This is a genomic window from Streptomyces sp. NPDC051243 (assembly GCF_044455405.1).
GTDB lineage: Bacteria > Actinomycetota > Actinomycetes > Streptomycetales > Streptomycetaceae > Streptomyces.
Map to the genome: position 1 here is coordinate 388,054 of NZ_JBITES010000002.1, position 56,004 is coordinate 444,057.

The 56,004-nt window shown below is 71.3% G+C and carries 51 protein-coding genes and 2 pseudogenes (2 of these 53 cut by a window edge); 33 read left to right on the forward strand and 20 right to left on the reverse strand.

Annotated features, from left to right (window positions below):
* Together ACIBAG_RS05640 and ACIBAG_RS05645 are read left to right on the forward strand one after the other, a co-directional pair.
* Positions 1 to 1,049 carry the 3' end of a PQQ-binding-like beta-propeller repeat protein gene (locus ACIBAG_RS05640; RefSeq protein ID WP_399101292.1) on the forward strand. 1,333 nt of this gene lie to the left of the window's left edge, so only the last 1,049 of its 2,382 coding nucleotides appear in the window; its start codon lies beyond the left edge, outside the window; the stop codon is at positions 1,047 to 1,049.
* Positions 1,050 to 1,375: 326 nt separating this feature from the next.
* The gene (locus ACIBAG_RS05645; protein WP_399101294.1) at positions 1,376 to 1,927 is read left to right on the forward strand and encodes a hypothetical protein; all 552 of its coding nucleotides are present in this window, start codon (positions 1,376 to 1,378) and stop codon (positions 1,925 to 1,927) included.
* A 7-nt stretch (positions 1,928 to 1,934) separates the two neighbouring features.
* On the opposite strand, the gene ACIBAG_RS05650 is transcribed toward ACIBAG_RS05645, so the two are convergent.
* The 3 genes from ACIBAG_RS05650 to ACIBAG_RS05660 are packed head-to-tail and all read right to left on the reverse strand — an operon-like array spanning position 1,935 to position 4,277.
* Entirely contained in the window at positions 1,935 to 2,708 is a 774-nt protein-coding gene (locus ACIBAG_RS05650) for an enoyl-CoA hydratase/isomerase family protein (RefSeq protein WP_399101296.1), read from the reverse strand.
* The gene (locus ACIBAG_RS05655; RefSeq protein ID WP_399101298.1) at positions 2,705 to 3,121 is read right to left on the reverse strand and encodes a Zn-ribbon domain-containing OB-fold protein; all 417 of its coding nucleotides are present in this window, start codon (positions 3,119 to 3,121) and stop codon (positions 2,705 to 2,707) included. The genes ACIBAG_RS05650 and ACIBAG_RS05655 overlap by 4 nt, the downstream gene beginning before the upstream one ends.
* A gap of 7 nt (positions 3,122 to 3,128) precedes the next feature.
* Complete coding sequence (locus ACIBAG_RS05660; protein ID WP_399101300.1) at positions 3,129 to 4,277, reverse strand: lipid-transfer protein; 1,149 nt, start codon at positions 4,275 to 4,277, stop codon at positions 3,129 to 3,131.
* Between the two features lie 93 nt (positions 4,278 to 4,370).
* Between ACIBAG_RS05660 and ACIBAG_RS05665 the strand changes: the two genes are divergently transcribed.
* On the forward strand, positions 4,371 to 5,960 hold the full coding sequence (locus tag ACIBAG_RS05665; RefSeq protein ID WP_399101302.1) for a FadD3 family acyl-CoA ligase: 1,590 nt from the start codon (positions 4,371 to 4,373) through the stop codon (positions 5,958 to 5,960).
* A gap of 24 nt (positions 5,961 to 5,984) precedes the next feature.
* Here the strand turns inward: ACIBAG_RS05665 and ACIBAG_RS05670 are convergent, their stop codons facing one another.
* The 3 genes from ACIBAG_RS05670 to ACIBAG_RS05680 form a co-directional block, all read right to left on the reverse strand.
* The gene (locus ACIBAG_RS05670; RefSeq protein WP_399101304.1) at positions 5,985 to 7,352 is read right to left on the reverse strand and encodes an O-antigen ligase family protein; all 1,368 of its coding nucleotides are present in this window, start codon (positions 7,350 to 7,352) and stop codon (positions 5,985 to 5,987) included.
* A 621-nt stretch (positions 7,353 to 7,973) separates the two neighbouring features.
* Complete coding sequence (locus tag ACIBAG_RS05675) at positions 7,974 to 8,147, reverse strand: hypothetical protein (protein ID WP_399101306.1); 174 nt, start codon at positions 8,145 to 8,147, stop codon at positions 7,974 to 7,976.
* Between the two features lie 214 nt (positions 8,148 to 8,361).
* Entirely contained in the window at positions 8,362 to 11,331 is a 2,970-nt protein-coding gene (locus ACIBAG_RS05680) for an AfsR/SARP family transcriptional regulator (RefSeq protein ID WP_399101308.1), read from the reverse strand.
* Positions 11,332 to 11,539: 208 nt separating this feature from the next.
* Here ACIBAG_RS05680 and ACIBAG_RS05685 point away from each other — a divergent pair, with 208 nt between their 5' ends.
* The 3 genes from ACIBAG_RS05685 (at position 11,540) to galE (ending at position 15,593) form a co-directional block, all read left to right on the forward strand.
* Positions 11,540 to 12,772: an amidohydrolase family protein gene (locus ACIBAG_RS05685; RefSeq protein WP_399101310.1), complete on the forward strand. Its 1,233-nt coding sequence runs from the start codon at positions 11,540 to 11,542 to the stop codon at positions 12,770 to 12,772.
* A 188-nt stretch (positions 12,773 to 12,960) separates the two neighbouring features.
* Positions 12,961 to 14,553 (forward strand): glycosyltransferase family 2 protein, encoded by a 1,593-nt coding sequence (locus ACIBAG_RS05690; RefSeq protein WP_399101312.1) that lies wholly within the window; start codon positions 12,961 to 12,963, stop codon positions 14,551 to 14,553.
* A gap of 71 nt (positions 14,554 to 14,624) precedes the next feature.
* Positions 14,625 to 15,593: a UDP-glucose 4-epimerase GalE gene (gene galE / locus ACIBAG_RS05695; protein ID WP_399101314.1), complete on the forward strand. Its 969-nt coding sequence runs from the start codon at positions 14,625 to 14,627 to the stop codon at positions 15,591 to 15,593.
* Between the two features lie 87 nt (positions 15,594 to 15,680).
* On the opposite strand, the gene ACIBAG_RS05700 is transcribed toward galE, so the two are convergent.
* A complete protein-coding gene (locus ACIBAG_RS05700; RefSeq protein ID WP_399101316.1) occupies positions 15,681 to 16,772 on the reverse strand; it encodes a glycosyltransferase in 1,092 nt (363 codons plus the stop codon).
* Complete coding sequence (locus ACIBAG_RS05705; protein ID WP_399101318.1) at positions 16,769 to 19,606, reverse strand: CDP-glycerol glycerophosphotransferase family protein; 2,838 nt, start codon at positions 19,604 to 19,606, stop codon at positions 16,769 to 16,771. Before ACIBAG_RS05705 ends, ACIBAG_RS05700 begins: the two co-directional genes overlap by 4 nt.
* 289 nt (positions 19,607 to 19,895) lie before the next feature.
* On the opposite strand from ACIBAG_RS05705, the gene ACIBAG_RS05710 reads away from it, so the two are divergent.
* From ACIBAG_RS05710 to ACIBAG_RS05730, 5 genes are all read left to right on the forward strand, one after another.
* Positions 19,896 to 20,840, forward strand: a complete 945-nt coding sequence (locus ACIBAG_RS05710; RefSeq protein WP_399101320.1) for a TIGR03619 family F420-dependent LLM class oxidoreductase — start codon at positions 19,896 to 19,898, stop codon at positions 20,838 to 20,840.
* Positions 20,841 to 20,850: 10 nt separating this feature from the next.
* Entirely contained in the window at positions 20,851 to 21,621 is a 771-nt protein-coding gene (locus ACIBAG_RS05715) for an SDR family NAD(P)-dependent oxidoreductase (protein ID WP_399101322.1), read from the forward strand.
* A 127-nt stretch (positions 21,622 to 21,748) separates the two neighbouring features.
* On the forward strand, positions 21,749 to 22,867 hold the full coding sequence (locus tag ACIBAG_RS05720; protein WP_399101324.1) for an LLM class flavin-dependent oxidoreductase: 1,119 nt from the start codon (positions 21,749 to 21,751) through the stop codon (positions 22,865 to 22,867).
* A 141-nt stretch (positions 22,868 to 23,008) separates the two neighbouring features.
* A complete protein-coding gene (locus tag ACIBAG_RS05725; protein ID WP_399101326.1) occupies positions 23,009 to 24,739 on the forward strand; it encodes an amidohydrolase family protein in 1,731 nt (576 codons plus the stop codon).
* Positions 24,736 to 26,202, forward strand: a complete 1,467-nt coding sequence (locus tag ACIBAG_RS05730; RefSeq protein WP_399101328.1) for an aldehyde dehydrogenase family protein — start codon at positions 24,736 to 24,738, stop codon at positions 26,200 to 26,202. Before ACIBAG_RS05725 ends, ACIBAG_RS05730 begins: the two co-directional genes overlap by 4 nt.
* Before the next feature lie 137 nt (positions 26,203 to 26,339).
* Here the strand turns inward: ACIBAG_RS05730 and ACIBAG_RS05735 are convergent, their stop codons facing one another.
* Positions 26,340 to 26,756 (reverse strand): hypothetical protein, encoded by a 417-nt coding sequence (locus tag ACIBAG_RS05735; protein WP_399101330.1) that lies wholly within the window; start codon positions 26,754 to 26,756, stop codon positions 26,340 to 26,342.
* A 68-nt stretch (positions 26,757 to 26,824) separates the two neighbouring features.
* Positions 26,825 to 27,220 carry a nitroreductase/quinone reductase family protein gene (locus ACIBAG_RS05740; protein WP_399101332.1) on the reverse strand — a complete coding sequence of 132 codons (396 nt, stop codon included), beginning with the start codon at positions 27,218 to 27,220 and terminating at the stop codon, positions 26,825 to 26,827.
* 102 nt (positions 27,221 to 27,322) lie between these two features.
* On the opposite strand from ACIBAG_RS05740, the gene ACIBAG_RS05745 reads away from it, so the two are divergent.
* Positions 27,323 to 28,150, forward strand: a complete 828-nt coding sequence (locus tag ACIBAG_RS05745; RefSeq protein ID WP_399101334.1) for an endonuclease/exonuclease/phosphatase family protein — start codon at positions 27,323 to 27,325, stop codon at positions 28,148 to 28,150.
* A 68-nt stretch (positions 28,151 to 28,218) separates the two neighbouring features.
* Here the strand turns inward: ACIBAG_RS05745 and ACIBAG_RS05750 are convergent, their stop codons facing one another.
* From ACIBAG_RS05750 to ACIBAG_RS05760, 3 genes and pseudogenes are all read right to left on the reverse strand, one after another.
* Positions 28,219 to 28,689, reverse strand: coding sequence for a DUF3592 domain-containing protein (locus ACIBAG_RS05750; protein WP_399101336.1), 471 nt, complete (start codon positions 28,687 to 28,689; stop codon positions 28,219 to 28,221).
* A 102-nt stretch (positions 28,690 to 28,791) separates the two neighbouring features.
* Positions 28,792 to 28,977: a DUF397 domain-containing protein gene (locus tag ACIBAG_RS05755; RefSeq protein WP_399101338.1), complete on the reverse strand. Its 186-nt coding sequence runs from the start codon at positions 28,975 to 28,977 to the stop codon at positions 28,792 to 28,794.
* Positions 28,978 to 28,987: 10 nt separating this feature from the next.
* Positions 28,988 to 29,350: pseudogene (locus ACIBAG_RS05760) on the reverse strand (DUF5753 domain-containing protein); the annotation flags it as partial.
* Positions 29,351 to 29,620: 270 nt separating this feature from the next.
* Between ACIBAG_RS05760 and ACIBAG_RS05765 the strand changes: the two are divergent.
* Positions 29,621 to 29,899, forward strand: a complete 279-nt coding sequence (locus ACIBAG_RS05765) for a hypothetical protein (protein WP_399101340.1) — start codon at positions 29,621 to 29,623, stop codon at positions 29,897 to 29,899.
* Positions 29,896 to 30,177 (forward strand): hypothetical protein, encoded by a 282-nt coding sequence (locus tag ACIBAG_RS05770; protein WP_399101342.1) that lies wholly within the window; start codon positions 29,896 to 29,898, stop codon positions 30,175 to 30,177. Before ACIBAG_RS05765 ends, ACIBAG_RS05770 begins: the two co-directional genes overlap by 4 nt.
* Positions 30,178 to 30,218: 41 nt before the next feature.
* Here ACIBAG_RS05770 and ACIBAG_RS05775 read toward each other — a convergent pair whose 3' ends face one another.
* On the reverse strand, positions 30,219 to 30,575 hold the full coding sequence (locus tag ACIBAG_RS05775; protein WP_399101344.1) for a hypothetical protein: 357 nt from the start codon (positions 30,573 to 30,575) through the stop codon (positions 30,219 to 30,221).
* A gap of 198 nt (positions 30,576 to 30,773) precedes the next feature.
* On the reverse strand, positions 30,774 to 31,163 hold the full coding sequence (locus ACIBAG_RS05780) for a VOC family protein (RefSeq protein ID WP_399101346.1): 390 nt from the start codon (positions 31,161 to 31,163) through the stop codon (positions 30,774 to 30,776).
* Between the two features lie 133 nt (positions 31,164 to 31,296).
* Here ACIBAG_RS05780 and ACIBAG_RS05785 point away from each other — a divergent pair, with 133 nt between their 5' ends.
* Both ACIBAG_RS05785 and ACIBAG_RS05790 read left to right on the forward strand, forming a co-directional pair.
* A complete protein-coding gene (locus ACIBAG_RS05785) occupies positions 31,297 to 31,950 on the forward strand; it encodes a TetR/AcrR family transcriptional regulator (protein WP_399101348.1) in 654 nt (217 codons plus the stop codon).
* 34 nt (positions 31,951 to 31,984) lie between these two features.
* Positions 31,985 to 32,485 (forward strand): protease inhibitor I42 family protein, encoded by a 501-nt coding sequence (locus tag ACIBAG_RS05790; RefSeq protein ID WP_399101350.1) that lies wholly within the window; start codon positions 31,985 to 31,987, stop codon positions 32,483 to 32,485.
* Positions 32,486 to 32,574: 89 nt separating this feature from the next.
* Here the strand turns inward: ACIBAG_RS05790 and ACIBAG_RS05795 are convergent, their stop codons facing one another.
* Entirely contained in the window at positions 32,575 to 33,063 is a 489-nt protein-coding gene (locus tag ACIBAG_RS05795) for a hypothetical protein (RefSeq protein ID WP_399101352.1), read from the reverse strand.
* A gap of 524 nt (positions 33,064 to 33,587) precedes the next feature.
* On the reverse strand, positions 33,588 to 35,102 hold the full coding sequence (locus ACIBAG_RS05800; protein WP_399101354.1) for a CehA/McbA family metallohydrolase: 1,515 nt from the start codon (positions 35,100 to 35,102) through the stop codon (positions 33,588 to 33,590).
* Between the two features lie 305 nt (positions 35,103 to 35,407).
* On the opposite strand from ACIBAG_RS05800, the gene ACIBAG_RS05805 reads away from it, so the two are divergent.
* From ACIBAG_RS05805 to ACIBAG_RS05825, 5 genes are all read left to right on the forward strand, one after another.
* On the forward strand, positions 35,408 to 35,572 hold the full coding sequence (locus ACIBAG_RS05805; RefSeq protein WP_399101356.1) for a hypothetical protein: 165 nt from the start codon (positions 35,408 to 35,410) through the stop codon (positions 35,570 to 35,572).
* Positions 35,573 to 35,697: 125 nt separating this feature from the next.
* Positions 35,698 to 36,591 (forward strand): LLM class F420-dependent oxidoreductase, encoded by an 894-nt coding sequence (locus ACIBAG_RS05810; protein WP_399101358.1) that lies wholly within the window; start codon positions 35,698 to 35,700, stop codon positions 36,589 to 36,591.
* Positions 36,588 to 39,185: a bifunctional FO biosynthesis protein CofGH gene (locus ACIBAG_RS05815; protein ID WP_399101360.1), complete on the forward strand. Its 2,598-nt coding sequence runs from the start codon at positions 36,588 to 36,590 to the stop codon at positions 39,183 to 39,185. Before ACIBAG_RS05810 ends, ACIBAG_RS05815 begins: the two co-directional genes overlap by 4 nt.
* 68 nt (positions 39,186 to 39,253) lie before the next feature.
* Complete coding sequence (locus ACIBAG_RS05820; protein ID WP_399101362.1) at positions 39,254 to 39,814, forward strand: hypothetical protein; 561 nt, start codon at positions 39,254 to 39,256, stop codon at positions 39,812 to 39,814.
* 82 nt (positions 39,815 to 39,896) lie between these two features.
* A complete protein-coding gene (locus tag ACIBAG_RS05825; RefSeq protein ID WP_399101364.1) occupies positions 39,897 to 41,063 on the forward strand; it encodes a DUF418 domain-containing protein in 1,167 nt (388 codons plus the stop codon).
* A gap of 12 nt (positions 41,064 to 41,075) precedes the next feature.
* On the opposite strand, the gene ACIBAG_RS05830 is transcribed toward ACIBAG_RS05825, so the two are convergent.
* Positions 41,076 to 41,579, reverse strand: a complete 504-nt coding sequence (locus tag ACIBAG_RS05830) for a DUF2165 domain-containing protein (protein WP_399101366.1) — start codon at positions 41,577 to 41,579, stop codon at positions 41,076 to 41,078.
* A 92-nt stretch (positions 41,580 to 41,671) separates the two neighbouring features.
* On the opposite strand from ACIBAG_RS05830, the gene ACIBAG_RS05835 reads away from it, so the two are divergent.
* From ACIBAG_RS05835 to ACIBAG_RS05885, 11 genes and pseudogenes are all read left to right on the forward strand, one after another.
* Positions 41,672 to 44,320 carry a tetratricopeptide repeat protein gene (locus ACIBAG_RS05835; protein ID WP_399101368.1) on the forward strand — a complete coding sequence of 883 codons (2,649 nt, stop codon included), beginning with the start codon at positions 41,672 to 41,674 and terminating at the stop codon, positions 44,318 to 44,320.
* A 76-nt stretch (positions 44,321 to 44,396) separates the two neighbouring features.
* Positions 44,397 to 44,486, forward strand: a pseudogene (locus tag ACIBAG_RS05840) (helix-turn-helix domain-containing protein); the annotation flags it as partial.
* Between the two features lie 297 nt (positions 44,487 to 44,783).
* Positions 44,784 to 45,305, forward strand: a complete 522-nt coding sequence (locus ACIBAG_RS05845) for a toxin-antitoxin system HicB family antitoxin (protein WP_399101370.1) — start codon at positions 44,784 to 44,786, stop codon at positions 45,303 to 45,305.
* Between the two features lie 82 nt (positions 45,306 to 45,387).
* Positions 45,388 to 46,230: a DUF4097 family beta strand repeat-containing protein gene (locus ACIBAG_RS05850; RefSeq protein WP_399101372.1), complete on the forward strand. Its 843-nt coding sequence runs from the start codon at positions 45,388 to 45,390 to the stop codon at positions 46,228 to 46,230.
* 62 nt (positions 46,231 to 46,292) lie between these two features.
* Positions 46,293 to 47,294: an ATP-binding cassette domain-containing protein gene (locus ACIBAG_RS05855; RefSeq protein WP_399101375.1), complete on the forward strand. Its 1,002-nt coding sequence runs from the start codon at positions 46,293 to 46,295 to the stop codon at positions 47,292 to 47,294.
* Positions 47,291 to 48,109: an ABC transporter permease gene (locus ACIBAG_RS05860; protein ID WP_399101377.1), complete on the forward strand. Its 819-nt coding sequence runs from the start codon at positions 47,291 to 47,293 to the stop codon at positions 48,107 to 48,109. The genes ACIBAG_RS05855 and ACIBAG_RS05860 overlap by 4 nt, the downstream gene beginning before the upstream one ends.
* A 235-nt stretch (positions 48,110 to 48,344) precedes the next feature.
* Positions 48,345 to 49,871: an FG-GAP-like repeat-containing protein gene (locus ACIBAG_RS05865; RefSeq protein WP_399101379.1), complete on the forward strand. Its 1,527-nt coding sequence runs from the start codon at positions 48,345 to 48,347 to the stop codon at positions 49,869 to 49,871.
* 223 nt (positions 49,872 to 50,094) lie between these two features.
* Entirely contained in the window at positions 50,095 to 50,364 is a 270-nt protein-coding gene (locus tag ACIBAG_RS05870) for a hypothetical protein (protein WP_399101381.1), read from the forward strand.
* 71 nt (positions 50,365 to 50,435) lie between these two features.
* Positions 50,436 to 50,999, forward strand: a complete 564-nt coding sequence (locus ACIBAG_RS05875; RefSeq protein ID WP_399101383.1) for a dihydrofolate reductase family protein — start codon at positions 50,436 to 50,438, stop codon at positions 50,997 to 50,999.
* A 167-nt stretch (positions 51,000 to 51,166) separates the two neighbouring features.
* Positions 51,167 to 52,282, forward strand: coding sequence for an ADP-ribosylglycohydrolase family protein (locus ACIBAG_RS05880; RefSeq protein ID WP_399101385.1), 1,116 nt, complete (start codon positions 51,167 to 51,169; stop codon positions 52,280 to 52,282).
* Between the two features lie 66 nt (positions 52,283 to 52,348).
* Positions 52,349 to 52,975: a hypothetical protein gene (locus ACIBAG_RS05885; RefSeq protein WP_399101387.1), complete on the forward strand. Its 627-nt coding sequence runs from the start codon at positions 52,349 to 52,351 to the stop codon at positions 52,973 to 52,975.
* A 219-nt stretch (positions 52,976 to 53,194) separates the two neighbouring features.
* Here the strand turns inward: ACIBAG_RS05885 and ACIBAG_RS05890 are convergent, their stop codons facing one another.
* Positions 53,195 to 54,769, reverse strand: coding sequence for a sodium:solute symporter family protein (locus ACIBAG_RS05890; protein ID WP_399101389.1), 1,575 nt, complete (start codon positions 54,767 to 54,769; stop codon positions 53,195 to 53,197).
* Between the two features lie 162 nt (positions 54,770 to 54,931).
* Positions 54,932 to 55,717 carry an SDR family oxidoreductase gene (locus ACIBAG_RS05895; protein ID WP_399101391.1) on the reverse strand — a complete coding sequence of 262 codons (786 nt, stop codon included), beginning with the start codon at positions 55,715 to 55,717 and terminating at the stop codon, positions 54,932 to 54,934.
* A gap of 127 nt (positions 55,718 to 55,844) precedes the next feature.
* Here ACIBAG_RS05895 and ACIBAG_RS05900 point away from each other — a divergent pair, with 127 nt between their 5' ends.
* On the forward strand, positions 55,845 to 56,004 hold the start of the coding sequence (locus ACIBAG_RS05900) for a hypothetical protein (protein WP_399101393.1). It continues 704 nt past the right edge of the window; 160 of the gene's 864 nt are visible here — the first part of the coding sequence; it begins with the start codon at positions 55,845 to 55,847; the stop codon falls past the right edge of the window.

The following is a 56,004-nucleotide window of genomic DNA, read 5'->3' on the forward strand; positions in this document are numbered from 1 at the left end:
CCTCCTTCGAGGTGCACGCCCTGGACGTGGCCACCGGCCGGCGCCGCTTCAAGACGCGGGACGTGGCCTGGTCGATGGCGGTCGCGGACGGCCGTATCCACGCCTCCGACGGCCCGACCCTGTTCGCCCTGGACAGCAGGGAGGGAGCGGACCTCTGGCGCCTGCAGACGGACGCCTGGGTCTACTCGCTCAAGGCCGAGCGGGGCACCGTCGTCACCGGCACCCGGGGCGGCGGCGTCCAGGCCTGGGATGCCTCGAACGGCCAGAAGCTGTGGGAGATCACCGGGGCACAGTCCGACTTCGAGTCCCCGGAGGCGGGGCCCGCGCTGTACGACGGCACGGTGTACGTCTGGCAGGACGCCCGCCTGCGCGCCCTGGACGCCCGCACCGGGGACGAGCGCTGGTCGTACCCGATCGGTGACGCGGCCTCCTGCGGCGGCGTCCCGGTGCGGGTGGCGCAGGCGCCGGACGGCTGCGTGTACGTCTCGGCCGGGACGCGGGTGCTGTCGCTGGAGGTGGCCAGCGGCCGCGTCCGCTGGCACTTCGAGGCCCCGGCGGTCTTCCTGTGCCCGCCGGCCTTCGTGCCGGGCCCGGCGGTGACCGGCGGCGGCGTGTACCTCGCCGACTACCTCGGCACGGTCTACGCCCTGGACGCCGCCGACGGCCGCGACCGCTGGCGCATCGCCACGGAGTCCCGGTCCTCGATCGAGCCGGTGCTGGTGGCTGCCGGTCATGTGCACGTGGGCAGCGGCAAGGGGCTGTACACCCTGGACGCGGTCACCGGGACGCCGAAGTGGCGGTTCCAGGCGGGCGGGGACATCGTGGGCGCCCCGGCGGTGGCCGAGGGCCGTATCCACTTCGGCTCCACCGACCATCTGCTGTACACCCTGAAGGCCGACGACGGCCGTCTGCGCTGGAAGCTGGCGACCGGGGGCGAGATCACCGGGTCGCCGGTGGTGAAGGACGGGGTTGTGTACGCGTGCAGCAAGGACCGGTGCGTGTACGCGCTGGACGCGGAGAAGGGGACGGGGACGGCTCGGACCGCGTGAGTGCGTAGTGGGGTGCCCAGGGGGTGCCTAGTGGGGTGCCGCGGTATGTCGTCGGGCGGCTGCGGGTCCGTCGTGGTTGATCGCGCCCGCGCGGCGGAGCCGCATATCGCTACAGCCCCGCGCCCCTGTCGGGGCGCTGTGCGAACCGCCTGCTCGTAAGTGCCCCTGGGACGGCCGTCGTGCGGTGCACGGAAGGGGGGCCGGACGGCGGCCGTCGCTGTGGGGGAGCGGTTCTGTCACCGCTGCCACAGCAGACGCTACGCCCAGTACGCGGAGGTCGCCACGCGGTGACATGGCCGTGACAGTCGGTCGCTAGAGTCGTCGCCATGCAGCGACGGGGGCACCTTCTCAAACTCACGGCGGTATCGGTTCTGGTCGTCATGGCGCTGACGGGCTTCTCCTCCAAGGGGCGCGGCCATGGCGGATCCGACGGCGACAGCAGCGGCGGCGGGGGCGGCGGGTGCAGCAGCTCCAGCCAGGACCACGACAGCACGTCCTCCGGCGGCGGGTCGGGTGCGACGTACCACGACTACGACGACGATGACGACGACACCGGCACCAGCGGTGGCGGCAGCGGCGACTACTCGCCGACGCCGACGGCTTCCGCCCAGGACGCCACCGTGGAACTGGTCACCTGCACCAGCGTGCGCCGGCCCTACGCGACCGTCACGGTCACCAACCCGAACCCCGGCAGCGAGTTCTTCACCGTGACGGTGGACTTCCTCGACGCCGGGAACCGCCGGGTTGAGCAGGCCACCAAGGACGTGTTCGTCGGCGGCAACGAGATGGAGCGGGTCGAGGTGGACCTCCCCAGCCCGGACCTCGTGGCGAAGATCGACCACTGCCGGGCCGAACCCGAGGCCCCGGCCACCCACTGACGGGCGCTCACCGAACCCGGTACCCACCCGCTCGCCGAGCCGCGAACAGCTCCGCCTGGCGGTCGGCGGGCAGGTTGCCGAGCGCGATCAGGTGCGGGGCCTGCGCGAACGCCTGGGCGAGGGCGGCCTCCCTGACCGCCCACAGGGCCCGCACCGTCCCCTGCACCCCCTCCGTCGGATACCCGGCGATGACGGCGGCACAGCCGACAGCAGCGTCCAACGCCCCGCCGGGCTCGGTGACTTCCGAGACCAGCCCGATCTCGTGCGCCCGCCGCGCCGACAGCCGCTCCGCGTTCCCCATGAGCGCCATCCGCGCGGCCTCCCCGTACGGCATGCGCAGGGCCATGAGCATCGACTCGTAGGCGCTGACCATGCCGTAAGCGGTGTGCGGGTCGAAGAAGGTCGCCGTCGGGTCGGCGACGACGAAGTCCGCCTCGCCGAGGAGATAGAAGGCGCCCCCGCAGGCCATGCCCCGCACGGCGGCGACCACCGGCTTCCACAGGTCGTTGGACTTCGGACCGACCCGGAGCAGCGGGTCGTCCATCATGTACGGCGAGCTGGGCTGCGGCACGACGGCGTCCCGGTCCAGCCCCGTGCAGAAGGCCCGCTCCCCGGCGCCGGTGAGGACGACGGCCCGTACGGCGTCGTCGAACCGCAACTCCCGCCACACCGCGACGAGTTCGTCCCGCAGGGCGAGGTCGATGGCGTTGAGGCGGTCGGGCCGGTCGAGGGTGACGACGGCGACGCCGCTGTCCTTGTCGGCCGTGAGGCGAAGGCTCATGGGCGCTCCAGGACCCACTGCGGGAGACCGGTGCGACTGAAGACGGCCTGCACCTTGGCCCCGATGCGGATCCGGTCCGGGGGAAGGGAGTTGAGGGGCGCGTCCGGGCCGGTCAGGAGGTTGCCGACGAGCCGTATGCGGGGCGCGTCGGCGAGTTCGACGACCACGACGTTGTACGGCGCCTGGTCCGCGTAGTCGGGCAGGAGGGGCGGGTGGGGGACGACGTACGACCAGATACGGCCCTGCCCCGAGGTCTTGCGCCACTCGCTCGCGAAGGACTGGCAGTGCGGGCAGCAAGGGCGGGGCGGGAAGCGGGGTTCGCCGCAGTCGGCGCAGGTCTGGACGCGGAGTTCGCCCTGGGCGGCGTACTGCCAGAAGGGGGCGCCGTCGGGGTCGGTGACGGGGGAGAGCATCCGTGGATCAACTCCTCAGGAGCAGCGCGGAGGTGGGGACGCCTTCACCGGCGGTGACGAGACAGGTGGCGGCGCCCGGGACCTGGGCGGTGCTGGTGCCGCGGAGCTGTCGGACGCCCTCGTTGATGAGGTTGAAGCCGTGGACGTAGGCCTCGCTGAGCCCGCCGCCGCTGGTGTTGAGCGGCAGCCGCCCGCCGATCTCCAGGGCTCCCTGCTCGGTGAACGCGCCGCCCTCGCCCCTCCCGCAGAAGCCGTATCCCTCCAGCGAGAGCGGTATGAGTGCCGTGAACGCGTCGTAGATCTGGGCGACGTCCACATCCTGGGGAGTGAGGTCGGCGTGCTTCCACAGGTGCCGGGCGGCGGTCCAGGCGGGTCCGGTGAGCGGGTCGTCGTTCCAGTAGTTGACCATGCCGTGGTGCTGGGCGGGCAGGCCCTGGGCGGCGGAGTGGACGTAGACGGGGGTGTGGCGGCAGTCGCGGGCGCGTTCGCGGCTGACGATCACGCAGGCCAACGCCCCGTCGGTCTCCAGGCAGTTGTCGAAGAGGCAGAGGGGCTCGCTGATCCACCGGGACGACATGTACATCTCGCGGGTCAGGGGCCGTTCGTACATCACCGCGGCGGGGTTCTGGTTGGCCCGGTTCCGGCAGGCGAGGGCGACGTTGAAGAGGTGGTCCCGGGTGGCGCCGTACTCGTGCATGTAGCGGCGGGTGAGCATGGCGATCTCGTCGGCGGGCCGGAGCAGCCCGAAGGGGCGGGTCCACTGGGCCGGGGTGGGGAGTTGGACGGCGGTGTTGGTCCAGGGGCGGGGGCCGGACCCCCGCTTCCGGGACCGCCAGGCGACACCGACGGTGGCCTGGCCGCTCGCTATCGCCGCGGCGAGGTGGGCGACGGTGGCGCAGGAGCCGCCGCCGCCGTAGCCGACCTTGCTGAAGAAGGTGAGGTCGCCGAGGCCGACGGCCTTCGCCAGCTCCACCTCGTCGGTCTCCTCCATGGTGTAGGAGGCGAGGGCGTCGACCTCCGAGGGGGCGATCCCGGCGTCGTCGAGGGCGGCGAGGACGGCACGGCAGGCGAGGGTCTTCTCGTCCTCGGGGAGGTGTCTGGCGAAGGGGGTCTGACCGATGCCGACGATCGCGGTGGCGTCCTTGATTCCGGCCATGCGCACACCTCCACGCTGCTGAAGGGCTGCTGACAGGCCGTCAGCGTACAGCTAATCTGACGGGTAGTCAGCTCCGGTGTTGGGAGGCGTGCCGTGCGCGGTGACTTGGAGTGGGGCAGCATTCCGGAACTCGTCCGCACCGCGGCCGAGCGGTACGCGGACGCCGAGGCGGTGGTCGAGGGCCGCACCAGGATCTCGTACGCCGAACTGGGCGCCCGCGTCGAACGGTCGGCGGCGGCGTGCGTGGCCAACGGGATCGAGCCGGGCGACCGGGTCGCCATCTGGGCGCCGAACACGCTCGACTGGATCGTGGCGGCGCTCGGCGCGGTGTCGGCCGGGGCGGTACTGGTCCCCCTGAACACCCGCTTCAAAGGCGGGGAGGCGGTCGACGTACTGCGCCGCAGCGGGGCGCGGCTGCTGTTCGTGACCGGCACGTTCCTGGGGACGTCGTATGTGGCGTCGTTGCGGCGGGCGGTCGCGGAGGGGCCGGGGCTGCCGGAGCTGGAGCAGGTGGTGGTGCTGTCGGACGACGCCCCGGCGGACTTCCGCACCTGGAAGGACTTCCTGGCGAGCGGGGAGGGAGTGGGGGAGGCCGAGGTGCGGGCGCGTGCGGGGGCGGTCGTCGGTTCGTGGCCGTCGGACATCGTCTACACGTCCGGCACCACGGGCCGCCCGAAGGGCGCGGTGATCACGCATGCGCAGACCCTGCGGGCATACGAGGTGTGGAGTGACCTGGCGGGACTTCGGCAGGGCGACCGCTACCTGATCGTGAACCCCTTCTTCCACACCTTCGGTTACAAGGCCGGGGTGATCGCCTGTCTGATGCGGGGGGCGACGATGATCCCGCAGCCGGTGTTCAACGTGGAGACCGTGTTGGCGAACGTGGCGGCGGAACGGGTGTCGGTGCTGCCTGGCCCGCCCACCCTGCACCAGTCGCTGCTGGACCACCCGGCGAGGGACACCCATGACCTCTCCGCGCTGCGGCTCGTGGTGACCGGCGCGGCGGTCGTGCCGTTGCGGCTGGTGGAACGTCTGCGCGGGGAACTGGGCGTGGATACGGTCCTCACGGCGTACGGGCTGTCCGAGGCCAGCGGCATCGTGACGATGTGCCGGCGCGGCGACGACCCGTCGGTGATCGCGTCGACGTCCGGGCGGGCGATACCGGGGACCGAGGTGCGGGTCGAGGCGCCGCTCGGCGAGCCCGGCGAGGTCCTGGTGCGCGGCTTCAACGTCATGCGGGGCTACTACGAGGACGAGGTGGCGACGGCCGAGGTCCTTACGGAGGACGGCTGGCTGCGGACGGGGGACGTGGGGGTGCTGGACGAGGGCGGCTGCCTGCGGATCACCGACCGCATCAAGGACATGTTCATCGTCGGCGGCTTCAACGCGTACCCGGCGGAGATAGAGCAGGTGCTCGGGCTGCATCCCGACGTGGCCGACGTCGCGGTGATCGGCGTACCGGACGCGCGGCTCGGGGAGGTCGGGAAGGCGTATGTGGTGCGGCGGGCGGGGGCTGTGCTGACCGGGGACGACCTGATCGCCTGGGCGCGGCGGGAAATGGCCAACTACAAGGTGCCGCGGGTGGTGGAGTTCGTCGCGGAGCTGCCGCGGAACGCGAGCGGGAAGGTGGTCAAGGGGGCGTTGCGGAGCCGGGCTTCGGGCCGTTCGGCGTCGGCGGGGTGACGGCCGTGCCGGCAAGGTCCCCGGTCACATCGGCGCGCCCACGCGCTGTGCCCCGTGGCGTGGGCGCCTGAGCTGGGTGGGGACGGGGGCCGGTGCGGGGTCCGGGCGGGGGCGCCATCCGGCGGGTGCCTCGGCCATGACGACCGCGAGGACGCACCAGAACAGCATGTCGACGCGATCCAGGTTGGCCGGGTGGTCCAGCATGCTCGCCAGGAAGAAGCCGGTCAGGGACGCGAGTCCGACCGTTCCGATGGCCGACTTCGCGCGGGCGGCGCGGGCCGCCGAGGACCAGGCGATCACTGCGACGGCGGTGACGGCGAGGAGGGCGAGCGGGCCCGCCTCCACCAGCCAGTTGAGCCAGAGGTTGTGGGCGTGGACGAAGACCCGGTCGCCGGGTGCGGCGGCGGATATGACGGCGCCGGAGCGGCCGAGGCCGACGCCGAGCGGGTTGTCGGCGGCCAGGCCCAGGGCGGCCTCCCAGGCCTGTCCGCGTACGCCCAGTGAGTCTCCGGCCCGGGACACCGCCCAGATGACGCCGGTCGCGGCGAGCAGGGCCGGCGTGCCCAGGGTGATGAACAGCCGGCGCTGTGCGCGGTCGGCGAGGCGGGGCGCCAGCCAGTAGGCGCCGGCCAGGACGAGGAGGCCGGCCGCCGCGGCGACGTACCCGGCGCGCGAGAAGGTGGTCAGCAGTGCCCCGTAGCCGATGACCACGAGCACGATGACCGACGTGCGTGCCGTGCGCTCGTCGACGCAGACCGTGGCCAGCAGCGCGAACGGCAGCAGCAGGACCAGGAAGGCGGCCAGCAGGTTCGGGTTGGCGAAGGTACCGGTGGCGCGGATGAGGATGCCGTCGCCGCCCGCGTCGCAGGCCACGTCGGTGAGGAGTCCGGTGCGGCAGAAGCCGGTCGGCGTCTCATTGGTGACCTGGGAGAAGGCGCTGGTGGCGGCCACCGCGACGCCGGTCAGCGCGAGGATGCCGACCGCCCGCCACGACTCGGGCTGCGTGCGGCGTACGCCGACGACCAGGTAGTAGCAGGCGATGACGGTCAGCAGGCCGCGCAGCGGCGCGGTGGGATGTCCGCCGGCGTAGGTCGCGGCGGCCGACGCGGCGACCAGCAGGCCGACGGGCAGGTCGAGCCGCGTACGGAAGTCCCTGAGCCGTGCCCGCGCCCGTCCCCGCACGGGAACCACCAGCGCCAGCAGCCCGAGGAACAGGGCGAGCCGGGTCGGCGTGACGACGCCCACGACCGACTCGACCGGGTCGTCGGGGAAGAAGTCGGTGGCGGAGTCGAGCAGTACGACGGCCATCGCACCGAGCGGCACGAACCGGACCGTCTGGACGATCGCCGACGGCTGCCCGGGACCCGCCGTCGCGCTCTGGTCGAATGCCATGGCACCCGAGACTGGCGCCCAGGTGCGACGGGTGGGTGTCGGGAGGGGGAACGGAGCGCGGAGGGTGCACGGACGCGGCCTTGCGCGCCGCGCACCGCCGGACCACTTCGGTCGCGCGGCTTCCAGCGGGTACACCTCGGTCGCGGCGGCTCTGCGGGACACACTTCGGTCGCGGCGGCTTCCGCCGGATACACCTCGGCCGCGGCGGCTTCCAGCGGATACACCTCGGTCGCGGAGGCTTCCGCCGGACACACTTCGGCCGCGGCGGCATCCGCCGGATACACCTCGGCCGCGGAGGCTTCCAGCGGATACACCTCGGTCGCGGAGGCTTCCGCCGGACACACTTCGGCCGCGGCGGCATCCGCCGGATACACCTCGGTCGCGGAGGCTTCCAGCGGATACACCTCGGTCGCGGAGGCTTCCGCCGGACACACTTCGGCCGCGGCGGCTTGCACCGGACACGCCTCGGCCACGGCGGCTTGCACCGGACGCACCTCGGCCACGGCGGCTTGCACCGGACGCACCTCGGCCACGGCGGCTTGCACCGGACACGCCTCGGCCGCGGCGGCTCCCCCTCCGCGCCGCCGCGGCCGATCCCCGTGTGGGAAGAAGGTTCTGGGGTCAGGCGGGCTCGTTGGTGGCGTGGATGTTCTCCGTGCCGGCCTCGGTGCCGTCGTCCGCCTTGAGCGGGTTCTTCTTGGCGGGCTCACTCGTCGCGTGGATGTTCTCCGTGCTGACGTCGCCCGCGTCCGCGTCGGTCGCGTGGATGTTCTCGGTGCCGGTGGTGTCGCTCATGTCGACTGCCTCCCCTGGACGTTCCGGTGCGTTGACGTGAGGCCTGCCCGGCGACTCCCCCGTGGACCGCCGGGCCGGCCTCACAAGCCGTCACCTTAATGTGAACGGCCAGGTCACCCCGTCTGCCCCCCGACGCGACGGAACGACACAACGAGAGTGCCGGGCAGCGATAAACGAACGATGAACGCCCGATCATGACACCGGCATTGAGGCGTCAGGCCACGGCGGCCGGCGTGAGCAGAGCACGGACCGCCTCCGCCTCCGCGGCGCCCAACGCCTCGTAGATCTCCAGGGATTCGCGCCAGCAGACCTGGGCGCGGCCGGCCTGGCCGATGCCGTTCAGGGCGTGGCCGAGGACGACGAGCACATTGCCCCGGCGCCACTCGCCGCCGATGCCCCGCAGGACCGTGAGGGCCATCTCGGCGCTCGCGGCCGCCTGAGCGGGACGCCGGCCGGCGAGGTCGGCCTCGGCGAGCCGGAACAGGGACATGCCCTCCCACAGGCGCTGACGGCTGTCCCGGAAGACGGCCAGGGCCTCCTGCAGCCGTGCCGTGGCCTCCGACAGCCGACCGCTCTGGGTGAGCGCGAGGCCCAGTGCGTAACGGCCGTTGGCCCCCTTCAGCGCGTGCCCCATGGCGTCGTACATGTCGGTGCCCTCCTGGGCCAGGGACACCGCACTGCCGGTGCGCCCGGTGGCCAGGTGGATACGGGAGAGGTTGCACAGCGCGCTGGCCTCTCCCGGCCGGTCCTGGCAGGCGCGGAAGCTTTCGATGGCGCTGGTGAGGTGGGCCTCGCCGTCCTCGTACCGGTTCTGGAAGAGCGCGATCACGCCCCTCGTGTTGGAGGCCCAGCAGCTGGTCAGCGGGTCGTTGCCGGCGCTGAGTGCCGCTGCCTCCTCGGTGGCCTGGTTGGCGATGTCGAAGCGCCCTGTGTAGTAGTGGACGTACGCCACCATGATCAGGGCCCGCGCCTCCGCGTGCGGGTCGGCCGCCTCCTTCGCGGCGTCCCGGAGCACCGAGGCGACGTCCTCGTACGCCTTGGAGTTGGAGCCGGACTCGGCGAGATCCACCGACGCCCAGAGCGCGTCGACGGCGCGCCGCAGGAATTCCGGCCGGGTGGACTGGCGCACGCACGCGAGCAGCGACACCGCCTCCGCGTACAGCCAGTCCTGCGCCTCGTGCCGGTCCGCGAAGCTCAGGCCGGGGTATTCGGTGGCCTCCAGGTGGTCCACCAGCCGGTCCCCGGGCCGCTCGATCGCGTAGACCCCCGCCGCCGTGGCCAGATAGAAGTCCAGCAGCCGCGACAGCGCCGCGTCCCGTTCACTCGGCGGCTGCTCGTCGCGCTCCGCGCACGCACGCGCGTAGAGCCGCACCAGATCGTGGTACCGGTACCGGCCGGGCGCCGCCGACTCCAGCAGGGACGTGTCGACGAGGGACTCCAGCAGGTCCTCCGTGTCCTCCACCGGCAGATCGAGTACGGCCGCGGCGGCCGCGAGCGAGATGTCCGGACCGTCGGCAAGCCCCAGCAGCCGGAACGCGCGCGCCTGGGCGGGCTCCAGGGCGCCGTAGCCCAGCTCGAAGGTCGCCTTCACCGCGAGGTCGCCGGCCTGCAGCTCGTCGAGCCGGCGCCGCTCGTCCGCGAGCTTGGCGGCGAGCACGGACACCGTCCAGGTGCGGCGGGCCGCCAGCCGGGACGCGGCGATGCGGATGGCCAGCGGCAGGAAACCGCACGCCGCGACGACGTCCAGCGCGGCCTCCCGCTCGGAGGCGACCCGCTCCTCGCCCACGATCTTCGTGAACAGCTGCAACGCCTCGTCCGGGGACATCACGTCCAGGTCCACCAGATGCGCCCCGGCGAGGTCCACCATCCGCACCCGGGAGGTCACCAGCGCCGCGCAGCCCTCGGTGCCCGGCAGCAGCGGACGCACCTGGGCGGCGTCCTTGGCGTTGTCCAGCAGCACCAGCACCCGCCGGCCGTCCAGGACCGAGCGGTACAGGGCCGAACGCTCCTCCAGGGAGTCCGGGATCGCCGACTCGGGCGTGCCGAGCGCCCGCAGGAACGACCCCAGCACCGTCTCCGGCTCCGCCGCGCGCGGGCCGGCGCCCTGCAGGTCGACGTAGAGCTGCCCGTCGGGGAAGGCCGCCCGCGCCTGGTGCGCCACGTGCACCGCCAGCGTCGTCTTGCCCACGCCGCCGATGCCGGCCAGCGCCGACACCGCCATCACCCGGCCGTCGGTCCCCGAGGCCGACGCCAGCACCTCGCTCAGCTCCCGCACGAAGGCCGACCGGCCCGTGAAGTCCGGGACGGACGCCGGGAGCTGCGCCGGGCGCACCGGGACCACCGCGGGCTCCGCGACCGGCGCCGACGGCTCCGCGAGGCCGGGGTCCGCGCGCAGGATCCGCTGCTGGAGCTCCTTCAGGCCCGGACGCGGGTCCACGCCCAGCTCGTCGGCGAGCAGGCGCCGCGTGTCCGCGTACACCGCGAGCGCCTCCGCCTGCCGGCCGCTGCGGTACAGCGCCAGCATCAGCAGCTCGCGCAGCCGCTCCCGCAGCGGGTGCTCCGCCGTCAGCGCCGTCAGCTCCGAGACCGCCTCCGCGTGGCAGCCCTGCTCCAGGTCCATGTCCAGGCGGGACTCGAGGAGTTGCAGCCGCCACTCCTCCAGGCGGACCCGCTGCGCCTCCGCGTACGGCCCCGGGACGCCCGCCAGCACCTCGCCGTCCCACAGCGCCAGCGCCCGCCCCAGCACCTTCCGCGCGTGGCACAGGTCCCCGGCGCCCCGCGCCTTCTCCGCCTCCGCCGCCAGCTCCTGCGCCACCGCCAGGTCCAGCGCGCCCTCGGCGAGGCCGCGCACCGCGTAGCCGCCCGACTCGCTCACCAGAACCCCGGGGTCCAGCACCTTCCGCAGCCGGGAGGCGTACGTCCGCAGCGCGGCCAGCGCCTGCGACGGCGGCTCCTCGCCCCACAGGGCGTCGATCAGCTCCGCCGCGGTCGCCGTACGGCCCTCGCGCAGCAGCAGGGCCGCGAGCAGGGCGCGTTGCTGGGGGGAGCCGGTGGGGAGCTGTTCCTCGCCGAGCCAGGCGCGTACCGGACCGAGCACGCTGAAGCGCAGCGCCGCCGCAGGCTCCGTCGCCTCCGCCGAGGAGCCGACACGCCTCTGCTCCGGCACTCGCGGTACCCCGCTCATCGCAGTCCCCCTAGGACCCGTTTACATCCCCGCCAGTTTGCCTTGTTCATGGCAGATGCGTCAGCTGTGGAGAGGGCGATCACAGCCGGGCGCGCGGGATATCACAAGGCCCTCACGCGCTCTTCGCAAGGAGGTGGCCGCTCTCGCAGCCGGGAGGCGTACGTCCGCATAGCTGACGGACCGTCAGATCGGCGCTACCGTGGCCGACATGGACACCGAGACGACGTTTCCGCTGATCATCTCCGTCGACGACCACACGGTGGAGCCGCCGACCGTCTGGCAGGACCGGCTGCCGAAGAAGTACCTGGACGTCGGTCCGCGCATAGTCCGCGCGCCCCTGAAGGAGATGACCTTCCTGGGCGGGCGGTTCAAGCCCGTCATGGGCCGGCCGGGCGACGACGGCCCGATCGGCGACTGGTGGGTGTACGAGGACCTGCACCGGCCCCTCACCCGCCTCGACACCGCCGTCGGCTACAGCAGGGACGAGATCAAGCTCGAGGTCATCACCTACGAGCAGATGCGCCCGGGTTCCCACGACGTCCCGGCCCGCCTCGCCGACATGGACGTCAACCACGTCCAGTCCGCCCTCTGCTTCCCGACCTTCCCCCGCTTCTGCGGCCAGACCTTCACCGAGGCCGAGGACCACGAGCTGGGCCTGCTGTGCGTCCAGGCCTACAACGACTGGATGGTGGAGGAGTGGTGCGGGCCACAGGCCCGGGGCCGGCTGATACCGCTCACCCTCATCCCCCTCTGGGACGCCGAGCTGGCCGCGCGGGAGGTCCGCCGCAACGCCGCGCGCGGCGTCCGCGCCGTCGCCTTCTCCGAGATACCCCCGCACCTCGGGCTGCCCTCCGTCCACACCGACGACTGGGACCCCTTCCTCGCCGCCTGCGACGAGACCGGCACGGTGGTCGCCATGCACATCGGCTCCTCCAGCCGTATGCCCTCCACCTCCGCCGACGCGCCGCCCGCCGTCGGCTCCACCATCACCTTCGCCAACTGCTGCTTCTCGATGGTCGACTGGCTGATGAGCGGCAAGTTCGAGCGCTTCCCGAACCTGAAGGTCATGTACGCCGAGGGTCAGATCGGCTGGATCCCGTACATCCTGGAGCGCGCCGACGTCGTCTGGGAGGAGAACCGCGGCTGGGGCGGGGTCGCCGACAAGGTGCACCGGCCGCCGTCCGAGCTGTTCGCCGAGCACGTCTACGGCTGCTTCTTCGACGACGCGTTCGGACTCAGGAACCTCGACTCCATCGGCGTCGGCAACGTGCTCTACGAGACCGACTACCCGCACTCCGACTCGACCTGGCCGAAGTCCCGCGAGGTCGGCGAGGCGCAGATGGGGCACCTGGACCCCGACGTGGTCGAGCGGATCGTCCGGCGCAACGCGATCGAGCTGCTGGAACTGACGGACGACGGGCTGTGGCCCGGGAGCGCATGAGAGAGCCGCGGCCCCCTCGGACCAGCCGCAGGGGGCGGCACGGCTGCCCGGCAAGACGGCTTCTCGAAAGTGCAATGAAGTCCTTCTGAACGGAACCCCGAACCCGTACACACCATCTTCCCCACCGAGGTGCGAAGCGTCTCGTACCTGAATATTGCGGTATATATCTCTCTACGGTCGGGGCAAGCATGGCTCTCCAGCAGGCGCAGGTCACCGTCGTCGTCATCGGGTACGACGACGCCGCCCATGTGGCGGACGCGGTGCGTTCGGCGCTCGCGCAGGGGCCTGCCGTCGGCGAGGTGATCGCCGTCGACGACTGCTCCACGGACGGCAGCCTCGAGCTGCTGGAACGCCTGGCCGCCGACGAACCGCGCCTGAAGGTGATCCGCCGCCCGACCAACAGCGGCGGCTGCGGCACCCCGCGCAACGACGGGCTGAACGCCGCGACGTCGCCCTTTGTGATGTTCCTGGACAGTGACGACGTGCTGCCGCCGGGTGCCGTCGACGCGCTGCTGGAGGCGGCCGTAGGGCATGACGCGCCGGTCGCCGCCGGGCTGTGCCTGCGCAAGGAGCTGCCGTCCGGGCGCGAGACCCCCTGGCGGCACGAGCTCTACACCCGGCGCACGCTGGTCGCCCACCCCGCCCGGCGGGAGCGGCTGGTGCACGACACGCTCTGCGTCAACAAGCTCTACCGCACCGACTTCCTGCGTGACCACGGCATCCGCTTCCCCGAGGGCCGCTTCCCCTACGAGGACTTCGTCTTCACCGCGCGCGTGTGGGCCGCCGGGCCGAGCGTCGCGCTCGTCCCGGAGCCGGTCTACATCTGGCACGTGCGCCGGTCGGCGGCCCGGCTGTCCATCTCCCTCGACCGCTCGAACATCAACAACTGGCGGGCCCGTCTCGACGCCGACCAGCTGTCGTACGACATCCTGCTGGGCGCCGGGGAGAAGCTGCTGGCGCGGGCCACGCGGGGGCGCTTCCTCGACCACTCGCTGCGGATGTACGCGCGTGAGCTGGACCTGCGGGGCGCCGAGTACCGGCGCGAGTGGTGGCACCTCACGCGCGCGTACCTGGCCACCTTCGACGAGGGCGACTTCGCGGCGGCGCCCGCGCCCGGCCGGGTCGTCGCCCGGGTGGTCCTCGCCTCCGAGGAGCCGTGCGACCTGGGCCGGCTCAAGGAGTTCGCGGCCCGCCCGGCACGGCTGAACCCGCCGTACGCGCGCGCGGAGGACGGCTCCCCGATCTGGTCGGCGGAGCTGCCCCAGGTGGAGCTGGACCACCTCCTGGTCGACCCGGTGCACCTGCTGCCCGCCGCCGTCGACGCCGAACTGCGGCCACGCGTGCGCGGGACGGTGCTCCGGCTGCGCCTGCACGAGATGTACGGGCGGCTGGCGGATGCGGGACCGCAAACCGTCGAGGCGGAATTCGTGGAGCGGGACAGCGGGCGGGTGGGATTCGCCGCTACGGCGCCCCTCGCGGCCCACCCGGGCTCCGGCACCTGGGCGGCCGAGTTCCCGCTGGACCTGGCGGCGCTGGGCAGCGGCACCTGGGACCTCAGCCTGCGGCTGTGCTTCAGGGACGGCTCTCACCGGGTCATCACCGCCCACGCCGTCGCGGGCGCCGGGCTGCTGCGCCGACACGCACTGCCGAGCCTGCGGCACGCCGTGCTGCTGGTGCAGCCGTACGCGACCCACTCGGGGGCGCTGGCGGTGCGGCTCGCGCCCGGCCTGAGCGGGGTGACGGACGTCGTGCGCCGTCGCCTCAAGCGCCTGTTTCGCTGAACGTGACCACATTCCGTCGGCGTGACACATCCCGTCGACCTGACACATTCCTTGGAAGGGACCCGCTGTACATGACCTGGCTGATCACCGGTGGCGCCGGCTACATCGGGGCGCACGTCGTGCGTGCGATGCTCGACGCGGGCGAACGAGCCGTCGTCTACGACGACTTGTCCACGGGGATCGCCGAGCGGGTGCCCGACGGCGTACCGCTGGTCGTCGGCTCCACGCTGGACGGTGAGCGGCTCGGGCGCGTCCTGCGGGACCACGGCGTCACGGGTGTCGTCCACCTCGCGGCGAAGAAGCAGGTCGGCGAGTCCGTCGAGCGGCCGCTGCACTACTACCGGGAGAACGTCGAGGGCCTGCGCACCCTGCTGTCCGCCGTCACCGAGGCCGGGGTCGCGTCGTTCGTCTTCTCCTCCTCGGCCGCCGTCTACGGCATGCCCGACGTCGATCTCGTCACCGAGGACACGCCGTGCGCGCCGATGAGCCCGTACGGCGAGACGAAGCTGGCCGGCGAGTGGCTGGTACGGGCCACGGGCCGGGCCACCGGCCTGGCCACGGCCTCGCTCCGCTACTTCAACGTGGCCGGCGCGGCCACCCCCGAACTGGCCGACACCGGCGTCTTCAATCTCGTCCCGATGGTGTTCGAGAAGCTGAGCGAGGGCGCCCCGCCGAGGATCTTCGGCGCCGACTACCCGACCCCCGACGGGACCTGCGTCCGCGACTACATCCATGTCGTCGACCTGGCGGAGGCCCATGTGGCGACCGCGCGGCGGCTGCGCGAGGCACCGGGTACGGACCTCACCCTCAACGTCGGGCGCGGGGAGGGCGTCTCGGTGCGCGAGATGATCGACCGGATCAACGCGCTCACCGGCCACGCGCTGCCCCCCGAGGTCGTGGACCGGCGGCCGGGAGACCCCGCAAGGGTCGTCGCCTCGGCGGACCGCGTCGCGGCGGAGCTGGGCTGGAAGGCGCGGTACGGGGTGGACGAGATGATCGCGTCGGCGTGGGCGGGCTGGACCCGGAACCACCCCGCCTGAAACCCCTTGGGGGGTGAGGCCCCCGGCCCCACCCCCCAAGCTCCACTCTCCGCGCTGCCTTTCCGCGCTGCCTCTCCAGCAAGCGCGCTACCTCTCCAAGAAGCCGAACAGCGCTTCCCACCGCCCCGCGATCTCCTCCGCCCCGTACCTGCGGATGTTCTCACGCGCAGCGTCCCCCATCCGGTCCCGCAGCCCCGCGTCCGACATCAACAGGTCCAGCTTGCGGGCGAGTTCACCGGTGTTGCCGGGCCTGGCCAGGAGGCCGTCCTCGCCGTCGCGGATGATCTCGTGAACGCCGGGGGCGCAGTCGAAGGCGGCGCAGGGCACGCCCATGGCCATGGCCTCCATCAGAGCGAGGGGGAAGCCCTCGCCCCTGGACGACAGCGCGAACACCGAGCCGCCCCGCAACGCGCCCGGCACATCGCCCGTACGCCCCATCCACGCCACCGAGTCGTCGAGCCCCAGGGCGGTGCACTGCTTCCTGAGGATCTCCTCGTCCTCCCCGGAGCCGTAGATCTTCAGCACCCAGCCGGGGTGCCGGGACGCCACCTCGGACCAGGTGTCGAGGAGCATGTCGACGCCCTTCTCGTCGCTGAGCCGGCCGATGCTGATGACGGCCTTCTCGGTGCGCGGCGAGGGCACGTCCGGCAGCCAGGGCACGGCGTTCGGCAGGTACGAGGCGTTGTTGAGGCCCGCGCCGATCCACAGGTCGGCGTCCTCGCGGGTGAGGACGAGCATGCGGTCGACGTCCGCGTAGTGCTTGAGGACCCGGCGGAAGCGCGAGGACCGTTTCGAGGTCTCGAAGGACTCGTGGCTCATCCCGATGACGGTCAGACCGCTGGTGTCGGCGAGCTTCACCCACTCCATCGCCCACACCTGGGTCACGATGACGACCGCTCCGGGGCGCGCGGCGCGAAAGAGGTTCGTCAGCACGCCGGCCTTGTCCCGCATGCTCGCGTCCCGCGCCCGGCCGGGGGCCGGCGGCTGACCGGCGTACAACCGGGTGGTGGGGTACGGGAGCTCGCCGAGGTCGTGCGGGTCCTCGGGGGTCGTGATCCCGATGACGTGGACGCGGTGGCCGCGCTCGGTGAACAGGCGGGCCATCTGGTGGGACCAGCTGGTCACCCCGCCCAGCTCGTCCACGCTGTTGGAGACCAGGAAGATGTCCCGCCCCGTCATGCCTTCCTCCACTGGCTGAAGAACTCCTCGACGATGCGCTGCGCGGCCGTGCCCTCGTCGTACTCGCCGAAGTCGGCCACGAACCGCTCGCGCGCCGCCGCGTACTTGACCGACTGCTCCTCCAGCGACGACGTCGCCAGCACGGAGTGCAGCTCCTCCTCGGTGCGCACGACCGGGCCCGGTGCCCGTTCCAGCAGGTCGAAGTAGGTGCCGCGGCCCTCGTGCACGTACTCCTCGTAGTCGTGCGGGAAGAACAGCATCGGGCGGTCCAGCAGGGCGTAGTCGAACATCACCGACGAGTAGTCCGTGATCAGGGCGTCGGCGAGCGCGAGGAGGGGCGTCACGTCGTGGTGGTCCGAGACGTCGATGACCCGGCCCCGCACGGACGGCGGGAGCACGACGTGGTTGAGGTAGTGCGCGCGGACGAGGAGGACGTACTGGTCGCCGAATTCGTCCGCGAAGCGGTCCACGTCGAAGGGCAGCGCGAAACGGCGCTGTCCGTGGTGGCGGAAGGTGGGCGCGTACAGCAGCACCTTCTTCCCGGCCGGGATGCCCAACTCATCGGCCAGAGGCGGCCGTTCGGTCGCACCCCGCGCCGCCGCGAGCGCGTCGTTGCGCGGGTAGCCCACGCGCAGCAGCGTCTTCTCCCGCAGCCGGAAGGCCTTGGCGAGGGTGCGGACGTCGTGCTCCGAGCGGATCAGGAAGTGGTCGAAACGGTCGAGGGAGCGCTGCTGTTCCGCCTGTTCGGGGCGGGACTTGAGCTTCCAGCCGGCCTCGTCGAAGCCCATCCGCTTGAGCGCGGAGCCGTGCCAGGTCTGGATGTAGGTCGTCCCGGGGCGCTTGGTCAGCTTCAGCGGGTAGCTCTGGTTGTCGATCCAGAACTCGGCGCGGGCCAGCGCCTTGAGGTAAGGCAGTGACCAGCGGCGCACCAGCGTGGCGTCGGCAGGGAAGCCCTTCGGGCTGCCCGTGTACGACCACACCGCCTCGAAGTCGAGCCCCTGGCGGCGCATCTCCTCGTAGATCGCCCGGGGGCTGTCGCTGTACTGCCGGCCGAGGTGGCTCTCGAAGACCACCAGCCGCTTCTGCACCGGCATCCGCAGGAAGACGTCGTGGTAGAGGCGGAGCTTGGTCTCCCCGCTGGTGACCTTCGCGCGCAGCGCCTTCGCCTTGCGGTAGCCGGTCTTGGCGAGTCGGCCCGGGGTGCCCCGCAGACCGCGGACGACGAGGTCGTTGGCCTTCTTGCCGGGGACGAGACGGAAGGCGAGGTGGCCGCGGCTGGAGACCTCCGGCTCGATCCGGTCCGCGACCAGCCGGGTCAGGCGGGGGCGCACCGGCACCTCGCCGGTCACCAGACCGGGCCGGGTGGCGGTCAGGCGCGTCGACGTGCGCTCGCCGTCGACGTCCAGGTGGAGCCGTACGTCCCACACGGCGTCCACGATGCCGAGCGGGCGCAGGCCCTTCGCCAGGTCCGCAGAGGCCTCCCAGGAGACGTACGGGCCCTCGTGCCGGACCGTCGCCACCGGGAAACGGAAGGTCTGGAAGCGCAGCCCCTGGCGGCGGGCGTAGAACTCCAGCTCGGCGGTGAGCCGGGCGCCGGCCGGGATGATCCCGAGGGGGTTGGTGACGCGCCCCGCGAGCCGGACGACGCCGCCCTTGCCCCGCTGCTCGTCCTGCCGGTACTCGGTGAGCTCGTTGCGCGGGAACAGCTTGGCGACCGGCCGGGTGTGGTAGCCGAGCTCGGTGACGTCCAGGATCCTGCGCGCGAAGGGATCGTCGTCGATGTGCTCGGCGCACCAGTAGACCCGCCCGTCGCGCTCGGTGAGCGGGGCGGAGACCTTGTCGCGGTTGGTGAGCGTGTCCACGGCCGGAAGCAGGTTGTCCCAGTCGCTCATCCGCAGCAGATACGCGCAGACCGCGTGGATCGGCTCGACCTCGTCGTAGGCGGCCGGGTCGATCGACGTGAGATACGCGCGGGCGAGGGCGGCGAACTCCTGACGGTAGGCGGCGTCCCGGAAGGGCAGGTCGCGCAGGTGCAGCACCAGGTCGTGCTTGAGGAACTTGACGTCCTTGCGGAACCTCAGCTCCGTCATGCCCTGGTCGGCGAGCAACCGGTCGACCCGGCGGTGCATCTCCATGCGATGGGCGAAGTTGGCGATCTCGGCGCGACGGTTGCTGATCGACTTGGCGTTCGCCTTCTCGACCACGTTCCAGTCGTAGACCCGGTTCGGTATCAGCGTGATGCGGCGGGCCGCCACGTAGGCCTGGGCGGAGAAGAGCAGGTCCTCGTAGTGGATGCCGACCGGGAACTCCAGGCCGGCGTCGAGCAGGAACTGGCGGCGGTAGCACTTGTTGGTCGACAGGGTGTCGAAGACCAGCAGGTCAGGCAGCTCGGCGATCGAGTCGAGGGTGCGGGTGCGGGCGTACAGCCACGGGTACCACTTGACCTCCTTGCGGTGCCGCGAGTCCACGTGGACGCGCACGCACATGCCGGAGACGAGGTCGGCGCCGGTGGTCTCGGCCGCGTCCAGGAAGTTGCGGCAGGCGTCGCGCTCCAGGACGTCGTCGCTGTCGAGGAAGACGACGTACGCGCCACGTGCCTCCTGGATGCCGCGGTTGCGGGGCGCGCCGCAGCCGCCGCTGTTCTCGGGCAGCCGGTGCGCGCGCACGCGGCCGGGGTGCTCGGCGGCGAGCCGGCGGGCCACCTCGTACGAGCCGTCCTTGCTGTGGTCGTCGACGATCACGACCTCGACGCTGCGCAGTGTCTGCTCCAGCACCGAGCGCACGGCCGTGGGCAGTCTGGCCTCGTCGTTGTAGACGATCACGACGACGGACATGGCGGGTCGCTGATCCCCGTCCACCTTCACCCCATTCATCACTTCTTCCACCCTCTGGAGGCGATCATGCGCCAGAGGGTCACTTGGGTAGATGTCCAGGGTGCCGGGCGGGTTGCCTCGGCGGCCCCGGACGCGCGGTTCGAGCACCGAGCGTGCACAGAGTATGCACGGAGCGTGCACGGATGGCGTAGGCATCCGCCATCGCCCCGGGTCTTGTCTGACGGTCCGTCAGCTACGAGCATGTAGTCCGCGTCACTCCACCCGCCGGACCGCCAGTGAAGGGGGCGCCATGCCCGCCCTGCCGCCGGAAGGGCGACGACTCGCCTACGGCATCCAGCTGCCCGTCCAGTCCCAGAGCACGATCTACGCCGAACCCTGGGAGGCCACCGCCGGCCCCGACGACCTCGTCGCCGTCGCCCGCGCCGCCGACCGCGCCGGTTTCGCCTACCTCGCGAGCTGCGACCACGTCGCCATCCCACGCCGCCTGGCGTCCGCGATGAGCACGGTCTGGTACGACCCCGTGGCCACCCTCGCCTTCCTCGCGGCGGCCACCGGGCGCATCCGGCTGCTCAGCCACGTGGCCGTGGTGGGCCTACGGCATCCGCTCCTCATCGCCAAGCAGTACGCCACCCTCGACCACCTCGGCGGCGGTCGTCTGATCCTCGGGGTCGGGGCCGGGCACGTGCGGGAGGAGTTCGAGGCGCTGGGGGTCGACTTCGAGCGGCGCGGGGCCGTGCTGGACGAGTCGATCGACGCCCTGCGTGCCGCCCTCGGGCCCGACGAGTTCCCCGAGCACCACGGCAAGCTCTACGACTTCGCGGACCTGGGCCAGCTCCCGCGCCCCGCTCAGGAGCACGTTCCGCTCTGGGTCGGCGGATCGTCCCCGGCCGCCGTGCGCAGGGCCGCCCTCAAGGCGGACGGCTGGCTGCCGCAGGGGGACCCGCGGGACCGGCTGCCCGCGCAGATCGCGCGGATACGGCGGCTGAGGGGGGAAGCGGGCATCGAGGGGCCGTTCTCCGTCGGCGCCATCGCCGAGCCCCTGTACGTCGGCGAGCCGCGCTGGGACGTGGGGCGCCGCACGCTCACCGGCCGGCCGGAGGTGCTGGCCGAGTCCCTGCGGGCGTACCGGGCGATGGGCGTGGACCAGATCCAGGTGCGGTTCCGCAGCCGCAGCCGCACCGAACTCACCGACCAGATAGCCGCGTTCGGCGCCGAGGTGGCGCCCGACCTCTAGGGAGAACGGCATGGGCAAGCTGGACGGACGTGTCGTCATCGTCACGGGCGCGGCACGTGGACAGGGTGAGCAGGAGGCCCGCCTGTTCAGAGCGGAAGGGGCCGAGGTCGTGCTCGCCGACGTCCTCGACGAGCAGGGCGAGGCCCTGGCACGGGAGATCGGTGGGCGGTACGTCCATCTCGACGTGGGCGAGGAGGAGGCCTGGCGGGCCGCGGTGACCGCGGCGAAGGAGACGTACGGCCGCATCGACGGCCTCGTCAACAACGCCGGCATCCTGCGCTTCAACTCCCTGGTCGACACGCCCCTCGACGAGTTCATGCAGGTCGTACGGGTCAATCAGGTCGGCTGCTTCCTCGGCGTGAAGACCGTGGCGCCGGTGATGGAGGACGGCGGCACCATCGTCAACACCGCCTCCTACACGGCCGTGACCGGTATGGCGGCCGTGGGCACGTACGCCGCCACCAAGCACGCCATCCTCGGCCTCACCCGGGTCGCCGCCCTCGAACTCGCGGACCGGCGCATCCGCGTCAACGCGATGTGCCCCGGCGCCATCGACACCGCGATGTCCAACCCGGCCCAGCTGGACCCGGCGGCGGACGCGGCGGAGACGAGCCGGGCGCTGGACGAGCTGTACCGCAAGCTCGTGCCGCTCGGGCGGATCGGCAGGCCGCAGGAGGTGGCGCGGCTGGCGCTGTTCCTGACGTGCGACGACTCGTCGTACATCACCGGGCAGCCGTTCGTGATCGACGGTGGGTGGCTGGCGGGCGTGAGTGTCATCTGACTGCCCATCAGCTATTGACCCGCCATGCCGGTGGTGCGACAGTCTGTCGAAACTGACGGAGCGTCAGAAATGGCGTCAGGAACCTTGGCGTCTCGGAAATCTTCGCGACCGGGGACGGTGAACCTCCTTGGAATTCGGGCTCTTTGTACAGGGATACGTGGGCAAGCGCGCCGAGACCGACCCGCTCGCCGAGCACAAGGCGCTGATGGAGGAGACCGAGTACGTCATCCAGGCGGACAAGTCCGGCTTCAAGTACGCGTGGGCCTCCGAGCACCACTTCCTGGAGGAGTACTCGCACCTGTCGGCCAACGACGTGTACCTGGGGTACCTGGCGCACGCGACCGAGCGCATCCACCTCGGGTCCGGGATCTTCAACCCGCTCGCCCAGGTCAACCACCCGGTCAAGGTCGCCGAGAAGGTGGCCATGCTCGACCATCTCACCGGCAACCGGTTCGAGTTCGGCAGCGGGCGGGGGGCCGGGTCGCACGAGATCCTCGGGTTCCTGCCCGGGATCACCGACATGAACTACACCAAGGAGATCTGGGAAGAGACCATCGCCGAGTTCCCGAAGATGTGGCTGCAGGACGAGTACGTGGGCTTCCAGGGCAAGCACTGGTCGCTGCCGCCGCGGAAGGTTCTGCCGAAGCCGTACGGGAAGTCGCACCCGGCGATGTGGTACGCGGCCGGGTCGCCGCCGTCGTACGCCATGGCGGCGAAGAAGGGGCTCGGGGTGCTGGGCTTCAGTGTGCAGAAGGTCGCCGACATGGAGTGGGTGCTGGAGCAGTACAAGACGGCGATCGTGGACGCGGAGCCGGTGGGGGACTTCGTCAACGACAACGTGATGGTGACGACCACGGCGATCTGTGCGCCGACGCATGACGAGGCGATCGAGATCGCGGTGAACGGGGGGCTGCACTATCTGCCCTCGCTGGTGTTCCGGTACCACGACACGTTCCCTCGCCCCGAGGGGTTTCCGGTGTGGCCGGAGACGTTGCCCGAGTACACGCCGGAGTTCGTCGAGCTGTTGATCGAGGAGGAGCTGCTGATCTGCGGGGATCCGGACGAGGTGCTCACGCAGTGCAAGCGGTGGGAGCAGGCCGGGGCGGATCAGTTGTCGTTCGGGTTGCCGGTGGGGGTGCCGAAGGAGGAGACGTTGCAGACGATTCGGTTGATCGGGGAGCACGTGATTCCGAAGATCGACACGGATCCGGTTCATCGGACGTCCCGGTTCCGGGCTGCCGCGTAATCGCCGTTGCGGGGTGCGGGGTGCGGGGTGCGGGGTGCGGGTTGCGTGAGGGCTGGTCGCGCCCGCGCGGCGGAGCCGCAAATCGATACAGCCCGCGCCCCTCAACGGCGTCTCCCACACGTGAGTCGAGGAGTTGACGTCATGCTCGATCACCTCATCAAAGGCGCGACCGTCGTCGACGGTACGGGCGCGCCCGGCTACACCGCCGACGTCGGAATACGCGACGGTCGAATCGCCGTCATCGGTACCGTCACCGGGGAAGCCCACACCAGTGAGGACGCCTCCGGACTCGTCCTCGCCCCCGGCTTCGTCGACCCCCACACCCACTACGACGCCCAGCTTTTCTGGGACCCGTACGCGACCCCGTCCCTCAATCACGGTGTCACCACCGTCGCGGCCGGCAACTGCGGGTTCACGCTCGCGCCGCTGAGCCCGGACCGTCCCGAGGACGCCGACTACACCCGCCGGATGATGTCCAAGGTCGAGGGCATGTCGCTGGTCGCGCTCGAAGAAGGGGCGCCCTGGAGCTGGAACTCGTTCGGGGAGTATCTGGATGCCCTCGACGGGCGCATCGCGGTCAACGCCGGCTTCATGGTGGGGCATTGCGCGCTCCGGCGATACGTCATGGGCCCCGACGCGATCGGCGGACAGCCCACCGACGAGCAGCTCTCCGCCATGCTCCGTCTCCTCCATGAGGCCATGGACGCCGGTGCCTGGGGGTTCTCCACGACCCAGTCGTCCACGCACTCCGACGGGGACGGCAAGCCGGTGGCCTCGCGGCATGCGCTGCCCGCCGAGCTGCTGGCCCTCTCGCGGGCCGTCGGTGAGCACGAGGGGACGCAGATCGAGGCGATCGTCGCCGGGTGTCTCGATCAGTTCAGCGACGCGGAGATCGAGCTGTTCGCGGAGATGAGCGCGGCGGCCGGGCGGCCGCTCAACTGGAACGTGCTGACCATCGACTCGGCCGTGCCCGAACGGGTGCCCCGGCAGCTGCTCGCCAGTGAGCGGGCCCGGAAGGCGGGCGGGCGGGTCGTCGCGCTCACCATGCCGATCCTCACGCCGATGAACATGTCCCTGGGCACCTTCTGTGCCCTGAACCTGATACCGGGCTGGGGTCCGGTCCTCGGCCTCCCCGTCCCCGAGCGGATCGAGAAGCTGCGCGACCCGGGCGTACAGGCGGAGTTGCTGCGGCACTCCCAGGCCAAGGAGGCCGGTGTCTTCCGGCGGCTGACCAATTTCGGGCGGTACGTCATCGGGGACACCTACAGCGCGGCGAACCGGGGTCTGAGCGGGCGGATCGTGGCGGACATCGCCGCCGAGCGCGGGCAGGAGCCGTTCGCCACGCTGGTCGAGATCTGCGCGGCCGACGAACTGCGCACGGTGCTGTGGCCGATGCCGACCGACAACGACCCGGCCTCCTGGGCCATGCGCGCCGAGGCCTGGCAGCACGAGGACGTCATGCTGGGCGGCTCGGACGCCGGGGCGCATCTGGACCGGATGTGCGGGGCGCCGTACACCACCCGGTTCATCGGGGACTGTCTGCGCGGGCGGAAGCTGGCGAGCCTGGAGCAGGCGGTGAAGATGCTGACGGACGATCCCGCACGGCTCTTCGGGCTGCGTGAGCGGGGGCGGGTGGCGGAGGGCTTCCATGCGGATCTGGTGCTCTTCGACCCGGAGCGGATCGACGCCGGTACGGCCACCCTGGTGCACGACCTGCCGGGTGACAGCCCGCGGCTGGACTCCAAGGCGATCGGGGTGCGGGCCGTGTGGGTCAACGGGGTCGAGGCGATCCGCGACGACGTGGTGACCGGGGCCGTGCCGGGGCGTGTGCTGCGGTCGGGGCGGGACACCAGGACGGTGGCCACGCGGTGAGTGCCAAGGCAGCCGTCGACGGGCAGCGGTTGTTCCTCGGGGGCTCGTGGGCGGAACCGGACGGCGGCCATTACGCCGTCATCGACCCGGCCACCGAGGAGACCGTCGGGTGGGCTCCGCAGGCCTCGCGGGATCAGGTGCACGCGGCCTGCGCCGCGGCCCGCGAGGCCTTCGGGCCGTGGTCGCGTACGGCGCCCGAGGAGCGGGCGGCCGTGCTGGCCCGGGCGGCGGACATCATCCAGGGCCACCTCGTGCCGTACGCCGGACTGGCCCAGGCCGAGACCGGCGCGACCACGGGGACGGCCCGGGGCATGCAGGTGGGCGTCGGGGCGGCCCGGTTCCGGCGGTACGCGCGCGTGGAGCCCGCCGAGTGGGCGATCCCGCCGCAGATCAACGAGGCCGGACCGATGGGGAGGGCGGGCGTGATGGGCGCGCTGGCCGTCCGCCAGCCCGTCGGGGTCGTCACCTGCATCACCTCGTACAACAACCCGTGGGCCAACCCGGCGGGCAAGATCGCCCCCGCGCTGGCCATGGGCAACACGGTGGTCGTGAAGCCGGCCCCGCAGGATCCGCTGTCCGTCTACCGGATGGCGGAGGCGCTGGAGGCGGCGGGGGTGCCGCGCGGGGTGGTGAACGTCGTATCGGGCAGGTCGGTGGAGGTCGGCGAGGCGGCCGTGTCGTCCCCGGACGTCGACATGGTGAGCTTCACCGGGTCCACGGCCGTCGGGCAGCGCATCGCCGAGGCGTGCGGGCGGGACATGAAACGCCAGTTGATGGAGCTCGGCGGGAAGGGTGCGGCGGTCGTCTTCGACGACGCGGACATCGGTTCGGCGGTGGCCGGGATCGGGACGACGTTCTCCTTCTACAGCGGACAGATCTGTACGGCGCCGACGCGGGTGCTGGCCCAGCGGGGTGTGTACGACCGGCTGGTGGAGCAACTCGCGGCATACGCGGGCCGGTTGAGGGTGGGTGACCCGAGGGAGCGGGACACGGTGGTCGGGCCGGTGATCTCGGCGGCGCACCGGGACCGGGTGGAGTCCTACGTCGAACTCGGCCGCAAGGAAGGCGCGGTGGTGGTGGCCGGCGGCGAACGGCCCCCGCACGAGCGCGGCTTCTACGTCGCGCCGACCCTCCTCGCGGACTGCACCAACGACATGCGGGTCGCGAGGGAGGAGATCTTCGGACCCGTCGTCTGCGTCGTCCCCTTCGACGAGGAGGAAGAGGGCATCGCCCTCGCCAACGACACCGACTACGGCCTGATCGACTACGTCTGGTCCGGCGACGTCGCCCGCGCCTTCCGGGTCGCGCGGCGGCTGCGGGCCGGCGGGGTGGGCGTGAACACCGTCGGGCGCAACATGGAGGCGCCGTTCGGGGGGTTCAAGAAGAGCGGGGTCGGGCGGGACGTGGGGTCGTACGCGCTGCACGCGTACAGCGAGGTGCAGGCGATCGTGTGGCCGGGGTGACGGTGGCAGGGGTGACGGTGGCAGGGGTGACGGTGGCAGGGGTGACGGTGGTCAGGATGGCGCTCGTTTGCGCCCGCACACGGGCAGGGTGCCGGCTCGCGCGGTAGGGCTCGTCGGCACCCTGCGCTGGGGGGCGTCTACGGGTGGATTCGGACTGTCCGGGCCGTGCTGCCGTGGACGTCCTTGACCGTGAAGTCGACGCCGTTGATGGTGCAGTGCAGCGGCGGGGTGCCTCCGCAGCCCATCTCGGTGCCGTCGCCATAGGCCTTGATCTGGACGTTGTTCCTGCTGATCTGCGGGAAGGTGACGCGTTCGATCCAGAAGCGGTGAGCCTTGAACCCTTCACCCTTCTTGACCTGGACCTTGCAGTCGAGGTCGGCGCATTTCTTCAGGCGCGGGGGATAGGAGACGGCGCGCGTTTGCGCTGCACCCGCCGTGCCGGCCATGACACCCGTCACAGCCAGAGCGAGAGCGGCCGCGCCCATAGCGACTTTGCGGGAGCGAGCGGCTGCGCGCCTGGTCGCTCCCAGCTTCAGCTTCGTGGTGTGTCCCATGCGGCGGTTCTACCGGGCAGGCCGTGGGACGGGTCCCGACGTGCGCCCTGATCAGGCACGTCCGACCGTCAGTCCGCCAGGTCCACGCGCACCGTCAGGAGGTTGGTCCCGAACGCCCTGACCCCGACGCTGTTGAACCGGGGCAGGGAACGCAGGCGGGCGACCGGGTCGTCGTCCGGCAGCAGCTGGGCCGTGCCGGTGTGCCACCGCCCCCGGATCCGCACCCGCACCCGCGGATCGGCCTTGATGTTGCGGACGTACTGGGACTTCTCACCGAACTCGGAGACCAGCCAGAAGGAATCCCCGACCCGGCGGCCGCCCACCGGTGTCTGCCGGGGCACGCCGGAGACCCGGCCTGTGGTCTCCAGGACGGTCTGGAGCGGGAGGCGGCGCAGCACCGGGTTGCCGACGCGGCGCTGGAACGTGGTGGCAGCACGGAATCTGAGGTCGGCGAGGCGGGACATGATGGGTGAGTCTCCTGTCTCGTGCGGGCTGTCATGGGCGCGACGGTCGAACTGTTGCTTCAATGGTCCCCGACGCGGCATGACGAGAGCGGGTGGCTGCCGATGCGGGTCGTGACCTGGAACCTGTGGTGGCGGTTCGGGCCCTGGGAGGCCCGCCAGAAGGCCATCCTCGCCGAGCTCCGCGACCTGCGCCCCGACGTCGTCGGCCTGCAGGAGGTCTGGGCCGCCGACGGCGAGAACCAGGCGGAGTGGCTGGCCGGCGAACTCGGCATGCACTGGGCCTGGGCCCCCTCACCCGCCCCCGACCGCTGGCGCCGCCGGATCGGCGACCCCACGGTCGACATCGGGAACGCCGTACTGAGCCGATGGCCGGTCGTGGCACAGCGCACGCTGCGCCTCCCCGCCCCCTCGGAGGTCGACGACGGCCGCCTCGCCCTCTTCACCCGCCTGTCCACCCCCTCCTACGACATCCCCTTCTTCACGACCCACCTCACCTCCGCCCTGCACGCCTCGGCCGTCCGCTGCCGCCAGGTCACCGCGCTCGCGGAATTCATCGCCGAGAACCGCGGCGACACACCCTTCCCCACCGTCGTCACCGGCGACTTCAACGCCTGGCCGGACTCCGACGAGATCCGCCTCTTCGGCGGCTACCGCACCGCGCCGGTCGTGCCCAAGCAGGTCTTCTTCGACGCCTGGCAGTACGCCGACCCCGACGCCCCCTGCGCCACCTGGGACCGCGAGAACCCGTACGTCGCGGCCGGCCAGGGGCCGAGCGTGCGGATCGACTACATCCACGTGGGACCGCCGGGGGCGGGCGGGCTGGGGCATGTGCGGGGCGTGCGGCGGGCGGGGGACGGGCCGGTCGACGGCGTCTGGCCGTCCGACCACGCGGCGGTGGTGGCGGACCTGGGGGATGGGCCGACGCCCTGACGGGCGACAGAGCGCTACGGACGCCTCCGCGCCCCCCGGCGCTACGGACGCCTCTGCGCCCCCCGGCGCTACGGACGCCTCCGCGTCACCAGCGCGACGACTGTCCCGATCCCCCCGATCACCAGCCCGATCCCGCCGAAGATCAACGGCAGCAGCCACAGCGAGGCGAACCCCTTGATCCGCGCGTCCTCGGGGGAGTCCGCGCGGTAGAGCACCTCCACCTGCTCGCCCACCTCGTACGACGGTGGATTGGAACCCGTGGAGTCCCGGAACTTCCTCGGCGTGCCGTCCGCCGACGCGAACTCGACCACCGGGTACGCGGCGGGATCGTCGTTCACCCGCTTCTTGCGAGCCGTGCCGGTGCCGTCGTTCCGCCACTCCAGGGCCACCACCGTGCCCCGGGCGCGCTCCGCATCCGTCAGGAACGAGACCGACACTCCCGCGAGGATCAGCCCGACGACCAGGAACAGCCCACCGAACGCGATGACCCCGAACGTGATCCACCGGCGCGCACCGCGCCCGCGCACCTGAACCTGCACGACGTCCCCCTCACTTGTCCGAAGCGAGAGGGACGCTATCCCAGCCGGGCCGACCCTTGCGCGCCCCGCTCACCCACTGGCCGCGCAGTGATCGCGGAAGAGTCATGTGCGGGCGGACTTGAGGGCGCTGAGGAGGGTGTTGAAGGTGGCGGGGGTGGTGGTGAGGACGGTCTGGGCGGGGTCGGCGCTTTCGGTCAGGTGGATGGCTGTCGGGATGGTGGCGGATATGTGGACGCAGGCCTCACCTTCTTGGCAATAGGACGACTTGTGCCAGGTGCTGGTGGGCATGTTGGGCTCCTTACAGGTTCTGGGCGATGGAATGGATCAGGTCCCGGGACTTCCCGGGTCCGAGGGCGGTCGATTCGACGATGTCCAGGAGACGCCGGTACTTCTCCAGGTGGGCTTCGGCGTCGAGCAGGACAGGGCCGTGGAACTGATCCAACTGCACGGTGTCGAGCTGTGGTACGGCCCCGGAGAGGTAGTTGATGGACTGCCCTGATCCCGGGAACGCACCAACATCGAACGGAAGGACCCGAAGGGTGATGTGCTCCCGTTCCATCATGTCGATCAGATGCCGGAGCTGTTCATGGGCCACCCGTCGCCCGCCGACTCGCATGTGCAGGGCTGCTTCGTGAATGACGGTGCTGTACGGATTCGGGTTTTCGGATCAGCCGGCTCCGCAACCCCCACCGCCCGCCGAGCATGAGCACGGCCGAGGACTGCGCCTTGTACGGGCCTGCGCGGACGCATGCGGCGCGTCGGTGCTCGGCGACTCGGCCGCGGCGAAGGGCGGCAAGCTGCTGTGGGCCGCGTGCGGAGGCGGGGTGGCGGCGTGGTGAGCGGAGCCCTGGACGCGGGAACGCGATGTTCGCCCCTGGCGGGCGGCGCCATACTGGGAGGCGGAGCGATGCCCTTTCACCGGGAGCAGACCATGAGCGCACAACCTGAACACGGCGGCTGGGGAACGATGCCCCTCCCGGAGATCCGGACCGTGGACGACCTGCGCAGTGCGCTCAGCCGCTACGGCTTCCCGGGCGACCGGGAGCGATTCGAGGAGGAGCTGGCGGCGGCCATAGGAGCATCCCCGACCAACGACCTCGCGGGCGCCACGGCGGTGGTCCGCGCGTACCGGCACCGGGTCCTGATCAGGAACTCACCCGACATCATGTCGGCCCTGGAGGACGCCCGCACCGGAGGCGGCGGCACGTGAACGAAGTCCCGTTGGAGGAGGCCGAGCCCGCTAGGAAGGCGTTCGGCGACCTGACGGAGGGGGAGCGGGAAGTCGTACGGGAAGCGCTCACGACCATCGGGCGCGACCCGGCCGTGGGCCGAGAGATCCCCGGGTGGCGGCCTCCCTCCGTGGAATACACGTACACGACGCCTATGGCCCGCGACTCGGCGGAGGCGATCACGGTCGTGTACACGCACACCTTGGGCATGGGCGTGACTGTCGTGTACTACTTCCGTGATCCACAGGTTGTGGACTGAGCGCACCGGAGGACGGGGAGCGCGGCCGCGCCGAAACCTGCTCAGGCGGCGAACCACGGAACGCGGCAGGCGTGGTGCGCATCGGGCTCCGGGCACAGCGTTCTGATCAGTGTCTTGCGGATCGCCCGCCAGGTGCGCAAGGAACACACCAGGCGGACGCGCAACTCGACCGGTTCCCGCGCACCGCTGCTCTGGCCGGGGTGCTCCCACGCCCACTGCTCCGCCAGGAAGTCATACATGTCGGCGGTGGACATCCCGCTCCCGGGAAGAGTCCGCGCGATGCTCTCCCCGACGATCCGGGCGCTCCGGGAACCCGCCGCCTCCGCGACGAGTTCCCTCACCCAGTCCAGCCCCTCTTCGTCCGCGTACAAGCCGAACCTCAGGGTGCGTGTCCTCATCACATCAGGCCTGTCCGGTCGTCTTCTCTCCCACTCGTGTTTCGCATCATGTCCCAGGAAGATCGGCTTCGTGAACGCCGCCGACGCCCCCGGCAGCGGCCCCAGCGAGATCCCCGGCTGCGGCCTCCGTCCGTGGGGTACGCGTATCCGACACCCTTGGCCGTGTTACTCGGGTGGTGTGCGGTGGCATTCAGCCGGTCAGCCCTGTTCAGGCGCGGCCCATTCGACGAACTGGATGATCACGCCGTTGGGGTCGGTGACCTGGAACAGCCGTTCACCCCAGGGTTCCTGACGCAGCGGCATGGTGATCTCGATTCCGGCGTCACGCAGTCGCTTCTCCTCTTCTTCCAGGCCGTCGGCGAGAGTGAAGGCCAGGATCAGGCCGTCGGCATGCCGGTCGCGCTGGTCGGGCGGCAGCACCTCGATGCCGCGGGCGAGCAGGACGACATCGACCGCGTCGGGCCGTGACAGGGAGGCGAAGCCGTCGGCGGTCTGCTGGACGGTGTAGCCCACGTGGGTGGTGAGGAACTCCTGGGAGGCGGTGACGTCGTCAACGGTCAGCGAGATGGTGGACGCGGTGAACTGCACGGGTCTCCTGGGTGTGTGGTGTGGGTGTGGCGGCCGACAAGGTTTCAGTCGGCGTAAAGTTACGTCGGGTGTAAATTTATGCCAGGAGTTTTGGAGTGTCAACGTAAATATGCTACGAGGGTAAGATTGCGCCATGGCTAGTCAGATGCCCGCCCCCGCCCCCGCCGCCGGGCTGCGCGAGGCGAAGAAGCAGGAGACGCGGCAGCTCATCTCCGACCACGCCACCCGGCTGTTCATCGCCCAGGGCTTCGAACGGACGACCATCGCCGAGATCGCCGCCGCCGCCCGCGTCGCCAAGAAGACCGTCACCAACTACTTCGCCCGCAAGGAAGACCTCGCCCTGGACCACCAGGAGGAGTTCGCCACCTCCCTGGCCCGCGCCGTCGCCGCCCGGCGCCCGGGCGAATCGGCGCTGGCCGCACTTCGCCGCGCGTTCGCCGACGCGGTGGCCGCCCAGGACCCCGTCGCCGGGTTCTCCGGGCAGGAGTTCGCCCGCATGGTCGCTGACAGCCCCACCTTGACCACCTGCCTGCAGGGCCTGCACGAGCAGCGCGAACACCACCTCGCTCAGGCGCTCGCCGAGGCCACCGGCGCCGAACCCGACGACATCACCGTCCAGACCGCCGCCGGCCTGCTGGGCACCGTTCAGCGCGTGCTCTTCCACCGCACTCAGACGCTCACCCTGGCCGGCCGCCCCGGCGACGAGATCGCTCGCGTCATCGCTGCCGAAGCCGCCCAGGCCTTCAGCCTGCTGGAGCCCGCCCTGTCCGACTACGCCACCGCCTGACCACCGGCGCCGTTGTGCTACGTTCCCCGCCGATATGATCACCTACTCCCCCAGAGCAACAGCACGTCGCCGCACGGCTGTTGTCGCTCTCGTCCCCTCGCTCCTCTCCCTCCTCTTCGCCCTGACGGCCTGCGGCGTCTTCGGGACTTCCGAGTACGGCACCAAGGAACGCACCATCACGGTCGAGGCGGGCGAGGCCTTCACCCTCACCGTCCCGGCCAATCCCAACATGGGCCAGAACTGGTACCTGGCCGAACCGCGTCCCGACTCCGAGGTGCTCCGCTACGAGGGCAAGCGGGAGGAGATCGAGGGCACCGATGAGGGCGTCTCCGGTGGTGGGGACGGCACCCAGTACTTCGACTTCACGGCGGTCGCCTCCGGGAAGGCGACGGTGAAGCTGCTCCACTGCCCGCTCGGGAGCTGCGGCAGTGCCGCCGAGGCCGAGGCCACGCCCGTTCCGATCCCCACGGCCACGGGCCCGACAGGGCCAGGTGCCGACCCGGCGTACTTCCTTTACGAGGTGACCGTCCGCTGACTCCGTGCCGGCGGCCCGGCCCGATTGCGGCGGGCCGGGTCCAGGTGCCACACGGGCCGGGCTTTCGCCGTCCCTGGTCGAGGTGAGCGTCAGTGGTGATGCTTGTCGATTGCTCGGAAGCTGCCGACAAGCGCGAATGGCACGACCATCCCGTCGAATACCGGCGTGCCGGCGATTGCGCTGCTGGAGTTCCGGGGCCCGATAGTAGCAATTGCAGCCCCGTTGTCGCAGGTAATCCCCGTGAAGAATTCGATGGTCTTATTGCTGTCGTTTCGGACGTTGAAGCTGGTCGCGGGACTACTGATCACAGCGGTGCACACACCCTGCTCGGCTGAAAACGTTCGCTCGTTGACGTGGATCTGTCCCCGATCGTCGTTCCGGAAGTTTCCGCGATGGTCCCTCTGGTAGTCGTACTGCGTCTGGCCGTCGCCTCCCTGGGGGACAGAGGCGTCGGCCTTCTGGACCGACGGGGCGGACTTCACGACGGGACTGGAAGCGGAAGCGTAGTTCACACTGGTGGCGGCAAGGACGGTGACGCCGACCGACAATGCGATCGCGACGACGGTGCGCGTACGCATTTCGATTCTTCTTTTCACAGGCATTTGCTCCATCTCTCCGGCGTGTCGACCGGGCCTGGCCGACTACGAATGAACATACTGATGCTTAATTTTGTCGCCACCTCAGAAAGTTTGGGGGGCCTCGAAAAGGGGCCGATCGGGCGCACGGATGCCCGGACGCTTGTGCCTGATGGAGCGTCAGAAAAGCGCAGTCAGAGGGAGCTTGGGGTTTGGTTGAGCCGATCGGGGGGCTGGCTTGATGATCCGTCACACATTTGCGCGCGAGTCGGGCATTGACATCACCTCACGCGACTGCTAGCGCCCGTTTCGGGTCGAGACTCCGTCCGGGTTCAAGCCGTGATGATCACGGCGTGGGGGCGGGCGGCGCGAGGCCGACGCTTCCGGGCTGATCGCCTGAGAGGTCAGCGTCGACCCCGGGCACTCGGAGGAGAAGCTGAGCTCTTCACGTCCGCGGCGTAGTCGGGCTCGGCTGCCCTCTCATGGGCACCCCGATGTGGCGGCGCGCCGCCCGGCGCCGTCGGCTGCTACGAGCGCCCCAGGAAGATGGGGTTGGTGAACGCCGCCAACGCCCCCGGCAACGGCCCCACCGCCGCCTCGTGCCGCAACTCCGCGCGTACGTACGCCGCGTACGAGGGCGTCGTACGCCACTCCACGACCCCGGACCCCGACACCGGCAGCGGCGCGCTCGTGAACAGTACGCCCTGGTCGGTGACGAAGCGGACCGTGCAGCGGGGTGCGCCGGACGCCTTCAGGCGTACCGTCACCGGGGTGTCCCGGTCGGCCTCCAGCCGTTCGCCGATGCCCGCCTGTTCGCCGCGGCCGCCCGAGACGGTGAACGACAGCGAGACGTTCTTGGACTCGGCGATGTAGGACCGGCCCGCCCTGATGCCCTCCTGGATCGCCTCGCGGGTCAGGTCGTCGGCGAGGACGACCGTCTGGGGGGAGCCGACCGGGTCGGGGCTGCGGTGGGCGTCGCTGTTGCCCATCGCCGGGATCCAGTCGCGGCCCTTCTCGCGCACCGACGCGACCAGCATGCTGTCCCAGTCCGCGAGGGACACCTCGTCGTCCGGCGTCCACGGGCCGTTCCAAACCTCGATCGCGTCGGCCTCGCCGAAGCCGAACTTCCAGTTGCAGCCGACGCAGGTGGCGTGCGGGTGGGCGGGGACGACCAGGCCGCCCGCACGGCGGATCTGGCGGGCGAACTTGCCGAAGCGGTTGTCGCGGGCCCGGTAGCGCCAGTCGATGAACGTGCCCGGCTCGACGCCCAGGGCCACCACGTGGCCGTTGCGCGTCGTGATCTCCTCGCCCAGCATCACGAGCAGGTCGTCGCCCGCCACGTCGGCCCAGTGCGCGTGCGCGGAGTGCGTGTTGTGCTCCGAGCTGTTGATGAAGTCCAGGCCCGCCTCGCGGGCCAGCGCCGCGATCTCCGCCGGGGTGCGGCGGCCGTCGGAGTACCAGGAGTGCAGGTGGCAGTCGCCCCGGTACCAGGCGCGGCCCCGGCCCTTCGCCCGCTCCGGCGGGTACGTCGGCTCGACGGCCTCCGCCTGCTCGCCGTACGTCAGGGTGATCGCGATCTCGTAGGTGAGGCCCTGCGGCGCCACCGTGTACGGGCCGAGGGCGATCTGCCAGGTGCCTTCCTCGATCGTGCCGGGAAGGTAGCCCGGCGTCGCCTCCTCGGCGCGGATGAAGAACTCCGTGCGCGCACCGCCCGACCAGCCCCGGAACCCCCTACCGCCGAGCTCGGTGCCGCGCTGGTCGAAGATGCCGATGTCGAGGGCGTTGCCGGGGGTGCCGGCGGGGACGGACGGGCGGTCGTAGGTGTAGGAGACCTTGATCTCCCGCACACCGTCGGGGACTTCGACGGGTACGTACACGAAATCAGGCGAACCGGGCGGCAGAGTCCCGCGTACCGTACGGGTCTCGGCGTCGTGCATGTCGTCCGCCCCTCTCGCAAAGGTCACGCTTCCCAACGTAAGCGCGGCCGCGGCGCCCGTCACGAACAGGGCGCGTCTTCCGAGTCTTGCGTCGTCATCACACATGCCGGTGAGCGTTCCCCGTGGGGGTGAACTGGTAAGGGCGGGAAGGAAATCAGCGGGCGTCGAGCGAGGGGGAGCCGCTGTGGCGAGTGGGGTTTCGGACAGTTTCCGGTACGCGGTCAGGCATACGTCCGTCCTGCGTCACCACGGCGTGGCGGCACGCGGACGACGACCCTGACCAACGCCGGTACGGGACGCCTGGACCGGTTCGCCGACCGGCCGAGCGAGTCCACCGAGAGCTGCGAGCACTGCGGGGCGCGACTGCGGCTGAGGCTCCGGTCCACCGCGGACGTGGAGCGTTCCTGACCATGGCCGCCACCGCCGTCGCCACCGTCCTGTTCGCCTGGAGCACCCTGTGGAGCCTGCTGCTGAGCCGCAGTCACCACGCCCCCGAGGTCACCCGCATCGACGGCCCCGAACCGACCGGCGTCCGGCACGGCCGGGGGACGCCCTCCGCGGAGGGCGCCGGGTGACGGAGCGCGGCGCGTCAGCCGACGAGAGCCCGCGCTCACGGTCCGCGGAGGAGCGGATGGACACCGCCAACTGTGCCGACCGGTCAGTATGGACACCCGACCCTCGGAACGGTACAGATGCAGTCATGCGCATCTCCGTCACGATCTTCCTCACCGACGAGAGCATCACCCCGATCCGGCTCGCCCGTGAGCTGGAGCAGCGTGGGTTCGCCGGGCTGTATCTGCCCGAGCACACCCACATCCCCGTCGAGCGCACCACCCCGTACCCGGCCGGCGGCGACCTGCCGCCCGAGTACGGCCGCACCCTCGACCCCTTCGTCGCCCTCGGCCAGGCCGCCGCCGTCACCGAACGGCTCGGCCTCGGCACCGGCATCACGCTGGTCGCCCAGCACGACCCGATCGACCTGGCCAAGCAGATCGCGACCCTGGACCACCTGTCCGGCGGGCGCTTCACCCTTGGCCTCGGCTTCGGCTGGAACGTCGAGGAGGCCGCCGACCACGGGGTGGAGTGGCGGACGCGCCGCGAACTCGTCCGGGACCGGATGGCCCTGATGCGGGCGTTGTGGGCGGACGAACCCACCGCGTACGAGGGCGAGTTCGGTGCCGTACGTGCCAGTTTCGCCTACCCCAAACCGGTGCAGAAGCCGCGTGGTCCCAAGGTGAACGGCCCGCGTACGCTCATCGGCGGTGCCGCAGGGCCGAAGCTGTTCGCGCACATCAGCGAGTACGCCGACGGCTGGCTCCCGATCGGCGGCCGAGGATTGTCCGAAACCATCCCCCGGTTGCGCACCGTCTGGTCCGACGCAGGCCGCGACCCGAACGCCCTGCAGGTCGTGCCGTACGCCGTGTTCCCCACCCCCGGCAAGCTGGCGCACTACGCGCAGTTGGGGATCGAAGAGGTCGTAGTGCAGTTGCCTCCGGCGGGCGAGGCGGAGGTTCTGCGGGCGCTGGACGGCTGTCAAGCCTTCCTCGACCGACCTCCCGGCCCTGATCAACCCGACCGTATGCTCGAAGGATGACGACCTCCGCGACCTCCGGAACCGGCTCGACACCTGGCCCGACCGAGAACTCCCTGCGTCGCGCCCTCAAACGCGCCCGGGACGGCGTCGCCCTCGATGTGACAGAAGCGGCGGTTCTGCTGCAAGCTCGCGGCGAGCACCTCGACGACCTCGCCGCGTCCGCGGGGCGGGTGCGTGACGCGGGCCTCGAGGCGGCCGGCCGGCCCGGCGTCATCACCTACTCGAAGAGCGTCTTCATCCCCCTCACCCGGCTGTGCCGGGACAAGTGCCACTACTGCACCTTCGTCACCGTCCCCGGCAAGCTGCGCCGCGCCGGGCACGGGATGTTCATGTCCCCGGACGAGGTCCTCGACATCGCCCGCAAGGGCGCGGCCCTCGGCTGCAAGGAAGCCCTCATCACCCTCGGCGACAAGCCGGAGGACCGCTGGCCCGAGGCGCGCGAGTGGCTCGACGCGCACGGCTACGACGACACCATCGCCTACGTCCGCGCCATCTCCATCCGCATCCTGGAGGAGACGGGACTCCTCCCGCACCTCAACCCGGGCGTCATGACCTGGACCGACTTCCAGCGCCTGAAGCCCGTCGCCCCGTCGATGGGCATGATGCTGGAGACGACGGCCACCCGTCTGTGGTCCGAGCCCGGCGGCCCGCACCACGGCTCCCCGGACAAGGAACCCGCCGTCCGCCTGCGCGTGCTGGAGGACGCGGGCCGTTCCTCCGTCCCCTTCACGTCCGGGATCCTGATCGGGATCGGCGAGACGTACGAGGAGCGGGCCGAGTCCCTCTTCGCGCTCCGACGCGTCTCCCGGGCCTACCACGGCATCCAGGAACTGATCATCCAGAACTTCCGCGCCAAGCCGGACACCGCGATGCGCGGCATGCCGGACGCGGAACTCGACGAACTGGTCGCCACGGTGGCGGTGGCCAGGCTCCTCATGGGCCCGTCCGCCTGCCTGCAGGCCCCGCCCAACCTCGTCGACTCCGAGTACGAGCGGCTCATCCGCGCCGGCATCGACGACTGGGGCGGGGTATCGCCGCTCACCATCGACCACGTCAACCCCGAGCGGCCGTGGCCGCAGATCGAGGAGCTGGCCGAGCGGTCGGCGGCGGCCGGGTTCGCGCTGCGGGAACGTCTCTGCGTGTACCCGGAGTTCGTGCGGCGGGGCGAGCCCTGGCTGGACCCGCGGCTGCGCCCGCACGTCCGCGCGCTCGCCGACCCGGAGACGGGCCTGGCCCTGCCGGACGCGACCGTCGAGGGCCATCCGTGGCAGGAGCCGGAGGAGGCCTTCGAGGCGTCCGGCCGCACCGACCTGCACCGCACCATCGACACCGAGGGCCGTACGTCCGACCGCCGCGACGACTTCGACGAGGTGTACGGCGACTGGGGCGCCCTGCGCGAGGCGGCCGCCCCCGGCATGGCGCCGGAGCGCATCGACACGGACGTCCGCCAGGCGCTGCGCGTCGCCGCCGACGACCCGACCCGGCTGACCGACGCCGAGGCGCTGGCACTGCTGCACGCGGACGGCCCGGCGCTGGACGCGCTGTGCGCCGTAGCGGACGACGTCCGTAAATCGGCGGTCGGCGACGACGTCACGTACATCGTCACCCGGAACATCAACTTCACCAACGTCTGCTACACCGGCTGCCGCTTCTGCGCCTTCGCGCAGAGGAGGACGGACGCGGACGCCTACACCCTCTCCCTGGACCAGGTCGCCGACCGCGCCCAGCAGGCCTGGGACGTGGGCGCGGTGGAGGTCTGCATGCAGGGCGGCATCCACCCGGACCTGCCCGGGACGGCGTACTTCGACATCGCGCGGGCGGTGAAGGAACGCGTCCCCGGCATGCATGTGCACGCCTTCTCGCCCATGGAGGTCGTGAACGGGGCCACCCGCACCGGCATGTCCGTCCGCGAGTGGCTGACGGCGGCGAAGGAGGCCGGCCTGGACTCCATCCCCGGGACGGCCGCCGAGATCCTCGACGACGAGGTCCGCTGGGTCCTCACCAAGGGCAAGCTGCCGACGGCGACGTGGATCGAGGTGATCACGACCGCGCACGAACTCGGCATCCGGTCGAGCTCGACCATGATGTACGGCCACGTCGACCAGCCCCGCCACTGGCTCGGCCACCTGCGCACCCTGGCCGGCATCCAGCAACGCACGGGCGGCTTCACCGAGTTCGTGACCCTGCCGTTCATCCACACCAACGCGCCGGTGTACCTGGCGGGCATCGCGCGCCCCGGCCCCACGACCCGCGACAACCGCGCGGTGACGGCCATGGCCCGCCTCCTGCTCCACCCGCACATCCCCAACATCCAGACCAGCTGGGTGAAGCTGGGTACGCAGGGCGCGGCCGAGATGCTCCGCTCCGGTGCCAACGACCTGGGCGGCACGCTGATGGAGGAGACGATCTCGCGAATGGCGGGCTCGTCGTACGGCTCCTACAAGTCGGTACGCGACCTGGTGGCCGTCGCCGAGGCCGCCGGCCGCCCGGCCAGGCCCCGCACGACGCTGTACGGCGAGGTATCGGAGGAACGGCAGCGGGCGGCGACCGCCTCGGACGGGCATCTGCCGGAGTTGCTGCCGGTGCTGGACTGAGGAGGAGCGTGTCACGGGGGTCGGTACGATGATCCGACCCCCGCCGGAGGGGTTCCGTAGCTGAGGAGATGCGTGCCGTGCCTGCTCCCAAGGTCTGGGTGACCGGTCTGACGGTGGGCGCGATAGCCGCCGTCGCCGTCCTCGCCGTGCAGGCCGACAAGGGGCCGCATCCGACGGCCGCGGCGGCCCGCCCGAGCGCGTCGGCGACGGCGGACGCGAGCCCCGCCCCGACAAAGTCCGCCGGGCCCGCGGCGGTGCCGGACGACTCGGGCACGGGGCGCCGGATCGTCTACTCCCTCGGCCAGAAGCGGGTCTGGCTGGTCGACGCGAGCGACGCGGCCCGCCGCACCTTCGCCGTCTGGCCCGGCACGGTGAGCCCGGACCCCGGCAGCTACACGGTGTCGTCACGCCTCGACGCCACCACCGGCTCGGACGGCGTGGAGATCGAGAACATCGTCTACTTCTCCGCGAAGTCCGGCATCTCCATAGCCTTCTCCAACGCCGTCGACGGTTCCTCGCCGCCGCCCGCCGCGGGCAAGCAGACCGGCGGGGTGCGGATGCGCGCTGCCGACGGGGACGCGTTGTGGTCGTTCGGCGAGACGGGTACGTCGGTGGTCGTGGTCGAGTAGGGGTCCGCTGCATCCTTCGATGTACGGCGGATTCGGCTTCGCTCACGACGTTTCGGCTCGCTGCCGCCGTGACGATGAGTGGATGACGCACACGCACGCGCGAGTCCCGTCGGCACCGCTGACCTCGCCCACCGGACGACGGCTCCCTCTCCTCGACGTCCTGCGCGGGGTGGCCATCCTGGGCACGCTCATGACCAACGTATGGATCTTCACCGGTCCGGGCGCGGAGTGGGGAGCGTTGCAGTCGGGCTCGTCCGACGCAGCCGTGCAGGCCACGTTCGGTGTGCTGGCGAACGGCAAGTTCCTGTCGCTGCTGACGATCCTGTTCGGCGTCGGGCTCGCCATCCAGTACGGCTCGGCAGCGCGGCGCGGGCAGCCGTGGCCGGGGCGCTACCGGTGGCGGGCGCTGTTCCTGTTCGGCGAGGGCACGGTGCACTTCGTGCTGGTCTTCGCATGGGACGTACTGATGGGGTACGCGGTCACCGCACTCCTGGTGGCCTGGCTGCTGACCCGCTCGGAGCGGGCACAGCGGCGGGTGATGTGGTGGGCGGCGGGGCTCCATCTCACGGTGATCGGCCTGCTGACAGCCGCCCTTGCCCTGGCCCCGGCGGACAACGGCGACGGCGGAACCGTCTCCGAGGAAGTCGTCGACCTCTACGCGCGCGGCAGCTACCCGGACCAGATCGCGTTCCGTCTGGAAAACGCGATAGCCCTGCGCCTGGAACCGGTCCTCACCTTCTTCCTCCTGCTGTTCCTCTTCCTGCTGGGCGTACGGCTGTTCCGGGCCGGCGCGTTCGGTGCGGACGAGACGGGGCGCCGGCTGCGTTCCCGCCTGCTGGTGTGGGGGCTGGGCCTCGGGCTGCCGCTCAACGTGGCGGCGACACTGGGCGGCCCCGACCTGTTCCTGGCGGCCCGGTACGGCACCGCCCCGCTGCTGGCCCTCGGGTACATCGGGCTGGTCGGTGCCGTGGTGGACCGGGTACGGCGGCCGGGCCCGCTGATGACGGGCCTCACCTCCGTCGGCCGGACCGCTCTGTCCGGCTACGTCCTGCAGAACGTGCTGTGCGTGCTCGTCTCGTACGGCATCGGACTGGGCCTGGCGGAACGGCTCGGCGACACCGGCCCGTGGTGGGTCGTGGGACTGTGGGCCGGGGTCTGCGCGGTGCTGATGGTGGGCTCCACGCTGTGGCTGCGGCGATTTTCGGCAGGGCCCCTGGAGTCGGTCCAGAAATGGGCCCTGCGCCATTGATAGGGGTACGGGTCAGGCCGACGGCTGCTGCGGCTGCGGCAGGTGGTTGACGATCAGCACGACGCCGCTCAGCAGGAACACCCGCGTCGCGGCGTCGAGCCCGTTCCAGTCCCCTGACTGCCACATCGAGAACCACTCGCCGCCGATCGCGATGAACCCGACGCCGAAGAGCAGCATCAGCATCAGCAGGCCGTAGGTGGAGAAACGGCGGGCGCGGAGGTCGTCGCGGCGGAACCACAGCCAGGTGCCGTATATGAGCACGAGGGCCGCGACGGTCTCCCAGACGATGATGGCGATGTACGCCGCGTCCTGAAGTCCCTTGCTGGTGATGGCTCTCCACATCAGGTCCTCGTCCTTGAACGTGGTGTCCATCGCCAGGACGTGCCGCACGAACTGCTGGTTCGTCCCGAAGTCGGTGATGTTCCCGAAGGCGACGAGGGCGATGTAGAGGGCGGCGGTCGCGGTGAGGAGGGTGGCCGCGAGGTGAAGGGGGGTGCGTGGGGGTGTCGTAGGCATGATGGTCATCTTCCCCGGCGGACGGGGCCGTCCCATAGCCATTGAGCCAGAATGAACGACGGTGGGGCAGAGCCGAACGGGAGGATCCAGGCGTGGCGCAGGCGCGGCCGTCGATGCAGCAGCTGATCGGCAGGCGCAGCCGTGCCGGATTCGTGGGCCGGGGCGCCGAACGGGCCGCGTTCCGCGCCAACTTCGACACCTCGCCGGAGGACGAGCGACACCGGTTCCTCTTCCATGTGCACGGCAACGCGGGCGTCGGCAAGACCTTCCTGCTGCGGGAGCTGCAGCAGATCGCCCGCGAGCGTGGGGCGTTGACGGCACACGTCGACGAGAACGCGGGGAGCGTGCCGGAGGCCCTGGAGGAGATCAGCCGTCAGTTCGAGGCACAGGGGCGGCGTTTCAAGGACCTCGACCGGCTGCTGACCGCTTACCGGGAGCGGTGGCACGAGGCGGAGCTGGCCGCGATCACCGCGCCGCCGCTGGAGGCGCCGACGCCGACGCCGTCCGCGGCGAGCATGGCGGTGGCCCGGGCCGGGCTGGTGGGGCTGGGGATGGTGCCGGGGATCGGGGCGTTCGCGGGCGCGCTGGACCCCGCCCAACTCGCCCAGGGCGCCGACCGGTTGAGGTCGGGAATCGGCGCCCGCTTCCGCAGCCACGAGGACGCGCGGCTCGTGCTCGCCCCCGAGAGCGTGCTCACTCCCGTGCTGCTGGACGAACTCTCCCAGGCCGCGTCCGCCGCGCCGTGGATCGTCCTGTTCTTCGACACCTACGAACGGACCGGCCGGTTCCTCGACGGCTGGCTGCGCACCGTGATGACCACGGAGCGGTACGGCTCGCTGCCCGCCACACTCATGGTGGTGACGGCCGGCCAGCTCCCCTTCGACTCCGCCCGCTGGGGCGGCTTCGGCGACTTCATGACCGACCTGCCGCTCCAGCCGTTCACCGAGCCGGAGGCGCGGGACCTGCTCGCGGGCAAGGGCGTGCTGGCCGAACCGGTCGTCTCGGAGGTGCTGCGCCTCACCGGCGGGCTGCCGGTGCTGGTGTCGACGCTCGCGGAGAGCCGCCCCGCCGTCCCGACCGACGTGGGGGATCCCAGCGCCACGGCCGTGGAGCGGTTCCTGAGGTGGGAGACGGACCCGGTACGGCGCTCGGTCGCGCTGGCGTGCGCGCTGCCACGGACGCTGGACGCGGATGTCTTCCGTGCGGTCGTCGAGCCCCCGGGTGCCGAACCGGACGGCCTGGACGGCCTGGACGGCCTGGACGGCCTGGACGGCCTGGACGCCCCGGACGTCCTGTACGCGTGGCTGCGGGGCCTGCCGTTCGTCAGCGAGCGCGGGGGCCGGGTCCGCTATCACGATGTCGTACGTTCCCCGATGCTGCGGTTGCAGCGGCAGCAGGCGCCCAGGGCGTGGGCGGCCCGGCAGCAGGCGCTCGCCTCGGTGTTCCGCGCGTGGCGGGTCGAGGCCGAGGCGGGGCGCGGCGCCGAGGAGGTGTGGGCGGACGACGGGTGGCGGGAGCTGCGGCTCGCGGAGCTGTACCACCTGCTGTGCGCGGGGGAGCGGTCGGCGCTGACGAGCGTGCTGACGGATGTCGTCGACGCCTGCGAGCACGGGGAGTCCGTCGTCGGGCGGTGGGTGTGGGTTCTGGTGGAGGCGGGGTGGGACGCCGAGAGGAGGGCGGTGGCCGAGTGGGGGCGTCGGCTGGGGGAGGCGCTCGGCGGTGGCGGGACGGCGGCGGCCCTGGACCTGGTGCTGCGGGAGACCGAAGTCGAGCGTGATTCGGCGGTCTTCGGACAGGCGGTGCATCTCACGGCGATATCCCGCGGCAGCGTGGTGTTCGGCGGCACGGCCGGCCAGGAGCAGGGCGCACCGCCCGGCGCGCAGCCTCACGGCCCCCAGCCCCAGCAGGCGCAGCCAGGGTTTCCGGTACGGTCTCGCGCCGACGAATGGCACCGGAGTCCGCAGGACGAAGGGGCGGACGAGTACGGCCGGCAGGTCCTGCTCGGCCCCGCCGTGGCCGCACGCGCCCATCGCACCCGCGCCATCGCCCACGACCTCGCCGGCGACCAGCGCGCGGCCGTCACCGCCCTGGACCGTGCCCTCGAACTGGCCCCCGACGACCCCCACAGCCTCACCCTGCGCGGCGAGTACCACCGCGCACTGGAGGACTACGACAAGGCGGTCCGCGACCTGGACCGGGCACTCGCCCTGAACCCCGCCGACGCCTTCGCGGCGGCCTCCCGCGGCGCCGTCCACTACAGCCGTGGCGAGCTCGACGCCGCGCTCGCCGACCTCGACCGGGCAGTGCGGCTCAAGCCCGACTACCCCTGGGCCCTGGTCCGCCGGGCACGCGTCCACCGCGGCCTCGGCGATGCCGTACGGCAACTCGCCGACCTCGACCGGGCCGTGGCCCTGGACCCCGACTGGGCCTGGGCGCGCTGCGAGCGTGGTGACGCCCTGCGCGGCGCCGGCCGTGACGAGGAAGCCCTCGCCGACTACGACCACGCGCTCGCCCTGGAGCCCGACTACGGCTCCGCCCGAGCGAGCCGGGGCGCCTCGCTGGCCAACCTGGGCCGCCACGAGGAGGCCCTCGCCGAGCTGGACCGGGCCCTGGAGCAACGGCCGTCGTACGCCTGGGCGCTGCTGCGGCGGGCGGAGGTGCGCCGGCAGCTCGGCGACGCCGCGCAGGCCGCGGCGGACGAGGCCCGCGCGGCACTCCTGACGGGCGGAAACACTCCATGAGGCCTCAGGTGCCGGCGTCCGATGAGGCGAGTCGGCGTTCGCGCGGGGTGCGGTGGCAGAGGCTCGGTAGGAGGTCGACCTCGCCGACCGGCTGGAGGTGACCGTCCGCACCGTCCGCCGCGACATCGACCGCCTGCGCGAACCGGGCTGCCTGGTCGACAGCGCCCGGCGGGTGCTGCGTGCGTCCGGGTGAGGCGTGCGCCGTTGGCGCCTTTGTGGCATCACCGGGCACCACGTGGCACCTCGTGGCGCCTCGTGGCACCGGGTGGAGTTGGGGTGACGTCGAGGTGGTGTCATGTGGTGCCACATGGTGCCACTCTGGCCTTCTCTGGGGGTGTGAGTGACAATGATTCCGGGTGCCCTCGTCGCATTTCCGCAGGTAGAGCGCCTTCGGTCGGTCTGATGCCAGTCGGGGTGCCATTCGGCCTTGCGTGTGGCGCCATTGTGGTGCCATCATGGCGTTATGGACCTCACGCCGTATGTCGACACCCTCCGCCGCGAACTCGCGGTGGCCGCCGAAGCCGGCGGCGACGAAGCCCGCGAGCTGGCCGAGCGGCTCACCGCTCCCCTGGAGTCGGCGACCCGACTGACCATGCTCAACGTGCTCTCCGCCGCGATGGACGAGATCACCCGTGAACTCGCCCCCGGCTCGGTCGACGTACGGCTGCGCGGGCTCGACCCCGACTTCGTGGTGACGCTGCCGCCCGGTGACGTCGCCCATGAGGACCGGGGGCCGCAGCCCGCCGAGCCGCTCAGGGCTCCGGCTCCGGCCGACACCACGGACGAGGGCGGCACCGCGCGGGTCAATCTGCGGCTGCCCGCCCACCTCAAGGCCCGCGCCGAAGAGGCCGCTAACCGCGAGGGCCTGTCGGTCAACGCGTGGCTGGTGCGCGCCGTGTCGGCGGCGGTCGACGGCGGCACCCGGCCGCGCGCGCCGGAGAAGAGCCAGAACGTCGGACAGAGCTTCACGGGCTGGGTGCGCTAGCCCGGCCCCACCGGAGAGAACCGCACTCACACCACGTCCCACCAGCAGGGACGCCCCAACGAACCAAGAGGACGGGACAGCTATGCCTTCTTTCGAGACTCCCGAAGCGATCTCGGTCACCGCCCATGTGGGCGCCGGTTCCATCCAGTTCGTCGCGAGTGACCGCCTCGACACCGTCGTCGACGTACGGCCCGGCAACCCGAAGCGGGACAAGGATGCGCGAGCCGCCGAGCAGACCGAGGTCACCTACGCGGGCGGTGTCCTCACCATCAGGACGAAGGAGCGCCGCATCATCGGCCCCAGCGGCCTCGTCGACGTGACGGTCGAGCTGCCCACCGGCTCGCGCATCGACTTGAGCGGTTCCTGGGCCCAAGTGGTGGGCGAGGGCCGGTTCGGCGAGGTCCAGGTGAAGACCTCGACCGGCGACGTCCGCCTCGACACCACCGGCCCGCTGACGCTGACCGTGTCGCACGGCTCGATCACCGTGGACCGCGTCGAGGGCAGGGCTGAGATCACCAGCAGCAGCGGCAACATGCGCATCGGTACCGTCGACGGCCCCGCCGTCCTGAAGAACACGCACGGTGCCACGACCGTCGGTGCCGTGACCGGCGAACTGCGGGTGAGCGGCGCCCACGGCGGCATCGACATCGCGCGCGCCGAGGCGTCGGTCACCGGCACGGCGACCCACGGCCATCTCCGCGTCTCCGAAGTCGCCCGTGGCGAAGTCCGGTTGGAGACCTCCAACGGCTCCATCGAGATCGGCATCCGCGAGGGCACCGCCGCCTGGCTCGACGTCAGCTCCAGCCGCGGGAAGGTGCGCAACGCGCTCGCCGCGTCCGAGGCCCCCGAGCAGACCGAGGACACCGTCAAGGTCCGCGCACGGACCAACTGGGGCAACATCGACGTCCTTCGCGCCCGGGCCTGAGCACCGATCCCGCCAACTCGCCCCACACCCAAGCCACTTCAGCACCCGAACGGGAGAGCTCCATGGGTTCCTCTGTCATGTCCACGTCCAGTTGGCCCGGCGGTCCGCAGTCGCCACCCGCCGTCTCCGCCATCGGGCTGCGCAAGTCGTACGGCGACAAGACCGTCCTCGACGGTATCGATCTGCGCATCCCGGCCGGCACCGTGTTCGCGCTGCTCGGACCCAACGGCGCCGGCAAGACCACCGCCGTGAAGATCCTGTCCACGCTCATCAGCGCCGACGCCGGTCAGGTCCAGGTCGCCGGCCATGACGTCGCCATCTCGCCGGACGGAGTGCGTGCCGCGATCGGCGTCACCGGGCAGTTCTCCGCTGTCGACGGCCTGATCACCGGCGCGGAGAACATGCTCCTCATGGCCGACCTGCACCACCTGCCCCGGCGTGAGGGGCGGCGGGTCACCGCCGAGTTGCTGGAGCGCTTCGACCTCACCGAGGCGGCGAAGAAGCCCGCCCAGAGCTACTCCGGCGGCATGAGGCGCCGCCTCGACATCGCCATGACCCTGGTCGGCGGTCCACGGATCATCTTCCTCGACGAGCCGACCACCGGCCTCGACCCGCGCTCCCGCCACACCATGTGGGGGATCATCCGCGAACTCGTCGCCGACGGCGTCACCGTCTTCCTCACCACCCAGTACCTGGAGGAGGCCGACGAACTCGCCGACCGTATCGCGGTGTTGAACGACGGCAGGATCGCGGCCGAGGGCACCGCCGAAGAGCTGAAGCGGATGATCCCCGGCGGGCACGTACGGCTCCGCTTCTCCGACCCGGCCGTGTACCGGTCGGCCGCCGCCGCCCTGCGCGAGGCCGCCGGCGACGACGAGGCACTGGCGCTGCAGATCCCGAGCGACGGCAGCCAGCGCGAACTGCGCTCCATCCTCGACTGGCTGGACGCGGCCGGCATCGAGGCGGACGAGCTGACCGTGCACACCCCCGACCTCGACGACGTGTTCTTCGCCCTGACCGGCGGCACCGACCGGCCGAACCAGTCCAAGGAGACCGCCCGATGAGCACCCCCCTCGCTCCCGCCCGCCCGACCCGGATCCCCCTCGCCCTGCGCGACTCGTCCACCATGCTGCGCCGCAACCTGCTGCACGTGCGCCGCTACCCGTCGCTCACCCTCAACCTGCTGCTCACGCCGGTCGTGCTGCTGCTCCTCTTCGTCTACATCTTCGGCGACGTGATGAGCGCCGGCATCGGCGACGGCGGCGCCGACCGGTCCGAGTACCTCGCGTATCTCTTCCCCGGCATCCTGATGCTGACCATCGGCGGCACCACGATCGGCAGCGCGGTGTCCGTGGCCATGGACATGACCGAGGGCATCGTCGCCCGCTTCCGTACGATGGCGATCCATCGTGGGTCGGTGCTCATCGGGCACGTCGTCGGCAGCGTGCTGCAGTGCGTGATGAGCGTGCTCCTCGTCGGGGCCGTCGCCGTGGCGATCGGGTTCCGGGCCACGGACGCGACCGCCCTCGAATGGATCCTCGCGGTCGGGCTGCTGACGCTCGTCTCCCTGGCACTCACCTGGATCGCGGTCGGTATGGGCCTGTCCAGCCCGAACGCGGAGGCGGCCGGCAACAACGCCATGCCGCTGATGGTCCTGCCGCTCCTCTCCAGCGCGTTCGTGCCGGTCGACGCGATGCCGGGCTGGTTTCAGCCGATCGCCGAGTACCAGCCGTTCACCCCGGCCATCGAGACGCTGCGCGGGCTGCTGCTCGGCACCGAGATCGGCCACAACGGGTGGCTGGCCGTGGCCTGGTGCGTGGGGCTGGCGGTGCTCGGCTACGCCTGGTCAAGGTCGCTGTTCAACCGGGACCCGAAGTAGCGAACACCCCGTGAACCAACCGGCAATTCCTTGCTGATCCTTGCTGAACCACCGCTTCCGCAGCCGGAATTCGTATGTCTGTGCGGATCCTGTGGGTTACCCTTTCGGCCGACTGTTCTTGATCGACAGTCGGCCGAACGACCAGCTGTATCGACGTTCGTTCTCCCACCCCCCCACGCCAGGTCCACGGACCACCAACTGAGGTCAGACGCGTTTTCACACTGGGAGACATCGCGTGACATTCGCTCCACGCAGACATCGCACGTCCGGACGCAACCACCGCATCGCGACCGCCATCGCCATCGCCGCGCTGACCGGCGGCGTGCTGGTCCCCGCAGTCGCGGGCAGCGCCTTCGCCGCGACCGGCGATCGCGCCTCGGTGTCCGGCCGTTACGGGGACTTCAACGGCGACGGTTACGTCGACCTCGCCGCCTCCGCCCCCGACGCCACGGTCGACGGCATCGCGGGTGCCGGGGCCGTCACCATCGCGTACGGTTCCGCGGACGGTGCCGGCGCCACGCAGGCCGAGCGGGTCACGATCAGCCAGAACACCAAGACCGTCGGCGGGCGGGTGGAGGCCGGTGACCACTTCGGATTCGCCGTGGCCATCGCCGACTTCAACGACGACGGCTTCGCCGACCTGGCCACCGGCACCCCGGGCGAGGACGTCGAGGACGACCAGGACGCCGGCATCGTCCAGATCCTGTGGGGTTCACCGACCGGCCTGCTGGGCAGCGCCACCCTCGCCGACCCGACGAGCTCCGACCAGGACGCCCACGGGCGGACCCTCGCCGCGGGAGACTTCAACGGCGACGGCAAGGCCGACCTGGCCGCCGGCAACACCTCCGCCCAGGCCTGGCTGTACGCGGGCGGCATCACCGACGAGGGCGCCGACAGCGGCACTTACCCACTGGGCAACCTGAATGCCTGGGGTGGCGAGGTCGTCGCCCTCACCGCCGGTGACGTCACCGGCGACGGCGCCGACGACCTGCTGTTCAACCACTCCCAGCTCTATCGCAGCGGTGGTGACGCGAGCACGCTCGGCCTCAACCCGTCGCCCATGTCGGTCGGCGGCAGAGGCGGCTACTCCTCGGTCTTCGGGGACTTCGACAACGACGGCTACGGCGACATCGTCCTCGGCCGTGAGGGCGGCAACGGCGGCGAGATCACCTACGTCCCGGGCCGCCCGGTCTCCGAGACCGACCCCACCTGGACGGTGGACGACGTCGGCAGGTACACCCTCACCCAGGACAACTTCGACACACCGGGTGACGGCGACGTGTACGACCGGTACGGCGCCGGACTCGCCGCGGGTGACATCAACGGCGACGGACACGACGACCTCGCCGTCGGCGACCCCAATGAGGACACCGACACCGACACCGTCGCGGACGCCGGGCACGTGACCGTCATGTACGGCGGCTCCAGCGGGCTCACGACCACCAACCGCCAGGTCTTCGACCAGGGCAGCGAGGGTGTCCCCGGCGACAACGAGGCCGGCGACGGCTTCGGCTCCCGGCTGCTGATCGGCGACCTCAACGGCGACGGCAGGAAGGACCTGACCGTCGCGGCCCTCGGCGAGGACGGCGGAAGCGGCGCGCTCACCACGCTCCTCGGCACCGACATCACCCTCACGGTCACCGGGGCACGCACCCTGACCCCGACGTCGTACCTGCTGTCACCCGACGGCCGACCGCGGCTCGGTAGCAGCCTCCAGGGCCACTCGCCGATCACGCCTCAGCCGCTCCCCGACGTCGGCTGAGACCGCCCGGACGACGGAACGGCCCAGGGCTGGGGACCGCGTGCCCCGGCCCTGGGCCGCTCGCGGATCACCGCTTGTCGTCGGCGAGCACGGGGCGGAAAACCGGAGCGGAAGAACGGGAGCGCAGAACGGGAGCGCAGAACGCGGGACCGGTCCCGTGGCCCAGCCGCTAGCTTCAGCGGTCTCGGTCCTGAAACCCCGCTCCGTATGGCAGGGAGTACACATGCCCTTCATGGTCTTCGGGCTTCCCGTCCTGTGCGTCTTCGCATGGATGGCATGGTCGGTCTTCCGGATGAGCCACCTGCCTCCCTGGCGCCAGTGGCTGCCCGCGGCGCTGCTGACCGCCGCCGTCTCTTCATGGCTCCTCCTCGCAGCCGGCGGCGCCTCCGGAATGTGGGTGTACCTGTCCGTCTGCCTCGCACTGGCGTCGTGGGCGGTGAGCCTGGCAGAGCGCCGTATGGCGGGCGGACAGGAACGACAGGAAGAGTTCTGACCGCGAGTCGCGATGAGTTCTGCGGCGTGCGGCGGTCGTACTGTCGAACCCGGTGGCGAGGAGGACTGCTGATGCGCGACGTGACGTACTCGATGGGCGTCTCACTTGACGGCTACATCGTCGGGCCGGACGGCGGCTTCGACTGGACGGAGCCCGACCCGGACGTCTTCCGCTTCTGGATCGACGACATTCGAGGGGTCGGCGTCCACCTGCTGGGACGACGGCTGTACGAGACGATGCTGTACTGGGAGACCGCCGACCAGGATCCCTCGCTCGGCGAGGCGGAGCTCGAGTGGGCCTCGCTCTGGAACCCGCTCCCGAAGGTGGTGTTCTCCACCACGCTCTCGGCGGTGCAGGGCAACGCCCGCCTGGCCTCCGGCAGCCTGGCCGAGGAGATCGAGCGGTTGCGGGCCGAGCCGGGCGAGGGCGAGATCGCCATCGGCGGCGCGACTCTCGCCGCCGAGGCGGCCGCGTCGGATCTGATCGACGAGTACCGGGCCATGGTCCATCCCGTGCTGGTCGGCGGCGGCACTCCGTTCTTTCCCCAGCACGAGCGTCGGGTGGATCTCGACCTCGTCGAGACCCGCACCTTCAACTCGAGATTCGTCTACCTCCGCTACCGCGTGGCGCGCTAGCCGGCTCGCTCCGGGCCGCCCTCCGGCACCTGGCACGGGCGATATCTGACCACTCGGGACCACTTCGGTCACACCTCGCATACCGATCCGCCCCCTGAACCGACCGTCCCCGGTCGATTACAGTGGCGAACTGTCGTACGGACGGTCGCTGACGCGGGGAGGTCTGGATGGGTGCGACAAGCGGCGCCGTCTGGGGCCGTACCGAGCAGCAGGACTTCCGCAGCCGGGTGCGCGGCACCTTGCTGGGCGTGGCCGTCGGGGACGCCCTCGGCGCGCCGGTCGACGGGCTCGCGCTGGAGGAGATCCAGGAGCAGTACGGCGCCGAGGGCCTGGTCGATTTCGGGTTCGGGTACGGGCGGCGCGGTGCCGTCAGCCATCTCACGCAGCTGACCCTCTTCTCCGTGGACGGGCTGATAAGAGCCCAGGTGAGGCGCGACACCGGCGCCTGGCATCCGCCGACCGACCTGCACCGGGCCTATCTGCGGTGGGCCGCCACGCAGCGCGACTGGGGGCCCGACGAGCGCCGTAAGGACGACGGGTGGCTGGCGCGCGAGGAGTGGCTGTACGCCCGCCGGGACCCGACGCGCGCTCTCCTGCTGGGCCTCGGTGACGACACCATGGGCACGCTGGAGTCGCCCAAGAACGTCGCCGAGCTGGGGCCCGAGGCCGTCGCCCGGTCCGCGCCGTTCGGGCTGCTCGTCGGCTGGGAACCGCAGCTCGTCGTCCAGCTCGCCGTGGAGTGCGCGACGCAGACCCACGGCCACCCCGTCGCCTATCTGGCGGCGGGCGCGTACGCGGTGATCGTGCACGGGCTCGCCGGCGGGGACAGCCTCGACGGGGCCGTACAGCGGGCGCGCGCCCTGCTCGCCCTGCGGCCCGGTCACGAACCCGTGTCGGACGCGCTGCAGCACGCGCTCGGCGCCGTACGGCAGGGCATGCCCACCCCGGCCCGGGTGGAGGAGCTCGCGGCCGACGGCTCGGCGGACGGGCTGCTCGCGGCCGCCGTGTACTGCGCCCTGGTCGGCGAGGACGTCCGCCATGGCCTCTGCCTCGCCGTGAACCACGACGGCCCCTCCGCCGCCGCGGGCGCCCTCACCGGCGGCCTGCTGGGCGCCCTGCACGGCGAGACCGCCCTGCCCCCGGCCTGGCTGGCCGAACTCGAGGGCCGCCCGACGATCCTCGAACTCGCCGACGACTTCGCCATGGAGATGACCCAGGGCCCGGCCCTGCACGGGCCCGCCGGGTCGTCGCCGGGATGGCTGGCCAGGTATCCGCGGGCTTAGCGGTGTGTCCGCGGGCTTTGGAGCTGTATCCGCGGGCTCAGAGGTGATCGAGGGAAGTGGAGCGCGGTGCTGCGTTCGTTGCGGCTGAAGGACGTGGAGGAAAGGGCGGCGCGGGTGCTGCCGGCGGGGGAGCGGCTTGTCGCCGGCCAGCAGGTCCGGCGCGGGAAACGCGTTCCCAAGCCGCGCAGGGGGCGTCGGCCCCGTGTGCTGCGCGGGCTGCGGATGCCCGGCGATCGCTGGGAAGGGGCGAAGGCCTGGTTCTGGTTCTTCCTGGCGGTGATGGATCTCCCCGGCGCCCTCTTTGACGCCCTGTTCGACTGGGGACGCAAGAAGGGCAAGCCCCTCAAGGGCGGTTGGAACAGCCTTGCCGGGCAGTTCGCGGCGGCGCTGCATCCCCTCTCGAAGACGACAGGCGTGGTGCGGGTCGTTGTCCTGACCGACCGGCAGCTGCGGGTCGTCTACGTCCAGCAGGGCCGCCGTAGCGGCGAACTCGGCCGGGCCGAGTCCGGTTGGGCCGTGGACGTCCGGCAGGTCGCGTGGCTTCGCAACCGTGACGACGTGTCCAACAAGAACTACGAGCTCGGGTTCGCGGACGGCTCCTGGGCCCGCGTGCACTTCCCGCAGGTGAACATGGACTTCCTCGACGGCCTTCCGGCTCCCCGCCTCCGGCACGACGCTCCCGTCCCGCCCTGAGCGGCCGTACCGGCCTTCCGCCACCGGCTGCTGCGCCGGCTCGGGTCGGGCGGGATGGGCACCTCGGTCCCCGACCCCGGCCCCGAACCCGACCTCGGTCCCGGTCCCCGACCTCGGTCCCGGTCCCCGACCTCGGTCCCGGTCCCCGACCTCGGTCCCGGTCCCCGACCTCGGTCCCAGCCCCCGACCTCGGTCCCAGCCCCCGTCCCGGCCCCGGCCTCAGTCCTTCACCCGCGTACCCACCGCGTCCTCCACACCCCCGGCCGGCCCCGGCACCGCGGCCGCCGCGGACCCGTCGTCGTCCGTGTTGATGCGCTCGACGATCGCGAGCCGCTCCGGGGTGTCCTCCGGCTTGATGTAGCCGATGAGGATGTACAGGACCAGCGAGACCGCCAGCGGGACGGAGACCTGGTACTGGAGCGGCACCCCGCCCTCGATCTGCCAGCTGATGGGGTAGTTGACCAGCCAGAAGGCGAGCAGCCCCATCGACCAGCTGGTGAGCGCGGCCGTGGGGCCGGAGCGGCGGAACGGCCGCAGCAGGCCCAGCATCATCGGGATCGCCATCGGGCCCATCAGACCGGCGACCCACTTGATCACGACCGTGATGATGTCCTTGAAGGTGGGGGAGTTGACCTGCGTCGCCGCCGCCATGGAAAGGCCGAGGAAGACGACGGTCGTGATCCGCGCGACCCGCAGCCCCTGCCCCTCGCTCCAGGTCCGCGCCCGGCGCCAGATCACCGGCGCGCAGTCCCGGGTGAACACGGCGGCGATGGCGTTGGCGTCGGAGGAGCACATGGCCATGGTGTGCGAGAAGAAGCCGACGATGACGAGGCCCAACAGGCCGTGCGGGAGCAGCTGTTCGGTCATCAGGCCGTAGGAGTCCGAGCCGTCCGGCTTCTGCGACTCGACCAGCAGCGGCGACATCCACATCGGGAAGAACAGCACCAGCGGCCAGACCAGCCACAGCAGCGCCGACAGCCGCGCCGAGCGCTCGGCCTCGTACGGGGTCGCCGTGGCCATGTAGCGCTGGGCCTGGTTGAGCATGCCGCCGTTGTACTCGAAGAGCTTGATGAAGAGGAAGGCGAGGAGGAACACGGTCCCGTACGGGCCGACCAGCGGCTCCCCGTGGCCCCGCAGCTCCGGCTCGTCCCAGGCGCCGAGGAAGCCGATGCCCCGGTCGTTCAGCTCCATGATGACCGCGATGAACATCGCGATGCCGGCGAGGAACTGGATGACGAACTGGCCGAGTTCGGTGAGCGCGTCCGCCCAGAGGCCGCCGATGGTGCAGTAGACGGCGGTGATGGTGCCGGTGATCAGGATGCCCTGGTTGAGGGACACGCCCGTGAACACCGACAGCAGGGTCGCGATGGCGGCCCACTTGGCACCCACGTCGACGATCTTCAGCAGCATGCCGGACCAGGCCAGGGCCTGCTGGGTCTTCAGGTCGTAACGGTTCTTCAGGTACTCCAGCGGGGAGGCCACATGGAGCCGTGAACGCAGCCGGTTGATGCGCGGCGCGAACAGCTTCGAACCGATGGCGATGCCGAGCGCGATGGGGAAGGACCAGGTGACGAAGGACGTGACGCCGTAGGTGTAGGCGATGCCCGCGTACCCGGTGAACATCACCGCGCTGTATCCGGACATGTGATGCGAGATCCCGGACAGCCACCACGGCATCTTGCCGCCCGCGGTGAAGAAGTCGCTGACGTTGTCCACCCGCTTGTGCGACCAGACGCCGATCGCCACCATCACGCCGAAGTAGCCGATGAGCACGGCCCAGTCGAGACTGTTCATGGGACCCCTTCCCCGGGTTCCGTCCTGTGAACGGCTTGCCCATGGTGGGTAGGGTGGCGCGGGCACGACAAGCGCACGTAAGGTCAACAGAGGGTAAAAAAGTTCTGAGTGGTGACCTGTGTTCACTCACATGAACAGCCCGAACGGGTCGAAGAAGTGCGGTCAGCGCATCAGTTCCCCCGCGTTCACCAGCAGCGACTGCCCGGTGATCGCCCGGGCCCGGTCCGACGCGAGAAACACGGCCGCGTCGGCGACGTCCCCGTCCGTCGCCAGCTCGGGCAGAGCCATCCGCTCGGTCAGCCGCTCGAGTACGTCCGCCTCCCGCGCCCCCTCGGTAAGCGCCGTGAACTGCACGTACGCCTGCACCGGCGGCCCCCACATCCAGCCCGGCAGCACGGTGTTGACCCGGATCCGGTGCGGGCCCAGCTCCCGGGCCAGGGAGTACATGGCGCTGGTGAGGGCGCCCTTGGAGGCGGCGTAGGCGGCCTGGCGCACCTGGGACGGGGCGGCCACGGCGGACTGCGTGCCGATGAACACCACCGAGCCGCCGCCCTCCTTCAGCGCGGGCAGGCAGGCCCGGGTCATCCGCAGCGAGCCGAGCAGGTTGACGTCGATGACGGACTGCCAGGTCGCGAAGTCGGCGTCCTCCAGGCCGCCGAAGTAGGAGTCCCAGGCGGCGACATGGATGACACCGTCGATCCCCCCGAACCGCTCCCGCGCCAGCCCGGCCAGCGCCTCGCACTGCCGCTCGTCGGTGATGTCGGTCGCCCGGTACGCCGTGTGCGCCCCGTCGGGATCGACCTCGGCCGCGCTCTTCGCCAGGTTCGCCTCCGTGCGCGCCCCCAGCACCGCGTTCCCGCCGTCCCGCACGACCGCCGCCGCGACCTGGTGCCCGAGCCCGGCGCCGACTCCGGAGACGACGACGGTCTTGCCGGTGAGCAGTGACATGGGGCCTCCCTGGGTCCGGCTCTGACTGCCGGCTCGCGCTCCGAGCGGTAGCTCTGACTCTGGCGATTTATCTGACGGAGCGTCAGAGTATGGGCGTCCGAGGGAGGAAGGAAGGGAAGGGAACGGCATGAGCGAGGACACCCGCAGTGAGACGTACGCCGAACTGGCCGCCGTCGGCCCGTACGGAGTCCACCCCGGCCACGCCCTGATCACCATGGTGGAACCGCATCCGGGCCATGAGTACGCCTACAACCGCTGGTACGAGGACGACCACTACTACGCGGGCG

Excerpts from the sequence above, each read along its gene's own strand:
- ACIBAG_RS05645 (WP_399101294.1), top strand. The coding sequence starts at position 1,376 with ATGCAGCGACGGGGGCACCTTCTCAAACTCACGGCGGTATCGGTTCTG.
- ACIBAG_RS05650 (WP_399101296.1), bottom strand. The coding sequence starts at position 2,708 with ATGAGCCTTCGCCTCACGGCCGACAAGGACAGCGGCGTCGCCGTCGTC.
- ACIBAG_RS05655 (WP_399101298.1), bottom strand. The coding sequence starts at position 3,121 with ATGCTCTCCCCCGTCACCGACCCCGACGGCGCCCCCTTCTGGCAGTAC.
- ACIBAG_RS05660 (WP_399101300.1), bottom strand. The coding sequence starts at position 4,277 with ATGGCCGGAATCAAGGACGCCACCGCGATCGTCGGCATCGGTCAGACC.
- ACIBAG_RS05670 (WP_399101304.1), bottom strand. The coding sequence starts at position 7,352 with ATGGCATTCGACCAGAGCGCGACGGCGGGTCCCGGGCAGCCGTCGGCG.
- ACIBAG_RS05675 (WP_399101306.1), bottom strand. The coding sequence starts at position 8,147 with ATGAGCGACACCACCGGCACCGAGAACATCCACGCGACCGACGCGGAC.
- ACIBAG_RS05680 (WP_399101308.1), bottom strand. The coding sequence starts at position 11,331 with ATGAGCGGGGTACCGCGAGTGCCGGAGCAGAGGCGTGTCGGCTCCTCG.
- ACIBAG_RS05685 (WP_399101310.1), top strand. The coding sequence starts at position 11,540 with ATGGACACCGAGACGACGTTTCCGCTGATCATCTCCGTCGACGACCAC.
- ACIBAG_RS05690 (WP_399101312.1), top strand. The coding sequence starts at position 12,961 with ATGGCTCTCCAGCAGGCGCAGGTCACCGTCGTCGTCATCGGGTACGAC.
- galE (WP_399101314.1), top strand. The coding sequence starts at position 14,625 with ATGACCTGGCTGATCACCGGTGGCGCCGGCTACATCGGGGCGCACGTC.
- ACIBAG_RS05700 (WP_399101316.1), bottom strand. The coding sequence starts at position 16,772 with ATGACGGGGCGGGACATCTTCCTGGTCTCCAACAGCGTGGACGAGCTG.
- ACIBAG_RS05705 (WP_399101318.1), bottom strand. The coding sequence starts at position 19,606 with ATGTCCGTCGTCGTGATCGTCTACAACGACGAGGCCAGACTGCCCACG.
- ACIBAG_RS05710 (WP_399101320.1), top strand. The coding sequence starts at position 19,896 with ATGCCCGCCCTGCCGCCGGAAGGGCGACGACTCGCCTACGGCATCCAG.
- ACIBAG_RS05715 (WP_399101322.1), top strand. The coding sequence starts at position 20,851 with ATGGGCAAGCTGGACGGACGTGTCGTCATCGTCACGGGCGCGGCACGT.
- ACIBAG_RS05725 (WP_399101326.1), top strand. The coding sequence starts at position 23,009 with ATGCTCGATCACCTCATCAAAGGCGCGACCGTCGTCGACGGTACGGGC.
- ACIBAG_RS05735 (WP_399101330.1), bottom strand. The coding sequence starts at position 26,756 with ATGGGACACACCACGAAGCTGAAGCTGGGAGCGACCAGGCGCGCAGCC.
- ACIBAG_RS05740 (WP_399101332.1), bottom strand. The coding sequence starts at position 27,220 with ATGTCCCGCCTCGCCGACCTCAGATTCCGTGCTGCCACCACGTTCCAG.
- ACIBAG_RS05745 (WP_399101334.1), top strand. The coding sequence starts at position 27,323 with ATGCGGGTCGTGACCTGGAACCTGTGGTGGCGGTTCGGGCCCTGGGAG.
- ACIBAG_RS05755 (WP_399101338.1), bottom strand. The coding sequence starts at position 28,977 with ATGCCCACCAGCACCTGGCACAAGTCGTCCTATTGCCAAGAAGGTGAG.
- ACIBAG_RS05765 (WP_399101340.1), top strand. The coding sequence starts at position 29,621 with ATGAGCGCACAACCTGAACACGGCGGCTGGGGAACGATGCCCCTCCCG.
- ACIBAG_RS05775 (WP_399101344.1), bottom strand. The coding sequence starts at position 30,575 with ATGAGGACACGCACCCTGAGGTTCGGCTTGTACGCGGACGAAGAGGGG.
- ACIBAG_RS05785 (WP_399101348.1), top strand. The coding sequence starts at position 31,297 with ATGGCTAGTCAGATGCCCGCCCCCGCCCCCGCCGCCGGGCTGCGCGAG.
- ACIBAG_RS05790 (WP_399101350.1), top strand. The coding sequence starts at position 31,985 with ATGATCACCTACTCCCCCAGAGCAACAGCACGTCGCCGCACGGCTGTT.
- ACIBAG_RS05795 (WP_399101352.1), bottom strand. The coding sequence starts at position 33,063 with ATGCGTACGCGCACCGTCGTCGCGATCGCATTGTCGGTCGGCGTCACC.
- ACIBAG_RS05800 (WP_399101354.1), bottom strand. The coding sequence starts at position 35,102 with ATGTGTGATGACGACGCAAGACTCGGAAGACGCGCCCTGTTCGTGACG.
- ACIBAG_RS05805 (WP_399101356.1), top strand. The coding sequence starts at position 35,408 with ATGGCCGCCACCGCCGTCGCCACCGTCCTGTTCGCCTGGAGCACCCTG.
- ACIBAG_RS05810 (WP_399101358.1), top strand. The coding sequence starts at position 35,698 with ATGCGCATCTCCGTCACGATCTTCCTCACCGACGAGAGCATCACCCCG.
- ACIBAG_RS05815 (WP_399101360.1), top strand. The coding sequence starts at position 36,588 with ATGACGACCTCCGCGACCTCCGGAACCGGCTCGACACCTGGCCCGACC.
- ACIBAG_RS05820 (WP_399101362.1), top strand. The coding sequence starts at position 39,254 with ATGCGTGCCGTGCCTGCTCCCAAGGTCTGGGTGACCGGTCTGACGGTG.
- ACIBAG_RS05825 (WP_399101364.1), top strand. The coding sequence starts at position 39,897 with ATGACGCACACGCACGCGCGAGTCCCGTCGGCACCGCTGACCTCGCCC.
- ACIBAG_RS05830 (WP_399101366.1), bottom strand. The coding sequence starts at position 41,579 with ATGCCTACGACACCCCCACGCACCCCCCTTCACCTCGCGGCCACCCTC.
- ACIBAG_RS05845 (WP_399101370.1), top strand. The coding sequence starts at position 44,784 with ATGGACCTCACGCCGTATGTCGACACCCTCCGCCGCGAACTCGCGGTG.
- ACIBAG_RS05850 (WP_399101372.1), top strand. The coding sequence starts at position 45,388 with ATGCCTTCTTTCGAGACTCCCGAAGCGATCTCGGTCACCGCCCATGTG.
- ACIBAG_RS05855 (WP_399101375.1), top strand. The coding sequence starts at position 46,293 with ATGGGTTCCTCTGTCATGTCCACGTCCAGTTGGCCCGGCGGTCCGCAG.
- ACIBAG_RS05860 (WP_399101377.1), top strand. The coding sequence starts at position 47,291 with ATGAGCACCCCCCTCGCTCCCGCCCGCCCGACCCGGATCCCCCTCGCC.
- ACIBAG_RS05870 (WP_399101381.1), top strand. The coding sequence starts at position 50,095 with ATGCCCTTCATGGTCTTCGGGCTTCCCGTCCTGTGCGTCTTCGCATGG.
- ACIBAG_RS05875 (WP_399101383.1), top strand. The coding sequence starts at position 50,436 with ATGCGCGACGTGACGTACTCGATGGGCGTCTCACTTGACGGCTACATC.
- ACIBAG_RS05880 (WP_399101385.1), top strand. The coding sequence starts at position 51,167 with ATGGGTGCGACAAGCGGCGCCGTCTGGGGCCGTACCGAGCAGCAGGAC.
- ACIBAG_RS05890 (WP_399101389.1), bottom strand. The coding sequence starts at position 54,769 with ATGAACAGTCTCGACTGGGCCGTGCTCATCGGCTACTTCGGCGTGATG.
- ACIBAG_RS05895 (WP_399101391.1), bottom strand. The coding sequence starts at position 55,717 with ATGTCACTGCTCACCGGCAAGACCGTCGTCGTCTCCGGAGTCGGCGCC.